The organism is Bradyrhizobium sp. 613_E4_N2_2, from assembly GCF_052075995.1.
GTDB lineage: Bacteria > Pseudomonadota > Alphaproteobacteria > Rhizobiales > Xanthobacteraceae > Bradyrhizobium > Bradyrhizobium barranii.
This window is the reverse complement of the sequence record NZ_CP197234.1, coordinates 3,230,765-3,285,954: the sequence shown is the minus strand read 5'-3', so window position 1 is coordinate 3,285,954 and position 55,190 is coordinate 3,230,765. Positions and strand designations below refer to the sequence as shown.

The following is a 55,190-nucleotide window of genomic DNA, read 5'->3' as shown; positions in this document are numbered from 1 at the left end:
TCTCGCCATCCACGGGGACTTCGGCCACCGCTTCGGTGTGCTTGGCGATCAGATGGCGCGCGCCGACGTCGCCGTCGAGCGTCATCAATTCCCTAAAGAAGCGGCGCGACCACAGCACGGGATTGCCGCGGCGCCCGTCACTGACGGGCACGACGATGAGGTTGCCGCGATCCGGCGCAAAGCCGTCGATGAGACGGTCGATCAGGCCGGCATCGATCAACGGCATGTCGCCCAAACAGACCACGGCGCCGTCGCAAGCCTCAGGCACGGCCGCGATGCCGGCCTTGACCGAGCTCGCGATGCCGCCGGCGAAATCCGGATTGCGGACGAACTTCACCTTCAAGCCTTGCAGCGCCTGCTCGACCAGCTCGGTCTGATGGCCGGTGACGACGATCACCTCGGACGCCTTGGAGGCCAGCGCCTGCTCGGTCGCGATCCGCACCAGCTTCTTGCCGTCGAGCTCGGCGAGCAGCTTGTTCGGTCCGCCCATCCGGGTCGAGCGGCCCGCCGCGAGCACGATGGCCGCGACCTGGCTGTTGCCCTCGATCGCGGGTTCTGCGCGCGGCTGCGGCCGCGTGACGATCTCCATCAGGAGGCCGCCGACGCCCATGCCCATCAACTCGGAACGCGTCACCTTGATGCCGGCGAGCAGCCGCATCAGCACCCAGTCAAAACCGTTCTCGACCGGCGAGCGTGCGCAGCCCGGCGCGCCCAGCACCGGCACCCCGCCGGCCCGCGCGATCAGCAGCAAATTGCCGGGGTCGACCGGCATGCCGAAATGCTCGATCTCGCCGCCGATCCCGGTGACGGCCGCCGGAATCACGTCGCGGCGGTCGGCGATCGCGGACGCCCCGAACACGATGACGAGCTCCGCACCAAGCCCGAGCAATTCCTTGATCGCGGCCGACAGCGCCCGCTCCTCATGCTGCACGCGCCGCTCGGCAATGATGCTGGCGCCGGCCGGCGCGAGCCGCTCGGCGGTGACGCGCAGCGTCTTGTCGATCACCTTCGACGAGAGGCCCGGCAGCAGCGTCGAGACCACGCCGACGCGCTTGATGACGTAGGGCGCGATCTTCAGCACGTCCCTGCCCGCCGCCTTCACCGCGGCATCGCGCAAATTGCCTTCGACGCCGAACGGGATGATCTTGACGGTGCCGACCATCTCGCCCTCGACCACCGGCTTGTAGGCGGAGAGCGTCGCAAAGGTGATGGCCTCGTCAATATTGTTGATGCGGTCGACCGCGGCGCGGTCGATCACCAGCACGCCCGGGCGCGCGGCGAACAGATTGGCGCGGCCGGTGAAGGCGCGCTCGACATGAATGCCGTCGCCGCCGACGGCCAGCGCGATGCTGGCGGCGGCGACATCCTCGGAGACGTCGCCCTCCTCCATGCGCACCACCACGACGTCCTTGATGCCGGCGCGCGTCAGCGCCTCGACCTCGGCCGGGCCGATCGTCGTACCCTTCTTCAGCACCAGCGGACCCTGGCGCAGGGTGTGGACTGTCACCCCGCCGATCGCATCCTTGGGGCTCGCCGGTCCGAATTTCATGCCGCTTCTTCTTTTTCTTTGGGAGGCAGGCGCAGCACCGCCGTGATCTCGGCCATGATCGACACCGCGATCTCGGACGGCGAGACAGCGCCGATCGCCAGCCCGATGGGTGCGTGGATGCGCGCGATGTCGCTGTCCTTCGCGCCCTGCGCGCGCAGCCGGTCGCCGCGCTTGGCATGCGTTTTTCGCGAGCCGAGCGCGCCGATATAGAAGCAGTTGCGCTCGAAGGCGTGCAGCAGCGCGGGATCGTCGATCTTCGGATCGTGCGTCACCGCGACGAAAGCCGTGTAGACATCGACATTGAGCGGCGGCAGCGCCGTGTCGGGCCATTCGGCGACCAGGGGAATGTCAGGGAAGCGCTCCGCGCTCGCAAACGCCGTGCGGGGATCGACCACGGTGACGTCGTAGCCGAGCGAGCGCGCCAGCGGCGCCAAGGCCTGGCTGATATGGACCGCGCCGACGATGACGAGCTTTGCGGTCGGCGCGTAGACGTTGAGGAACAGCTTTTTGCCGCCGGCTTCTACACTGGCGCTCTTGCCCATGCGAAGCTGCTTGTCCAGTTCGGCACGCAGCGGGTCTTTTGCAAAATCCGCAGCCTTCACTAGGCGCTGATCGCCGGTCTCGGTGTCGGTCACCAAAATCGCCGGCCGGCGCGCGGCGCGCTCGGCATTGAGTTCGTGCAGGATTGCGAGCTTCACGGCTAGCCGACCTTCTCGACGAAGACGCGGATGGTGCCGCCGCAGGACAGCCCGACATTCCAGGCCGTCTCATCGGCAACGCCGAACTCCAGCATCCTGGGCTTGCCGCTCTGGATCACGTCCATGGCCTCGGTGACCACGGCGCCTTCGACGCAGCCGCCGGACACCGACCCCAGAAACGTGCCCTCATCGTTGATGACGAGGCTCGAGCCCGCCGGGCGCGGCGCCGAGCCCCAGGTCTCGACAACGGTGGCCAGCGCGACGCCCCGGCCGGCCTTCTGCCAATCCTCCGCCGCCTTCAGAATATCCTCGTCGCGATCGAGCATGGCTTAACCTCTCAAGCTGCGGAACGGATCAGGCTGCGGTGATGCGGCGGCAGCGGCCGGGAGAGCGTCGTGATCAGCTCCTGGATCGAACTCAAATTATGTACCGGGCGGAATTCGTCAACGTGCGGGAGCATCATTTTGATGCCCTGGGCCTTGGCCTCGAAGCCGCCGAACCGCAGAAGCGGGTTGAGCCAGATCAGTCGCCGGCAGGACCGGTGCAGCCGGTCCATCTCGAAGGCGAGCCTGGAATCGGCCTCCCGCTCCAGCCCGTCGGAGATCAGCAGCACGATGGCGCCCTGGCTCAGCACCCGCCGCGCCCACAATTTGTTGAAGTTGTGCAGCGAGGCCGAAATCCGGGTGCCGCCGGCCCAGTCCTCGACCGAGGCCGAGCAGCTCGCCAGCGCCTCATCAGGGTCGCGCTGGCGCAGTGCCCGGGTGACGTTGGTCAGCCGGGTGCCGAACAGGAACACCGAGACGCGCTTTCGCGCGTCCCCGATGGCATGCAGGAAATGCAGGAACAGGCGGGTGTACTCGCTCATCGAGCCCGAGATATCGAGCAGGGCTACGATCGGCGCCGGCTTCTCGATGCGCCCGAGGCGATGGATGTCGATGATGTCGCCGCCGGTACGCAAGGACGCGCGCAGCGTGCGGCGCAAATCGAGACGAAGCCCGCGGGGATCGGGCCGGTGCCGGCGCGTCAGAAGCTCGGCCTGCGGCAACCGCATCCGCTCGACGGCGCGGAGCGCTTCGGTGATCTCAGCCGCGCTCATCTGGGCAAAATCCTTCTTCTGAAGGATCTCCTTGTCGGAGACCGACAGGCGCAAATCCTGCTCCTGGTGCTGCGGCGTCTCCGTCATCCGCGGCTGCGACATCGCCTCCTGCACGCGGCGGGAGCCGGCCTGCGGCTTCTTCTTGGCCTGCTCCGGCAACGGCACCGAATCCAGCATGTGCTTCCACTCTTCCGAGGCGCGGAAGAACAAGTTGAAGGCCTGCCTGAAGATCAGCGCATGCTCGTGGCGCTTGACGAAGATCGCCTCCAGCGTGGTGAAGACGTCGGCGCGGTTGCCGATGTCGATCACCTGGAGCGCGCTCATGGCATCGATGACGGCGCCCGGCCCGACCGGCATGCTGGCTGCACGCAACGCGCGGGCAAAGCCGACGATGTTGTCGGCGAACTGCTCGGTCTGGTCGGGCGCAAGGTGGTTGATGGCCATGGTCTCGTATCCATCCCCTCGTCATTCCGGGGCGCGCCCGCTTGGGCGCGAGCCCGGAATCCATTTATCCGCAGTACGTGCGGCCCGATGGATTCCGGGTTCGCGCTACGCGCGCCCCGGAATGACGAGCGCAATTTGACGCGAGATCAATTCTCGCTCGTCGCTTCCTTCAGCACCTTTTGCAAGGTATCGCCCTGCATCCGGGTGATATCGTCCTGGTACTTGAGCAGCGCCCCCAGCGTGTCGCCGACCACTTGCGGGGTCAGCGACCGGGCATCGAGCTCCGACAGCGCTGTGGCCCAGTCGATGGTCTCGGCGACGCCAGGCGACTTGTAGAAATCCTGGTTGCGCAACGCCTGGACGAAACGCACGACCTGCTGCGACAGCTTGGCGGAGATGCCGGGCACGCGCGTCTTGACGATCGCGAGCTCGCGCTCGGCTTCGGGATAGTCGACCCAGTGATAGAGGCAGCGCCGCTTCAGCGCGTCATGGATCTCGCGGGTACGGTTGGAGGTGATGATGACGATCGGCGGATGCGGCGCCTTCACGGTGCCGAATTCGGGAATGGTCACCTGGAAGTCGCTGAGGATTTCGAGCAGGTATGCCTCGAACGCCTCGTCGGCGCGGTCGAGCTCGTCGATCAGCAGCACCGGCGGTCCCGCGACGTCGGGCTCCAGCGCCTGAAGCAACGGCCGCTTGATCATGTAGCGGTCGGCGAAGATGTCGGACGAGAGCTGATCGCGGTCGGTGTCGCCGGCGGCTTCCGCCATCCGGATCGCGATCATCTGTGCGGCGCTGTTCCACTCGTAGACGGCAGAGGAGACGTCGAGGCCCTCGTAGCACTGCAGGCGGATCAGCTTCCGCCCCAGCGCCGCCGACAGCACCTTTGCGATCTCGGTCTTGCCGACGCCGGCTTCGCCCTCGAGGAACAGCGGCCGGCCCATGCGCAGCGACAGATAGGTCACCGTCGCCAGCGATCGCTCCGCGAGATAACCGCGCGAAGTCAAAAGTTCGAGCATCGCATCGACCGATGCCGGCAGGGCCGTGAGAGTCATGAAAATGCCAGTCTCGCTACGCCCTCACCGGGGACAAGTTTGGGCCGAGGCGTGAGGTTCACTCACTCCTTGGCGTTGGCGGCATCGAGGGCACGCCGCGTCAGCACCCCGATGAGATGCGCACGGTATTCGGCGCTGCCGTGGATGTCGCTGTTGAGGCCTTCCGCCGGCACCTCGATGCCGTCGAGCGCCTTCGCGGCGAAGCGCTTCTTCAGGGCTTCCTCGAACGCGGTGACGCGGAACACGCCTTCGGAGCCGGCGCCGGTGACGGCGACGCGCACGTCCGAAGGACGCCGCGCCACGAACACGCCGACCAGCGCATAGCGCGAAGCCTGGTTGCGGAACTTGATGTAGGCCGCCTTCTTCGGCAGCGGGAACATCACCTTGGTGATGATCTCGTCGGCTTCGAGCGCCGTCGTGAACAGGCCCTGGAAATACTCTTCCGCCTTGAGGCGGCGCTTGTTGGTGACGATGGTGGCGCCGAGCGCGAGCACCGCGGCCGGATAGTCCGCGGTCGGATCGTTGTTGGCGAGCGAGCCGCCGATCGTGCCCTTGTGGCGCACGGCCGGGTCGCCGATCTGGCTGGCAAGATTGGCCAGCGCCGGGATCGCCTCACCGACGATCGCGGAGCTTGCGACCTCGGCATGCCTGGCGGTGGCGCCGATCACGAGCGCGCGGCCCTTCATCTCGATCGTGTTGAGCCCCTCGATGTGGGAGAGGTCGACCAGATGCGGGGGGCTGGCGAGACGCTGCTTCATGACGGGAATCAGCGTGTGGCCGCCGGCGATCACCTTGGCGTCTTCGTTCTTCACCAGGAGGTTGGCCGCCTGGCGAACGGTCCCAGGGCGATGGTATTTGAATTCGTACATCTGAATGTCCTGATCGCAGAATGCGCGCGCGGTTAGGCGAGATCGGATTTCGCCATCGCCTTGGCGCCGGCGGAGATCGAAGCGACGATGTTCTGGTAGCCGGTGCAACGGCAGAGATTGCCTTCCAGCTCCTCGCGGATGGTGTGGTCGTCGAGCTCGTGGCCCTTGCGATGGACGATGTCGATCGCGGTCATGATCATGCCCGGCGTGCAGAAGCCGCACTGCAGGCCATGGTGCTCGCGGAAGGCCTCCTGCATCGGATGCAGCGGAGCGCCGTCGGCGGCCAGTCCCTCGATCGTCTTGACCTCGTGGCCATCGGCCATCACGGCCAGCGTGGTGCAGGACTTCACGGCCTTGCCGTCGAGATGCACGACACAGGCGCCGCACTGCGAGGTATCGCAGCCGACATGGGTGCCGGTCAGGCGCAGATTCTCGCGCAGGAACTGCACCAGAAGGGTGCGGGGATCGACGTTGGCCGTGACAGGATTGCCGTTCACGATGAGGGAGATTTTTGCCATAAGCACTCTCTATCAGCGCCCCGACGGGTCCCGTCGAAGCGGTTCTTATAATTATTCCAACCCATCATATGGGCCATTATGCCCGGGGGCAACATCGCCCCGGATGCAAGGCGCCATGCCGAAAGGCGATAGCCTTCAGCCCTGTACCGCTAGCCCTGTACCGCTTTGGCGAAGTTCGCGAAAAATTCGTCGGCCAGTTTCTTGGCGGCGCCGTTGATGAGGCGCTGGCCGAGCTGCGCCAACTTGCCGCCGATCTGCGCCTCGACCTCGTAGGAGAGCAGCGTACCGCCGTCCTTCTCCGCGAGCTTGACCACAGCGCCGCCCTTGGCGAAGCCGGCCACCCCGCCCTCGCCTTCGCCGGAGATCTTGTAGCCGTTCGGCGGGTCGAGATCGGAGAGTGTGACCTTGCCCTTGAAGCGCGCCGACACCGGCCCGACCTTCATTTTCGCCGTCGCGCGAAAGCCGCCGTCGTCGGTCTTCTCCAGCTCCTCGCAGCCGGGGATGCAGGCCTTCAGCACCTCGGGATTATTGAGCTTCTCCCACACGGCCTCGCGCGGCGCCGCAAGCTGGACTTCGCCGTTCATCGTCATGGCCATGGGGTACCTCCCGGATGCTTCTCTATAATGTGCTCAAGTAACGCACGGAGGCCGCAAAGGAAAGGGCAGCCCCCGGCCACGTGCAATGCATATTCGCAACTGCAAAAAGCTTTGCGCCGATGGTTTGGGATTGGCAGAGCCGGGGCATGGTGATTAGGTCCCGCGCAACATGAGCACAGCCCTCTCCCCCCTGCTCGCGCCGATGCTGTCGAGCCCAGCCATGCGCGCGGTCTGCGACGACCGGTCGACCCTCCAGAACATGCTCGATTTCGAGGCAGCCCTGGCACGCGCCGAGGCCGCCACGGATGTGATTCCCGCATCCGCGGTGGGCCCGATCGAAGCTGCGTGCAGGGCCGATACCTTTGACATGGCCGCTCTGGGCGAGGCCGCGACGCGATCCGGCAATCTCGCGATTCCCCTGGTCAAGGCGCTGACCGCCAATGTCGGCAAGGCCGATGCGGAGGCCGCCCGCTACGTCCATTGGGGCGCGACGAGCCAGGACGTCATCGACACCGCGACCATGCTCACGCTTCGCGCCGGCATCGATGCGCTCGATGCCGATCTCAGCCGCGCCATCAAGGGCTTTGCCGCCCTGGCGCGGAGCCATCGCAACACCGCCATGGTGGCGCGGACCTGGCTCCAGCACGCGCTGCCGATGCCGTTCGGGCTCAAGGCCGCGGAATACGCATCAAGCCTCGCCCGCGCCCGCTGCCGCCTGCGGCGGCTCTCCCGCGAGGGCCTTGCGCTGCAATTCGGCGGTGCCGCCGGCACGCTCGCGGCCCTCGGCGACAAGGGGCTCGTCGTTGCAGAGCGATTGGCGCAGGAGCTCAACCTGCCGCTGCCGGAAGCGCCCTGGCACACCCATCGCGACCGGATCGCGGAAGCCGCATCATGCTTTGCGATTCTCGCCGGAAGCTGCGGCAAGATCGCGCGCGACGTCTCGCTGATGATGCAGACCGATGTTGGCGAAGCGTTCGAGCCCGCCGGCGAAGGCCGCGGTGGCTCCTCGACCATGCCGCACAAGCGCAACCCGGTCGCGGCCGCGAGCGCGCTGGGCTGCGCAACCATGGCGCCACAGCTCGCCGCGACGATCTTCGCAGCTCAAGTGCAGGACCACGAGCGCAGCGCCGGCCCCTGGCACGCGGAATGGCCGACGCTGCCGCAATTGATGCTGGTCGCCTCGGGCGCGCTCGCCGCCATCGTCGATATCGCGGAGGGCCTCGACGTCGATGCCGCGCGCATGCGCAGCAATCTCGATGCGACGCATGGGCTCATCATGGCGGAAGCCGTTACGTTTGCGCTGGCCGACAAGATCGGCAAGAGCGATGCGCATCATCTGATCGAGGCCGCCAGCAAGCGCGCGGTCGCCGAGAAGAAGCATCTGCGCGAGGTTCTCGCGGCCGATTCGCAGGTCACGGCGCATCTTTCGCCGGAAAAAATTGCGGCATTGTTCGAGCCGATGGCCTATCAAGGGGCTTCCCAAGCCCTGATCGACCGGCTGCTCGACAGCCTCGAGCGCGACTGAAACGGAGACGCCCAGCATGCCCATGATCGATGCCGACGGTTGCCTGATCAACGTCTCCGTCGAGGGCCGCGACGGCGGGCCGACGCTGATGCTGTCCAACTCGCTGGGCTGCACGTTGCAGATGTGGGAGCCGCAGATGAAGGCGTTGACGCAGGTGTTCCGCGTCATCCGCTACGACCGCCGCGGCCACGGCAAGTCCAACGTTCCGCCTGCCCCCTATACGATGGAGCGCTTCGGCCGCGACGTGCTGGCAATCCTCGACGACCTCAACATCGAGAAGGTGCATTGGTGCGGCCTGTCGATGGGCGGCATGGTCGGGCAATGGTTAGGGGCCAATGCGCCGGAGCGCTTCGGCAAGCTCATCCTCGCCAACACCTCCTGCTACTACGCCGAGCCGACCAAATGGCTGGAGCGCATCGACGCCGTGAAGAAGGGCGGCATCGCGGCGGTGGCCGATGCCGTCATCGCGGGCTGGCTGACCCAGGATTTCCGCGAGCGCGAGCCGCAGATCACGGCGAAGATGAAGTCGATGCTGCTCGCCTCCCCCGTCGAGGGCTATCTCGCCTGCTGCGAGGCGCTGTCGACGCTCGACCAGCGCGAGCTGCTCGCCAAGATCAAGAGCCCGACACTGGTGATCGCCGGCCGCCACGACATGGCGACGCCGATCTCGGCGGGTGAATTGATCCGCTCCAACATTCCCGGCGCAAGCATGACCATCATCGACGCCGCGCACATTTCAAATGTCGAGCAGCCGCACGCGTTCACCGACGCGGTGGTGGGTTTCCTGACGCAGCGCTAGCCGCTATCCGGAGAAAAAACATGGACGACCAGAAGCGCCGCGATGCCGGCATGAACGTGCGCCGGAAGGTGCTGGGCAATGCCTGGGTCGACAAGTCGATCGCGAACCGCAATGCCTTCAACACCGACTTCCAGGACATGATCACGCGCTACGCCTGGGGCGAGATCTGGACGCGGCCGCATTTCGACGAGCGTACGCGGCGCGTGCTCGTGATCGGCACCATGGTCGCGCTGGGGCAATGGGACGAATTCCGCCTGCATGTGCGCGCGGCGCTCGCCGAGGGCGGCTTCACCCCCGACGACATCAAGGAAATCCTGCTTCAGCAGGCAATCTATTGCGGCGTGCCGGCGGCGAACCACGCCGTCAAGGAAGCCTCAGCGATTGTGCAGGAGCTCGGCCTGCTCAAGAGCTAGCGGCGCGGCGGTTTCGACGGCCTCCCGAACGTTCTTGGGCGCCGGCGCGGGCCGCTCGATCACCACCACGATGGCAGCGCCGAGCAGCAGCAGGAGTTCGGTGGCATGCAGCCGGAGCGCGGCCATCTCGCCGACCTTCGAGGCCATCAACATGCTCGTAAACGAGATGAGGCTGCCGATCGCAAGCGCAATGCCGAGCGCCTCGTCGCTGCCGCCATTCTTGCGGACGCGGGGAATACACAGAAGCGCGAGATAGATGGCAAAGAACGCCACCACCGTCAGCCGGCCCAGCGCCAGCAGCCAGGCGGCACGCACCGTGCTCATCCCCGCCATCTGAAGATGATCGCTGAGGAACAGCGCCACCGCGACACTCGGCCGCTCGTAGAGGCCGTGCACCGGTGCCACCATGATGTTGAAGGCCACGAGCGTCCAGGCCGGGATGAAATAGGCCGCCAGCAGGGCGCCGTTGACCGAACCGATCCGCCAATTCCTGAACATGCCGCTTCCCGCTTCGCTCGCTGCGCGCCTTCCATGGAAAGGCTTTGCCGGGGAGCTAACTCGCATCAGACCATGGCGGCAATTTAAACCCTTTGTTTACCTTAACCGGCCCGCCGGGCGGCGCGCCCAAGGAAAAAGGCCCCGCCTCCCGGCGGGGCCCTCTTCACGTCTAGGCTCCGAAACTACTTGTCCTGACCGTGCTGGCCGCCCTGTTGCTGGCCGGGCTTCTCGCCCTGGCGCTGCGGATCCTGCTGCTGCTGTCCGGGTTTCTGCCCGCCACCCTGCTGCTGCCCGGGTTTCTGAGTCTGCTGGCCCGGATTCTGATCTTGCTGCTTCGACATTTGGGGGAACTCCCTAGTTGGACCTCAGAGGAGAGACAACGGCCGGGATTCAGTTTGGTTGCTTTGCGGAACCCGGTTCCTCGCACCTGCGGAACCGAAATGACATCCGTAGCGAAATGACCTCTGTACAAGCCTTTGTGTCGAGGCATGGCCAGTTGCAGCCACCAGTTCCCTCCTGTTACAAAACGAGAAGAATGCTTAGGGGCTGCCGGGGCCCGAGAAGAAACTCAATCACACTTTCTCTCGAAGAGCTCCCTTTGAGCCGCGTCAGGTTTGGTAACGGCAGCCCATGGATTATTTCGCCCAGCAGCTCATCAACGGTCTCGTTCTGGGCTCGATCTACGGCCTGATCGCCATCGGCTATACGATGGTCTACGGCATCGTCGGCATGATCAATTTCGCCCATGGCGATGTCTTCATGATCGGCGGCTTCATCGCCCTGATCACCTTCCTGATCCTGATCTCACTCGGCTTGACCGCGATCCCGGTGATCCTGCTGGTGGTGCTGCTGGTGTCGATGGCGATCACCGCGCTCTATGGCTGGACCATCGAACGCATCGCCTACCGGCCCCTGCGTCATTCCTTCCGCCTCGCCCCGATGCTGTCGGCGATCGGCATGTCCTTCGTGCTGACCAATTACTCGCAGGTGGCGCAGGGCGCCCGCGTCAAGCCGATCCCGCCCTTCATCACCGGCGGCTATACGCTGCACGAAAGCGCGGACGGTTTTGTGATCCAGCTCTCCAACATCCAGATCATGGTGGTTCTCACCACCATCGTGCTGCTTGGAATCTTCACCTGGCTGGTGTCGCGCACCCGGCTCGGCCGCGACATGCGCGCCTGCGAGCAGGACCAGACCATGGCGGCGCTGCTCGGCGTCAACGTCGACCGCACCATCTCCATGACCTTCGTGATCGGCGCCGCACTCGCCGCGGTCGCGGGCCTGATGTACCTGCTCTATTACGGCCTGGTGGATTTCTTCATGGGCTTCGTGGCCGGCATCAAGGCGTTCACCGCGGCGGTGCTCGGCGGCATCGGCTCGCTGCCTGGCGCCATGCTGGGCGGTCTCGCGATCGGCCTGATCGAGACGTTCTGGTCGGCCTATTTCTCGGTCGAGTACAAGGACGTCGCGGCGTTCTCGATCCTGATCGTCGTGCTGATCTTCATGCCGACCGGCCTGCTTGGCCGTCCCGAAGTCGAAAAAGTCTGACGGTCGCCGCGTGACAATTCTCTCGAGCAATACGGCCAAACCTGCAACGGACATCCCCGCTCTGCTGAAGACGGCCTTCGTCAACGCCCTGATCGCGCTGGTGCTGTTCTCGCTGATGGTCGGCGTCCGCACCGAAGCGGGTTCCGACGGCCAGCTCACCTATTGGACCCGCTTCGGCGAGGTCGCCTCCCTCGTTGCCGCCGTGTTCGGCGGCTCGATCGTGCTCGGGCTGTTGCGACAGTGGATCGGGTCCAGCGGCACCGACAAGCTGGTGCCGCCGGCTGTACGCAGCGGCATGTCGTTTCTGGGCCGCTACCTGGCGCCCGCACTTCTGATCTTCACGGTGCTTGTGCCGGTGATCTTCTATGACCAGCGCTATATCCTCGATCTCGCGATCCTCGTGCTCACCTATGTGATGCTGGGCTGGGGGCTGAATGTCGTGGTCGGGCTCGCCGGCCTGCTCGACCTCGGCTACGTCGCCTTCTATGCGGTCGGCGCCTATTCCTACGCGCTGCTCGCCACCAATTTCGGCTGGTCGTTCTGGGTCTGCCTGCCGCTTGCCGGCATCCTCGCCGCGTTCTGGGGCGTGCTGCTCGGCTTCCCCGTACTGCGCCTGCGCGGCGACTATCTCGCCATCGTGACGCTCGCCTTCGGCGAGATCATCCGCCTCGTCATCATCAACTGGCAGAGCCTCACCGGCGGCCCCAACGGCGTCTCCAGCATTCCCCGCCCCTCGTTCTTCGGCATCCCGCTGGACAACAGCGACAACGGGCTCGCCGCCAGGCTCGGCATCGAATATTCGCCGACCCAGCGCATCGTCTTCCTGTTCTACCTGATCCTGGCGCTTGCGCTGCTCACCAACTGGGTGACGATCCGGCTGCGCCGCCTGCCGATCGGCCGCGCCTGGGAGGCCTTGCGCGAGGACGAGGTCGCCTGCCGCGCGCTCGGCATCAACACCACGACCACCAAGCTCACGGCGTTCGCGACCGGCGCTATGTTCGGCGGCTTTGCCGGTGCGTTCTTCGCGACGCGCCAGGGCTTCATCAGTCCGGAATCCTTCACCTTCCAGGAATCGGCGCTGGTGCTCGCCATCGTCGTGCTCGGCGGCATGGGCTCGCAGCTCGGCGTCGCGCTCGCCGCGCTCGCCATGATCGGCGGCTTCGAGCTGTTCCGCAGCCTCGAGACCTACCGCATGCTGGTGTTCGGCATGGCCATGGTGCTGATCATGATCTGGCGGCCGCGCGGCCTGATCGGCCATCGCGCGCCGACCGTGTATCTGACCAAGGCGCAGGCGATCTCTTCCGACCTCGTCAAGGAAGGGCACGGATGAGCGCCGACAAGATTAGCGACAAGATTCTTGGCGTCGATCGGCTGACCATGCGCTTCGGTGGCATCGTCGCCGTGCAGGACCTGTCGTTTGCGGCCGAACGGAAGAAGATCACCGCGCTGATCGGACCGAACGGCGCCGGCAAGACCACCGTGTTCAACTGCATCACCGGCTTCTACAAGCCGAGCGGCGGCGCCATTCGCCTCACCCATGACGACGGCAAGCTGATTGCGCTGGAGCGGCTCAACGATTTCCGCATCGCCAAGCAGGCCAAGGTGGCGCGCACCTTCCAGAACATCCGCCTGTTTCCCGGCATGACCGCGCTGGAAAACCTGATGGTGGCACAGCACAACGCGTTGATGCGCGCCTCCGGCTTCACTTTTCTCGGCCTCATCGGCGCGCCCGGCTACCGCGACGCCGAAAAGCGCGCGATCGACCTCGCCACCGACTGGCTGAAGCGGGTCAATTTGCTCGACCGCGCCGACGATGCCGCCGGCAATTTCGCCTATGGCGACCAGCGCAGGCTCGAGATTGCGCGCGCGATGTGCACCGAGCCTGCGCTTTTGTGCCTGGACGAACCCGCCGCGGGTCTCAACGCGCGCGAGAGCGCAGCCTTGAGCGAGCTCCTGCTATCGATCCGCAACGAGCTCGGTACCTCGATCCTGCTGATCGAGCACGACATGTCGGTCGTGATGGAGATCTCCGACCACATCGTGGTGATGGACCACGGCGTCAAGATCGCGGAAGGCACCCCGCGCGAGATCCGCGACGATCCCAAGGTGATCGCCGCCTATCTCGGCACCGACGAGGAAGAGGCCGTGGCCGTGATGGAGAGCGGGTCGTGACGTCGTCCGCTCCCCTGCTGTCGATCCGGGGCCTGCGCGCCGCCTACGGCAAGATCGAGGCGCTAAAGGGCGTCGATGTCGAGATCAGCGCCGGCGAGATCGTCGCGCTGATCGGCGCCAACGGCGCCGGCAAGTCGACGCTGATGATGACGATCTTCGGCAAGCCGCGCGCCCGCGCCGGCCAGATCCTGTACGAAGGCCGTGACATCACCGACGTTCCCACCCATGAGATCGCCCATTTGCGCATCGCGCAATCGCCGGAAGGCCGCCGCATCTTCCCGCGCATGAGCGTCGCGGAAAACCTCCAGATGGGGGCGGATGCCACCGGATGCACCGACGCCGAACGCGAGGCCACGCTGCAACGCGTGTTCACGCTGTTCCCGCGCCTGAAGGAGCGCTACGCCCAGCGCGGCGGAACGCTGTCCGGCGGCGAGCAGCAGATGCTGGCAATCGGCCGCGCTCTGATGAGCCGCCCCCGCCTGCTCCTGCTCGACGAGCCCTCGCTCGGGCTGGCGCCGCTGATCGCGCGCCAGATTTTCGATGCGATCCGCACCCTGAACCGCCAGGACGGCCTGACGGTCCTGATCGTCGAGCAGAACGCCAACCATGCGCTGAAGCTCGCCCATCGCGGTTACGTCATGGTCAACGGCCTGATCACGCTGGCCGGGACCGGCGCCGAGTTGTTGCAGCGCCCCGAGATTCGCGCCGCCTACCTGGAGGGCGGCCGGCACGGCTGAGGTTGCCGACGGGGAGCGCGTGCGGCCGAATGTGGCGAGATATCTCCGCCAATGCCCGTATTTTGCCGGTGACTTCTCCCGAGATTCATTCAAGAATGGCGCCGGTTTAGACCGGGCGTACCCGGCAACTTCCACAGTCGACCACCCGCGAGGTATCTCATGAAATCACTGAAGCTCATCGGTCTGGCATTCGGCGCGTCGATCGCGCTATCGAGCGCGGCTTTCGCGCAGGATGTCACCGTCGCAGTCGCAGGCCCGATGACCGGCGGAGAGTCCGCCTTCGGCCGCCAGATGAAGAACGGCGCCGAGATGGCCGTGGCTGACATCAACGCCGCCGGCGGCGTCAACGGCAAGAAGCTCGCGCTCAACGTCGAGGACGACGCCTGCGACCCGAAGCAGGCGCGCTCGATCGCCGAAAAGATCGCCGGCGCGAAAATTCCGTTCGTGGCCGGGCACTATTGCTCGTCGTCGTCGATCCCCGCCTCCGAAGCCTATGCCGACGGCAACGTGCTCCAGATCACGCCGGCCTCGACCAATCCGAAGTTCACCGATAGCGGACTCTGGAACGTGGCGCGCGTCTGCGGCCGTGACGACCAGCAGGGCCTGGTCGCGGCGCAGTACATCGCCAAGAACTACAAGGGCAAGAACATCGCGATCCTCAACGACAAGACCACCTACGGCAAGGGTCTCGCCGATGAGACCAAGAAGGCGCTCAACAAGGCCGGCATCACCGAGAAGATGTACGAGTCCTACAACAAGGGCGACAAGGACTTCAACGCGATCGTCTCGCGCCTGAAGCGCGACAACATCGACCTCGTCTATGTCGGCGGCTATCATCAGGAGAGCGGCCTGATCCTGCGCCAGATGCGTGACCAGGGCCTCAAGACGATCCTGATGGCCGGCGACGCGCTCGCCGACAAGGAGTACGCCTCCATCACCGGTCCGGCCGGCGAAGGCACGCTGTTCACCTTCGGCCCCGATCCGCGCAACAAGCCGACCGCGAAGAAGATCGTCGACGCCTTCAAGGCCAAGAACATCGACCCCGAGGGCTATACGCTCTACACCTACGCGGCGATGCAGGTCTGGTCGCAGGCGGCAAAGAAGGCCGGCACCACGGACGCCAAGAAGGTCATGGCGGCGATCAAGGCCGGCAAGTGGGACACCGTGATCGGCCCGATCGAGTACGACGCCAAGGGCGACATCAAGCAGCTCGACTATGTCGTCTACAAATGGGACGCCAAGGGCGGCTACGCCGAGATCAAGGGCAACGGCACCTAAGACAGGATGCCTGACCTTTTAATCAGATCAATCCAACGCCCCGGTTCGCCGGGGCGTTTTCTTTCGCCGTGCGGTCACACGGCTGCGGAGAGTTCGCCGCCCGCCGCAGCCTGGGCCTTGTGGAGCGCTTGCAGGAGATCGTTCGGCCGAAATGGCTTTTGCAGGCATACCACGTCGGCCAGACCAGGCGCCTCGCCCATGAAATCCAGCGCGGTCATGCCGGAGACCGCGACGATCGGGAACCCGGGAACTCGCTCGCGAATGGCCGCCATGACGTCAACGCCGCTGGTGTCGGCCAGGAAAATATCGACGATCGCGGCATCGAAAGCGCCCTCGCTGAAGGCTTTCAGGCCCGCTGCGCCGCTCTCGGCTTCGACGACGTCAAAGCGGTTGACCCGAAGCACGATCGCGACCATGGCGCGGACCTCCTTCTGGTCGTCGACAACGAGAACACGGCGCATGGGAACAACTCCCGGATACGTATCATTATTTGGTTCAATTCACCGCAACTGCCCGGCAAGGCAGTATGGGTCTGTCCCGGTAAATCACCTCTTACCAGCTACCTGTTCCAAGTCCCACCCCAAGTTAAATAAGCTGTAACCTTCGGTTGAGTCGCATGCGCTTTCTGTCAGGATGCGCGCCCGGAGCGGGCTACCATGCGGGTAGCGGCTTCCCGGCCGGAAGAGATTGACGTAGGAGGTCATCATGCCGGCTTACGAGAGATCGACGTGCTAGCGCCTAACGACCGAAGCACATTCCTGTCGACCTTGCCGGCTACGCGAAGCGATCGCAGGGCTGCGTTGGCGATCGTCGGCATCTCCGCAATCCTGTTCGCGCTGGCGGTACCGTTTGCGGGCTTGCCGCTCGCACAGGTGCCGGCCTTCGTGGCGAGCTACCAGTCGGCGCTCGCGGTCAGCGACATCATCACCGCCGTCTTGCTGCTGTCGCAGTTCGCCGTCCTGCGCAGCCGCGCGCTGCTGCTGCTGTCGACCGGCTATCTGTTCACGGCGGCCGCCGCGGTGACCCACGCCCTCACCTTCCCCGGGCTGTTCGCCCCGGCCGGATTGTTCGGTGCAGGCCCGCAGACCACCGTCTGGCTCTACATGATCTGGCACGCCGGTTTCCCGCTGTTCGTGCTGGCCTATGCCTGGCTCAAGGACGGCAACGGCGGCAACAGGATTGCGAGCTCGGCGGCTCCCGCGATCGCTCTCTCCGTCGCCGGCGTGGTCGTCGCGATGACCGTCTTCGCCTGGCTGGTGACTGCGCAGCACGGCCTGCTGCCGGTCCTGCTCAAGGACGGCCACTACACCCCCACCATGATCGGCGTGGTGTCGTTCGTGTGGTCCCTGAGCTTCGCGGCGCTGGTCACGCTGTGGTTTCGCAAGCCGCACACGGTGATCGACGTCTGGCTCATGGTCACGATGTGCGCCTGGCTGTTCGACATCGCGCTGTCAGCGATCGTCAACGTCGCGCGTTTCGACCTCGGCTTCTATGCCGGCCGGCTCTACGGCCTCGGTGCGTCGAGTTTCGTGCTCGCGGTGCTGCTGATCGAGAACGTGCGTCTCCAGGCCAACACCGCAGGCATGGTCGGCGCGCTGCAGCGGCAGTCGAGCTCGGAGCGGAACTATTATGCCGAGCGCGAGCGGCTGTTCAGCGCCGTCGTCGAGTCCTCCAACGACGCCATCATCACGAAGTCGCTCGACGGCACCATCACGTCCTGGAACAAGGCGGCCGAGCGCGTCTTCGGCTACTCCGCCAGCGAGGCGATCGGCCGCCAGGTCGATATCATCATGCCGGAGGGGCAGCGGGAGGAAGTCGCCGAAATGCTGGCCCGCACCCGCAACGGCGAGGTCATCGACCAGCACGAGACCGTGCGGCTGCACAAGAGTGGCCAGCCGATCGACGTCGTGCTGAGCCAGGTCCCGCTGCGATCGACCGACGGCAAGATCATCGGCGCCTCCAAGGTCGCCCGCGACATCACCGAGCGGAAGCGGGCGGAATCCGCTCTCAACCGCGAGATCGAGGAGCGCCAGCGCATCTTCGAGACCTCGCAGGACCTGATCCTCGTGACCGACGGTTACGGCAATTTCATCCAGATCAGCCCGAGCGTGAAGGACATCCTCGGGTACAAGCCGGAGGACATGATCGGGCACAGCGCCATCGAGTTCATTCACCCCGATGACCTCGACAACACCCGCAGCGAGATGCGCGCGGCGCGGCGTGGCGCGGTCAAGCGCAGCTTCGAGGCGCGCTACTACCACTACGACGGTCACGAGGTGACGCTGAACTGGATGGGGACCTGGTCGGAGCCGGTGAAGCGCCATTTCTTCATCGGCCGCGACCTCACCGAGAAGCAGGCCGCGGAAGCCCAACTCAGGCAGGTCCAGAAAATGGACTCCATCGGCCAGCTGACCGGCGGCGTCGCCCACGATTTCAACAACGTGCTGACCGTCATCACTGGCACGATCGGCATCCTCGCGGACGCGGTGGCCGACCGTCCCGAGCTCGCCGCCATCACCAAGTTGATCGACGACGCCGCCGAGCGTGGCGCGCAACTGACCAAGCACCTGCTCGCCTTTGCCCGCAAGCAGCCGCTCCAGCCGCGCGAGATCGACGTCAATGCGCTGGCGCTCGAGGCCGCAAAGCTGCTGCACCCGACCCTCGGCGAGCAGATCACCATCATGCCGCAGCTCACCGAGGATGCCTGGCCGGCGCTGGTCGACCCGGGCCAGCTTTCCACCGCGATCCTCAATCTCGCGCTGAACGCGCGCGACGCCATGCCGGACGGCGGCACATTGGTGCTGGAGACCCGCAACATCTTCCTCGACGACGGCTATGCCAGCATGAATCCCGACGTCGTCGCCGGCAGCTATGTGATGATCGCGGTCAGCGACACCGGCACCGGCATTCCACCGGACCTGATGGAGCGGGTGTTCGACCCGTTCTTCACCACCAAGGAGGTCGGCAAGGGCACCGGGCTCGGGCTCAGCATGGTGTTCGGCTTCGTCAAGCAGTCCGGCGGACACATCAAGATCTACAGCGAGGAAGGCCACGGCACGAGCGTGAAGATCTACCTGCCGCGCTCGAGCGGCGTGCAGGAGAGCGAGTACGAGTCGCTCCAGAACGTGCCCATCGCCGGCGGCGACGAGAAGATCCTGATCGTCGAGGACGACGCGCTGGTACGGCAATATGTCGTGACCCAGATCAAGAGCCTCGGCTATGCCGCGCTCGAAGCCGCCAATGCGGCCGAAGCCCTCACCATCATCGATGCCGACAAGGGCATCGACCTGCTCTTCACCGACATTATCATGCCCGGCCACATGAACGGCCGCCAGCTCGCGGACGAGGCGGTACGGCGGCGTCCCGACCTGAAGACGCTGTTCACCTCGGGCTACACCGAGAACGCCATCGTCCATCACGGCCGGCTCGATTCCGGCGTGCTGCTGCTGGCCAAGCCCTATCGCAAATCCGAGCTTGCCAAGATGCTCAGGACCGCGCTGGCGAGTTGAGCGCGCGGCATCGGTGCGCTATCGCTGATGCCTGAAGCGCATGGAGTGCCGGCCTTGAAAAACCTGCTTACCGATATCGCCGGCGTCCGCGTCGGCCATGCCGAGGATGCGAAAGTCGCCTCTGGCACGACAGCGATCATCTTCGATGCCCCGGCGGTCGCGGCGATCGACGTGCGCGGCGGCGGGCCCGGCACGCGCGAGGATGCGCTGCTCGATCTTGCCAGCACGGTCGAGCGCGTCGATGCGATTGCGCTGTCCGGCGGCTCCGCCTTTGGCATCGAGACCGGCGGCGGCGTCCAGGCCTGGCTTGCCGAACAGGGCCGCGGCTTCCGGATTCGCGAGGCGGTGATCCCGATCGTGCCGGGCGCCATCGTGTTCGACCTGCTCAACGGCGGCGACAAGGCCTGGGGTCGCTTCGCGCCCTATCGCGATCTCGGTTACGCAGCAGCTGTGGCCGCGGGCCACGACTTCGCGCTGGGCAGCGTCGGCGCAGGCCTCGGCTGTACCACCGCGACCTTCAAGGGCGGGCTCGGCTCGGCTTCGGCGGTCCTGCCCAACGGCATCAAGGTCGCCGCCATCGTGGTCGTCAACGCGGTCGGCAGCGCAACCGTCGGCGAGGGACCGTGGTTCTGGGCGGCGCCGTTCGAGGAGAACGGCGAGTTCGGCGGGCGCGGCCTGCCAGCCAAGTTCACGCCGGACATGCTGGCGATGCGCATCAAGGGCGGCCCCGCCGCGAGCGCGCGCGAGAACACCACGATCGGCGCCGTCGTCACCGATGCGACGCTGACCAAGGCCCAGGCCAAGCGGCTTGCGATGATCGCGCACACCGGATTTGCCCGCGCCATCTATCCGGTGCATGCCCCGACCGACGGCGACGTGCTGTTTGCGGCTGCGACCTGCGAGAAGCCGATCGAGCCGCTGGTCGGCCTCACCGAGCTCGGCACGGTCGCCGCCAACGTGGTCGCGCGCGCGATCGCGCGCGGCGTGTACAGCGCGACGGCGCTGCCGTTTGCGGGAGCATTACCGGCGTGGAAGGACCGCTTCGGCGGGTAAGGGGCACGCGCCTATCACCGCATATCGCGCGTCATCGCCCGGCGAAGACCGGGCGATCCAGCATTCCAAAGGCAGTTGTGATTGAACCGAGAAGCCGCGGCGTACTGGATGCCCCGGTCCCGGCTCCGCCAAGGCTACGCCGGGGCCACAAGGGTGCTCGGCCGCCGAAGCTTTAGCGAAGGCGGCAAGCCGGGGCATGACAGCGAGTGGGCGTCAGACGCTCATCGACATCGACGAGCCGGCGGTCGCTGAGGCGCCTTGCCCCTGCCCGCCTTGCCGCTGCATCAACTGCGCGAACAGATCGTAGGCCGAATTGCGAGAGGAGCTGGAGGCGCCCGGGACCGTCGTCGACATCTTGAAGCCGTCGGCGTAGGTGACAGTGGTGGTGGTCGAGCCGTCGGCGGCGGTCGTCGTGGTCGAGGTCGATCCGCCGCTCGCCTTCGAGGCGGAATCCGATCCATCGCCCGAGCCGCCCGCACCCTGCGCGTGGTGGTGGCCGCCATGGCCGCTCTTCAGCGCCTTCGACATCTCATCCAGGCTGACGCTGCCGTCGGAATTCGTATCCATCTTCGAGAACACGTCATCGGCCTGCGCAAGGTTGGTGCCGCCGGCCCCGAGCGCGTTCTCGAATTCGGACTTGGTGATCTTGCCGTCGCCGTCCCCGTCGATCTGGGAGAACAAGTCCTTCAGCGCGGCGTCGCGGCTCGTCGAGGTCGAAGACGTCGAGCCGGACGAGGTCGAGCTGGCCGTGCTGCCGGTGCCGCTGGACGACTGGCTCTGCGCGGCGAACAGCGCGTTCATCGTCTCCGGCGAGATCTGCGGAGTTTTGCCCGCATTGACCGACGAGGTCGCGCCGCTGGTCGTGCTGCTGCCGCTGTCGATCGCGAACGGATTGATCGGCGCGTTCTGCGAAGACCCCGTGTTCTGGGTCGACGAGGACGATTTCGACTTCGTCAGCGACTGGATCGCGTCGAGCGCGCTCGATACGGCACCAAGGGCAAACAACATTGCACAACTCCAACCGATGCGGCACGCCGCAGCCAATGTTCTGGCGGTGATGTCAGCAAGCGTCGTGCCAGCGCAAAAAGCTCAATGAAATCCGCCTTCGCGACGCCTGGCGCGGCTCCGGAACACCGGCAATTCATGCCGGTCGCGGCAGAAATTTCCGCCCACAGGAAGCACGCCGCCCCTGCATTGCCCGGCTGAGAGGCCCATGTTAGGCGAGCATCATCTTTCACGGCCGCCACGGGACACCGCGCCATGACCCAAGCCTTCACTCCCCGCCCCCTGGCCATCGCGCCCTCGATCCTGGCCTCGGACTTCTCCAAGCTCGGCGAAGAGGTGCGCGCGGTGGACGCGGCCGGCGCCGACTGGATCCATCTCGACGTGATGGACGGACATTTCGTGCCCAACATCTCCTACGGCCCCGACGTCATCAAGGCGATGCGCCCGCACACCAAGAAGATCTTCGACGCGCATCTGATGATCTCGCCCTGCGACCCCTATCTCGAGGCCTTCGCCAAAGCCGGCTGTGACCACATCACCGTGCATGCGGAAGCAGGTCCCCATCTGCACCGCTCGCTCCAGGCGATCCGCGCGCTCGGCAAGAAGGCCGGCGTCTCGCTCAACCCGGGCACGCCGATCAGCGTGCTCGAATACGTCATCGACCTCGTCGACCTCGTGCTGGTGATGTCGGTCAATCCCGGCTTCGGCGGCCAGGCCTTCATCCCGTCTGCGATCGGCAAGATCCGCGACATCCGCGCGATGACGGCGGGACGTCCGATCGACATCGAGGTCGATGGCGGCGTCGGTCCCGATGTCGCGGGTCCCCTGGCCGCGGCGGGCGCCAACGCCTTCGTCGCCGGCACCTCCGTGTTCAGGGGCGGCACGCAGGAAGCGTACAAGACCAACATCGCCGCGATCCGCAACGCCGCCGCAGGCGCACGCGGCGAAGCGATCTGAAGCACAAGCAACATATTTGCTGAAAAGCTGCGGGTCTTACGGGCGCTGCGACGCGCAATGCCTAAATTGCACCTTGATCCGTACTCCTCCGGGCTTCCCTGATTCGTGCAAATCACCGCTAGTGATTCTTGCCTGTTTTCGCGGGAGCACATCATGACGACGACCCTGGTTTGGACTGGCGTGGCGTTGTGGCTTGGTTTCAGTGCGTTTGTTGTGTTTGGCCCATCGGCCGGACCGGCGAGAGTGCCGGCACGTTCGGCCCGCATCGTCCGTCGCGACTGGTATCGGGCCTGAGCCCATGCAGATCGCGCTCGTGAAGCGTCAAGCGAAGCGCAGGTGCCGCATCCCGCGGCGCCCGCATCCTGACCTCGACTATTTCTTCGGTCGGCTCGAACGCACCGAAGGCGAGAGGCGCGACGACACCGGGCCCGAGATGGCGGACCCGGATCACCCGCTCCGGTCACCGCGCCGGCATTGAATTCTATTCTGGACCACGCCCGATGAAACCGCACTGCCCGAACTGCCTGAAGGAAATGACCAAGGCATCCGCGTCGCGTAACCTCTTCAATTGCGAGCCCTGCCGCGAGATCATCCAGTATTTCGGCGGCGGCGCGGATCACGGCGAGCCCGGCCCGCAATTCTGCTGGCCGATCCGCCGCAAGCGCTCCGTCCACGCCGCCCACGCGGCGTGATCTTTCCTAGCCCCACACGACGCCGGCGTCTGGTTTCGCAGCAGCCATCCGCGGCGGCCGCACCACGGTGACGGTGCAGGCCGCCTCCGAGGCCACCTTGGCCGAGACGCTGCCGAGCAGCGCGCGGCGGAACGAGCTCTGCCGCGCGCCGATGATGACGTGGTCAACCTGATTGACCTCGGCGAATTCCAGCAGCGCCGCGGCGGGATCAACGGCTTCCAGCACGTGAACCGACAGCCGGCTCTCATCCAGCTTAAGCGGCGTCGCCCAATGCCGGAGCGCGACCAGGCGGTCGACATGCTTGTTGGAGCCCTGCTCGTCGAGCGTCCGGTCGATCGCGATGCGGTTGAGCTTGAGCACGTTGACGCAGGCAAGCCGCGCCGACGGCAGCGTCGCGAGAATGCGCTCGGTCGTCACGCGCAGCGCCTCGTTCAGCTCGCCCGCGCCTTCCACCGTGTCGAGCGCGACCGCGAGGATCGGGCTGGAGGCGATTTGCGCGGCGACGTCCGATTTCGCGCGCGGCGCCATGACACCCAGGTTGAAGCGCCGCCGCCAGGCGACGCTCAAGGGGTCGCGCTTCAGCCGTTCCGAACGCGCGGTGAGCCTGACCTGGTCCGGATGAGCGAGATCGAAGGCGAGCTGGGACGCGGTCGGATAGCGCCGCACCGGCTCGATCTCGAGACAGCGCAGCACCACCTCCTGAAGCCAGGGCGGATAGTCCGCCCGCAATTCGCGCGGCGGATGCGGATCGCGCCACAGCCGGCGACGCATCGCGCGCAGCGTCTCGCCCTCGCCGAAGGGGCGCTCGCCGGTGGTGAAGAAATAGAGCAGCACGCCCAGCGAAAACAGATCGCTGCGCGGATCGTCGCGTACCCCCAACAGCCGCTCGGGCGCCATGTAGGGCGCGGTGCCGTAAGGCAGGCGGAATTCTTCCTGCAACAGGTCCGGCAGATGGTTGTGGTGCGACAGGCCGTAATCGATCAGGACCGCCTCGCCGCTGTCGCGGAACATGATGCTGCTCGGCTTGATGTCGTGATGAATCACGTTCTGCCGGTGCAGATCGGCCAGCGCGGCGGCGATCTTCGCGACGAGCTGCCGCGCCTCCTCGTATGGGAGCGGCAGATCGGGCAGCCGCTTGTAGAGCGTGGTCCCGGGAATGCGCTCGATCACGGCGTAGGCCTGGTGCGCGAAGTCGCCGGTGCCGAAACACGAGGGCACGTGCGGCCCGGCGAGCCGCGGCAAGATCATCATCTCCATCTCGAACGAGACGATCGCGGCGGGGTCCTCGCCCTCCGACACCCGCGGAATCTTCATCAGCAGCGGCACGTCGATGCCGGGATGGGTGACGGTCCACAGCGTCGCCATACCGCCGGCATGGACGCATTCACCGATGGTGTAGCCGTCGATCTCGGCGCCTGATTTGACCAGGGATTGCGGCATCGCCGTCAGCGTCCCTGCGACAGCCGGTCGGCGAGCCAGGGCGGCAGGCCGTTCTCGCGAATCTTGTTCGCCGCGCTCGCGATGTCATAGGGCGCGCGGCAATAGGTGATCTGGCACGACACGGTGTCGAACAGCACGAAGGCTGCGGATGGATCGCCATCGCGAGGCTGGCCCACCGAGCCGAGCACGGCCAGCCATTGCCGCCCGCGCAGCAGCGGCACGGAAACGTCGGTCTTGGGCACGAGGCCCGTCATCTTCGCCGTCACCGACATCGAATAGAGCGCCGGGCGATGGATGTGGCCGCAGAAGGTGACATGGGCGGGCGTCGATATCAGGCTCTTGGCGGCATCCGCCGTCGAACGGACATAGTGCCAGCGCTGCGGGCTCGAGGCCTCCGAGTGGACGTAAAGGCGCTCCTTCTCATCCACCAGCATCGGCAGCTCGGCGAGGAACCGCCGCTGCACGACGTCGAGCCGCCCGCGCGTCCATTCGATCGCGATCTGCGCCTCCGCATTCATGGCTTCGGTCGTGGTGTTGACCGCCTCGTCATGATTGCCGCGGACGGCGATGGCGCCCTCCCGGACCAGACCCATCGCGGTATCCACGACCCATTCCGGATCGGCGCCATAGCCGACGAAATCGCCGAGCAGGACGAACCGCTCCGCGCCCTTCGCGCGGGCAACCTTCAGGCAGGCCTCGAACGCCTGCCGGTTGCCGTGGATATCCGAGAAGACAGCGAGAAGCACGCACCCTCCACCCCAAAGGTCTTATCGGAAGCCGATAAGGCCAAATTGAGGGACGTCAAGAAGATGCGCCAGTGCGGGTGCGTTTTCCAGCGTGCCCCTGTCGCGATGGTGAAGAGCCTATTGCTCGTCCTTCGGCGGCATCCGCGGCGGCGGAATCGGGGTGAACACCGCGCCTTGCGCGCCGGCGGGTGGTGCCAGGAATTCGCCGGTCGAGGAATCGCCGCCGCTGGTCTCCAGAATGGTCTTGGGCGTCACATATTCCCGGACCATGTCGATCAGGCTGCCATCGCCGCCGCCGAAATCGGCGGCGCGGCCGCCTTGCGGATGTCCCAGCGCGATCTCGTTCTCCGCCGCATGGGTCTTGTCGGCCAGCCTGTCATTGTAGGGCACACGAAAGGCGCGCGGGATGCCGCTCGGGCGATTGTCGTCATCCAGCTGCTCGACCCAGAGATAGATCGAGCCGGGATCGCCTTCCAGCGAATGCGGCTCGACGATGCGGGCCTTCAGCAGCTTGAAGGTCGCCGGCAGCCGTTCGGAACTGGCCCAGCCCAGCAGCCCGCGCATCTCGGTGAAGCTGACGACATAGAAGGCGCTGGTCACGACCACTGCGACCGCCTTGAACGACCAGTGCAGCCGCGCATAGACCAGCACGACCAGCAGCAGCGCGCCGATGACGGCGTAGGCGACCGACAGCGTGAGGATGACCGTCTGCAGGCTAGTCACGGCGCACCCTCACAGCGTTCTTGCTCACACCGGTCCTCGGGTCGAGATCGGCGCCGTTGCGCCAACTGCTGCGGAACGTCTCCAGCAGCGATTTCGGCCGCTGATCCACATTGACGACCTTGCCCTCGGCATCGAGCCGGAACCGCACCGCGGTCTTCTCGTCGCCGGTGTGATCGAGCGTGAATTTGTTGTCGAAGACCACCTGCGCGGTCGGATTGAGCTTCTGCACCTTCACATTGGCCTGGACCGGTTCGCCGGTCGTCGCCACGAAATGTGAGACGTTGACGGTGTATTCGCCGGCGAGGATGCCGCGCACGGTGACGATCTCCTCGCGGATCGGCGAGGCGATCTTCTTGCCGTTGACCATGATGAAGTCGTTGGCCCCGCCCCGGTCGTCGCGATCGAGCGTGAGGAAGCCGGCTTCGCGGTGGCGATACCAGGCGATGTTGCCGGCGGGATCCTGCACGAACAGGTCGAGATCGTCTGGATGGCTGTCCGGCCAGTCCAGCGTGATCATGAACTCGGCCTTGGAGTCGATCTTGCCGTCCTTCGCATCGGGAGACACCGCGAGCAGTGCCAGGAAGAACAGGAACGCGATCACCTGGAGCGCCTTGAACAGCATCACGCCCAGCGGATCGAACGGCTCCTCGCGTGGATAGAGACCAAAGTCATCCATCATGACGCGGTTCCAGCGCCTTTGCGCTCCAGCACCGGCGTCACATAGGTCTCGGTCAACACCACAGCATCCGAGAACACCCGCTGGGTCGCGGCATCCAGCATGTAATACTGGATGCGGACCAGGATCGAGCCGACGAGGCCTGCGAGCGTCGTGTACATCGCGACCGCCATGCCGTCGCTCATCAGCCCCATCGAGGAACGCATCGCGACCTTGTCGGCGGCATCCAGCCCCGCGATCGGCGCCAGCATGATGATGAAGCCGATGATGGTGCCGAGCAGGCCGAGCTTCATCAGCGTGTCCGAGACAAAGGCACCGAAGCCGTTGGAGCCGCGCAGCCGGTCGGCCAGCGTTCGCAGCAGCAGCGTCTGGTCGACCGCCCGGTAGTCCTGCGCGGACGCTTTCGTCACGAGGCTCTCGATGTGGTCCCGCACCAGCCCGCGTGGCAGCGCGGCCGCGCTGCCGTCGAGCACCTTGCTGCCCCCGGGCGCCGCGAGCACCGCCCGGCACCGCCGCGCCGCCGCGCCTTCACGGGCGATCGCCCGTGTCCGCAGGAAGCAGTGGCCGCAGGTAAGGACATAGAGCAGCGCGATCACGCTGGAAATGTAGGTGCGGTCCGAGGTCAGCATCAGGCGGATCAGGCCGAAGCGCCACAGCAGCACGACGGCGAAGATCGACAACCCAGTGAAGATCATCCAGAACAGCAGCGCGCTGCGCTCGGATGGGTCGGCAGCAGACCCCGCGATCGGTCCAATCGTCATCGAACTCATGCTGCACTGCTCCTGGCTTGCAGGGGTGGCCTGCAACGATTCCACCCCGATTAGATCAAAGCCGCCGCGCGCGGTCCAAAGAGCCATGCCCAATCCGGCTTGGGAAATTTGCCCGAGCTGCAATCCGGCCCAAACCCCGCAATTGGCAAGGCGCGGCGGCGTTGTTAGGCTGACCTTACCAAACGTTGAGGGTGATCGCATGCGCCTCGTGCTTCAGCTTGTCGCCCGTCTGCTTCTCATCGTCGCGCTCTGCCTTGGCGCTGCGACCGTCTGGGCTACGTTCGACGCCTATCGCAGCGTCGACCGGGCGACCGCGGCCTCGGCGCAGCGGGTCGCACAGGCGCTTCAGGCGCTGTACTGGCACGAGTTCTTGTTGCGCAGCAGCAGAACGCGCGAGCAGCTCTTGCCGGTTCCCGAGTGGCGCACCCTGGAGACGATGAAGCTGATCTCGCCCGGCGTCTGCGTCGAGTTCCAGCCGGCTATCGCATTCGAAAGGCCGCTCTGCGGCCAGAGCGTGGGGCTAGGCAAGACGCCGCCGCACTGGTTCACCGCGATCGTGCCCATCTTCCTCGGCAGCCACGCCGAAGTGATAAGGCCCGTCAGTCCCCGCGCGGCAGCCGCCGGAACGGTCGTCGCGACGCCGGACGCCGCAGCGGCCATCTCGCTTGCCTGGGAGTATCTCCTCAACGTGGTCGATGTCGCGCTTCTGATGGCGGCGGCGATCGCGCTCTTGGCGTCGCTTGCCATCGCGCACGCGCTGGCGCCGGCGCGCACCATCGTCGCCGCGCTCCAGCGCATGGCGCGGGGCCAGTATCGCACGAAACTGCCGCGCTTCCGCTCCATGGAGCTGGCGATGATCGGCAGCGCCGTCGGCGAACTCGGCGGCCGGCTGGAGGAAGCCACCGAACAGCGCGCGGCGCTGACAAGGCGGCTGATCGAGATCCGTGACGACGAACGCCGCGCGCTCGCCCGCGAGCTGCACGACGAGTTCGGCCAAAATCTCTCCGCCATCCTCGCCTTCGCCAACACGATCGAGACGGCCAGCGCGAAGGAGAGCAAGGATAACGCAATCGCGCAGGACGCGCGCATGATCTCGCAGGCCACCCATCATCTGATGGCCTCGCTGCGCGATGCGCTCAAACGCCTGCGCAATCCCCTGCCCGAGGAGCTTGGGCTCGAGGCCAGCCTGGTCAATTTGGTGGACAGCTGGCGCTCGCAAAGCGCAGCGCAGCCGACCATCCGGCTCGATCTCAGGGGCGACCTCACCGACATCAGCGGTCCGGCCGCCACCACCGCCTATCGCGTGGCGCAGGAATGCCTGACCAACGCACTGCGCCACAGCTCGGCGCGCGAAATCTCCCTGCGCATCGAGCGGCGCGCCGGTGACGAAGACGCGTTGCTGATCCGTGTCGAGGACGACGGCGGTGGCGATGCCGCACGCGTGGCGCAGTCGGCCGGCTTCGGCCTCACCGGCATCCGCGAGCGGGTCGCGGCGGCCGGCGGATCGCTCTCGATCCTGCCTGCGCGAGGAGGCCTCAGCGTCGCCGCCACCATCCCGCTCGCAGCGTGAGGCCGACATGAGCGATGTTGCGGCAACAGGCATCTCCGTGCTGCTGGTCGACGATCATCCGATCGTGCGGCAAGGCTACCGACGCGTGCTGGAGAGCCAGGGCGATCTCCATGTCGTGGCGGAAGCCGACAATGCCGCGGACGCCTACGGCGCCTTCAAGGCGCACGACCCTGATGTCGTCTTGCTGGATATCTCGATGCCCGGCGCGAGCGGGCTGGAGGCGATCCGCAACATCCGCGCGCGCAGCCCGCGGGCGCGCATCCTCGTCTTCACCATGCACAACGAGGCCGTGCTGGTGAAAGCCGCCTTCAGCGCCGGCGCCAGCGGCTTCGTCACCAAGAGCAGCGAACCCTCCGCGGTCGTCACCGCGATCCGCAGCGTTGCGCGCGGCGAGCGCGCCATGAGCGACGACATCGCGCACATTTTGGCCGAGGACAGCCTGTCGGCGGGCTCGGCGCTGGACCAACTGGGTGAGCGCGAGATCGAGATCCTGCGCCAATTCGCCGGCGGCGCGACGACTGAGCAGATTGCTGCTCATCTCAATCTCAGCGTCAAGACGGTGCAGAACTATCACTATTTGATCAAGACCAAGACCGGCGCGCGCACCGACGCGCAACTCGTGCGGCTGGCAGCGAGCTGCGGGCTGACGAGGATCTAGAGCTTGGCGGCTGGACGCCTATCTGGTTCCGGCCGGCCGCCCCAACGAAGGTCTCCAGTCGCTCTCGGATTGTGCTAGGCTCGATCGCAGCCACGGCATCCGGCACGAGACCGCCGGTGGATGTCTGTTGGGCTCCGATCTTGACGCGAGCCTCCCGGCTCTTTCGAAGCCGCCCTCGTTCCCGTTGTATGTTTTGCATGACAACAGGAGACGCTTCCATGAACATCAGGGACAGTCTTCTTGCCGCACTGATCGCCTTCAACGTTTTCGCGACCGGAACCACCGAGATCGCAGCAGCCGACGCGAAAGACCAGATCACCATTCTTTATGACGCCTTCGGCACAAATGACGCGATGACAAAGGACTGGGGTTTTTCCGCCCTTGTCGAAGTCGCGGGAAAACGCATCTTGTTCGACACGGGTAACGACGCCGAAATCTTCGCGGCAAACGTGAAGGCCAGGGGTGTCAACCTCTCGAACCTCGACTTTGTCGTTCTTTCGCACCGCCACTCCGATCATATGGCGGGTTTGTCCTACGTCCTAAGCGTCAATCCGACCGTCAAGATCTACGCGCCGAAGGAAGGATTTGGCATCTATGGCTCTTCGTTGCCTTCCGGCTTCTTCCGGAAAGACGAGGCCTTGCCGCCGGAGATGCGGTACTACGGAGGCAAGCCCCCAGCGGTGATGAAGTTCGGCTCGGCATGGGCCAACGCAAACTTCGAACTGATCGATCAGACGACCGAGATTGCTCCCGGCATCACGCTGATTTCGCTGATCTCCGACGCGCCCGGGACAAGAGAGCTCAAGGAGCTGTCTCTGGCCGTCAACACCGCAGAAGGCGTAGTCCTTCTGGTCGGTTGTTCGCACCCCGGGATCGAGCGCATTGTCGAAGCGGCGACCGGTATCAATCCCAGGATTCATCTCATCGCCGGCGGATTTCATCTGGTCGTGGCGCCTGACGAGACAATCGCGAAAGTCGTTACCGCTCTGAAGGACAGGTTCAAGGTCGACGCCGTAGCACCGGGGCATTGCACCGGTGAGCCGACTTTTGCCGCGCTCAAGAAGGCGTTCGGCGACAGCTATCTCTATGCCGGCCTCGGCACGTCGATTCCGGTTGGAACGAGTGGGAACGTCCGACGCGGAGAAGGTCCGACGCTTGACGACCTTGCGACATATCGGAAACTGGCCGGGCGTGAAGACCCGTTCGGCATCTTGCGGTCGCGCGGCCTGCGGTCGGGATCCGCGCTCTAGCGCGGCGGCGCGCAGTTCGCGCCTTTATCCAGCGCTTGAGGCGAGCGGAATGGAACCGACACCGTCGCGCTTTGGTTAGCAGCAGAGTGAAGGAGTTGCGCCATGAGTAAGGCCATGCACCGAACGGTCGTCGATCCTCCGCTCCTCACCGTGGGCGAGCTCATCGACGAACTCTGCCGCTTGCCAGATACGGCCGTCGTCCACTTCCGCTGCCCCGCACTCGATCAGGAGCTTACATTCTACCGCATTCGGAAGCGGTCGAAGGACGCTGTCGAAATCGCGGTGAACACATATCCGGAGAGCCCGCCGGTAGTCCCATCCGCCAACGGAAGGCAATCGACCCACTCGCCTGCCCTTCGCGAGGAGGCCCTTTTGCACAAGGCGAAAGGCTGAATCGACCGTTACACGCTTTGGCGGGACCGTGTCGGTCTAGGCCGCCTTCAACCCGCGCAGCACCAGCGCCAGGGTCGCATCGACACGAGCGGGCAGATCGGCGTCCTTCCACTCGTCGGCATGTGCCGGGTGGTGGAAGCGGACGGTGGCATCGAAGATGGCGCGGGCGGTGGCCTTGACGTCGCCCACCTCGAACACGCCCTGCTTCACGCCGTCGGTCAGGATCGACGCGATCTGGTCGATCATGGTGTCCTTGTGGCACTTGACGGCGGCGCAAGCCTCGCGCGCCAGCGTCAGATAGGTGTCGAACATCTCGGGATCGTCGAGCACGCGCGAGCGCTTGGCGGCGAACAGCGTGCGCAGCCAGCGGTCGAGTCGCGCCGGCGCCGGCCCCTGCTCCTCGGCGATCGCCAGCAACGGCGCGTCGATGCGATCCAGCCAGCGCTTGGCGACAGCCTCGCGCAGCGAGGCCTTGCTCGGGAAATGGCGATAGACGCTGCCGTGGCTCACATCGAGCGCACGGGCAACGTCAACCACGGTGGCCTTGGCAAGTCCGTAACGCCGCAGAACGTCCTCGGTGACTTCGAGGATCCGCTCCGGCGTCAAGATCACGGCTTCATTCATGCCAGCACCATTCCCGTTGAGGGCTCAGTTACCCGGCGATGGAGCTGCTTCCGAAGCGCCCGTGCCGGTCGTTTCGGAAAGCTCTCGCCTTAATGAGGCAGTTTTGCAGCCTGCGCCGCGATCTGGCGCGCAACCAGTAAATTGAGCCAATGCCCAATCGTTCCGGTGAAGTTGATGATTTCGGTCGTCATTGTCTTAAGTCTCCATTCGTCCACGGTCCCCACCTCCTTATGTCCCGCGATCCGCAAGTGTTTCGGACCTCGGGCTCCCCGGGCGGGTCACCGCGGGACGCCCAATCGGAGCGTCCGAGAACGGATATACACGTCTCGCTGACAGATTTCAATATCTGTCAGTCAATGATCCGTGATTGACAGTTAATTTTTGCGAGCGGCGTCGCCTCTGCTTGGGCTACGGGGGGCGGTGGATAGCTCGCCGATCCCCCTCGACCGGGGTCCAGATCGTTTGTTTCGCCCTGCCCGCTCTGCTAAATCACGGCGTAAAAAGCATTTTGGCCGGTCGCCGCCCCCTTGGGCCGCCCGCCCACCTTCCTGGAGCAGTCTGATGATCCCCCGCTATACCCGCCCGGAAATGGCCTCGATCTGGGAGCCGCAGACCCGGTTCAAGATCTGGTTCGAGATCGAGGCGCACGCGGCGGACGCCCTCGCCGAGCTCGGAACGATCCCCAAGGAGGCCGCGAAGACGGTCTGGGCCAAGGCCAAGGACGCCACTTTCGACGTCGCCCGCATCGATGAGATCGAGCGCGAGACCAAGCACGACGTCATCGCCTTCCTGACCCACCTTGCCGAAATCGTCGGCCCCGAAGCGCGCTTCGTGCACCAGGGCATGACCTCCTCCGACGTGCTCGACACCTGCCTCAACGTCCAGCTCACCCGCGCCGCCGACCTCCTGCTCGCCGATCTCGACAAGGTGCTGGCCGCACTCAAGAAGCGCGCCTTCGAGCACAAGATGACGCCGACCATCGGCCGCAGCCACGGCATCCACGCCGAGCCTGTGACCTTCGGCCTCAAGCTCGCTTATGCCTATGCCGAATTCTCGCGCGCCAAGGAGCGCCTGATCGCGGCGCGCAAGGAAGTTGCGACCTGCGCCATCTCCGGCGCCGTCGGCACCTTCGCGCAGATCGACCCGCGCGTCGAAGAGCACGTCGCCAAGGCGATGGGCCTCGTCCCCGAGCCGATCTCCACTCAGGTCATCCCGCGCGACCGCCACGCGATGTATTTCTCGACGCTTGGCGTGATCGCCTCCTCGGTCGAGCGTATCGCGGTGGAGATCCGCCACATGCAGCGCACCGAGGTGCTGGAGGCCGAAGAGTTCTTCTCCGAAGGGCAGAAGGGTTCGTCGGCGATGCCGCACAAGCGCAACCCGGTGCTGTCGGAAAACCTCACCGGCCTCTCCCGCATGGTGCGCGCCTATGTGACGCCGGCGCTGGAGAATGTCGTGCTCTGGCACGAGCGCGACATCTCGCACTCCTCCGCCGAGCGCATGATGGGCCCGGATGCCACCGTGACGCTCGACTTCGCGCTGGTGCGCCTCGCCGGCCTGATCGACAAGCTGCTGGTGTACCCCGCCAACATGCAGAAGAACCTCGACCGCCTCGGCGGCCTCGTGCATTCGCAGCGCGTGCTGCTGGCGCTGACCCAGAAGGGCGCAAGCCGCGAGGACGCCTACAAGCTGGTGCAGCGCAACGCGATGCCGGTCTGGCGCGGCGAAGGCGACTTCCTCCAGCTCCTGAAGAAGGACACTGAAGTGAAGAAGTATCTCACCGACGCCGAGATCGAGGAGCAGTTCGACCTCGGCTATCACCTCAAGCATGTCGACACGATCTTCAAGCGCGTGTTCGGCGAGAGCTGAGCGCGCGTCCGTCGAAACTGTAGGGTGGTTAGCCGCAGGCATCACCCACCATTCCTCGTGACACGGCGGTGGGTTACGCTACGCTGACCCACCCCACGAACAAGAAACGGATCCCCTCATGCCCATCGTCAACCGCGTTGCCGCCCTCTCCGACGAAATGGCCGCCTGGCGCCATGACTTCCATGAGAACCCGGAGCTGCTCTACGAGGTCCATCGCACCGCCGGCATCGTCGCCGATCGCTTGCGCGAATTCGGCTGCGACGAGGTGGTGACGGGCATCGGCCGGACCGGTGTCGTCGGCGTGATCCGCGGCCGCAAGTCGGCCTCCGGCAAGACCATCGGGCTGCGTGCCGACATGGACGCGCTGCCGATCATGGAGACGTCGGGCGTCGCCTACGCCTCCAAGGTTCCCGGCAAGATGCACGCCTGCGGCCATGACGGCCACACCGCCATGCTGCTCGGTGCCGCCAAATATCTCGCCGAGACGCGCAATTTCGACGGCACCGCGATCATGATCTTCCAGCCTGCGGAAGAAGGCGGCGGCGGCGGCAAGGCGATGGTCGAGGACGGCTTGATGACGCGCTGGAACATCCAGGAGGTCTACGGCATGCACAACATGCCGGGCCTGCCCGAGGGCCATTTCGCGACCACGCCCGGCGCGATGCTGGCCTCGTCCGACAACATCCAGATCACCGTCCACGGCAAGGGCGGCCACGCCGGCGCCGGTCCGCACAAATCCGTCGACAGCGTGCTGATCGGCTCGCAGATCGTCAACGCGCTGCAGTCAATCGTCGCGCGCAACGTCGATCCGCTGAAGTCCGCCGTCATCTCGATCACGCAATTCCACTCCGGCACGGCCTTCAACATCATCCCTGAAGTCGCCGAGCTCGGCGGCACCGTCCGCACGCTCGATCCTGAAGTGCGCGATCTCGTCGAGCGCCGCATCGGCGAGGTCGCCGAAAGCGTCGCCCGCGCCTATGGCGGCTCGGCCGAGACCAAGTATACGCGGATGTATCCGGTGACGATGAACCATGCGCGCGAGGCCGGCCTTGCCGCCGACGTCGCCCGCGACATCGTCGGTGCCGAGCGTGTCAACGACAAGTTCATCCCGATGATGGGCGCCGAGGACTTCTCGTTCATGCTGGAAGCACGTCCCGGCGCGATGATCCTGGTCGGCATGGGCGACGGCAACGAGTGCCATCACCCGGCCTATGTCTTCAACGACAACATCCTCGGCCACGGCGCCTCCTACTGGGCGCGCCTGGTGGAGACGCGGATGCCGGCGGGTTAGCGCCGCTTCGCGGCAGCCGTGGCCCGGGCGACATTGCCGCCAAAGGGCCACGCCACGCGGAGCCCGTCATCGAGCCGCAGAGCGTTGCCCCGTTGGCTCTTCCGTCTCCAGCAGGCGAGATGCGTTCTCGTCTGAGGCGAGAGGCAGGGTGAACTGGAAGAAGGCGCCCCGCGGTTCGTTTGCGCCGGCCCACATCCGCCCGCCATGCGCCTCGATGATCGAGCGGCAGATGGCGAGACCCATCCCCATGCCGGTGGGCTTGGTGGTGTAGAAGGCTTCGAACAGGCGATCCACGTTCTTCGGATCCAGCCCCGGACCGGAATCCCGCAAGGTGACGTGGACGCCGTCGGATGCATCCCGACCGGTGCTGATCAGCAACTCCCGTCCCCCCTCGCCGACCGCGGCCATCGCCTCGATCGCGTTGACGATCAGGTTGAGCACCACTTGCTGAACTTGAACCCGGTCGGCCTGAATCGGCGGCAAGCCCTCGGCAAATTGCATTCGCACCGAGACGCCGTTCTTGAACGCTTCGCTGCGTGTCAGCGCGATGACCTCAAGCACCGCCGGGTTGATCTCCAGGGTCTCTTTTTGCGGGGGCGCGTTCCTGATGAGCGCCCGGATCCGGCCGATGATGTCGCCGGCTCGCATACCATCACCGGTGATCCAGTCGAGGGTCTGTCGAACCCGCTCCAGGTTTGGCGGTCGCGCCTCCAGCCAATTCAGCCCGGCCTCGGCGTTCGCCACGATCGCGGCGATCGGCTGGTTGACTTCATGGGCGATCGAAGCGGTTAGCTGTCCCATCGTGGTGACGCGATTGGCGTGCGCGAGCTCCATCAGCGCTTCACGGTAGCGCCGCTCGTGTTCGCGGCCTTCGGCTTCCGCCCGCTTGAGAGCCGTCAGATCAAGGACAAAGCCGACGCCATGATCCGTACCTTCTCCGAACATGGTCCCGCCGATCAGCACCGGAACACGGCTTCCGTCCTTCCGCACATACTCCTTCTCGAATGGCTGGGCCGTCCCGATCCGCTTCAGTTCCGCCACGGTATGCAAGTCGCGGTCGCGCCATTCCGGCGGCGTGAGGTCGGTCCGATGCAGGCGCCCTGCGGCGAGATCTTCCCGGTCGTATCCCACGATGCGCAGGAAGGCATCGTTGGCCTCGAGAATGCGCCCCTCGACTTCCCAGATGATGATGCCGATGATGTTGGCATCGAACAGGCGCCTGATCTTGATATCCCGTGCTGCAAGATCACTCTGGAGCTGGATGTTCTCCTCGGTCGCCTCCCGCCGCCGTTTCGCTTCGAGCCGCGCGAGCGCCAGCGCTGCTGCGGCCAGCGCGACGACGAGGACAACGGCGCCGGCGATCAGCCAGGTCCAGCGTTGCTCGAATGCTTCTGCGCGCGCCTCCCGGCCGGCGAGCCGAAAGCGCTCGTGATCCACCATCTGGTCGATTTGCGAGCGGATCTCGTCCATGCTGCGGATCATTGCCAGCGCGGCCAGCCCGGACGTGCCGGCCGTCTTCAGCAGCTCGTCGATCTCGCGCAGCGTGGCTGTAACGGTCAGCGCCAGATGTCCGGCCCGAAGGCCCTGCATCGGATCATCCGCCACCAACATCTGCAGCGCCTGAGCCTCGCGCCGTACGCTTTCGTCAGAGACGCCGTAGGCCTTGAGATAGGCGGGGTCGAGGGTCATGAGATACCCGCGCCTTTCAGTCTCCAGTTCCGCGACGATCGCCCGCAGCCGATCAAGCGTTTCGAGGACCTGGCGGCTATGCTCGATGAAGTGATGAGCTGCTTGCCGCTCCTGCCAATATTGCAGGCCGAGGAAGCTGGTCGCGGCAAACAGGGTCACAAGCACTGCGACCGCAAGGATCAGCGGACGAGCAAACCATCGCAGAGGCAGGGCCCGAACAGGAACGGACATTGGCCGTGGGTCTTCGATGCTCGTGTGACCGCGCGTGTTCTGGTGCCGACGCCAGAGCATGATGGGACAATAGCACGGATAAACAATAGCACGGATAAGGAGGTCGGGAACCCGACATTCATCGGATACGCCAGAGGTCGGGCCGTGATGTCGCAGGACTGCGGCACCGTGCGTGTGCTATGGATGAATGCCCTTGGTTGATTCAAGGAGCATCATCATGGCACAGGGTGAAAACTCGTTGAGCCATCCGGCGAGCCGCCGCAGTTTCATCAAGGGACTGGGGGCGGCTGGCGCGGGCCTGACCGCGCTGCCGCGATGGGGCTTTGCCGAGGATTCCGCTGCGGCTAACGCCAACGCCGCGATCGACTGGAAGCAATTTGCGGGACAGACGATCGCACTTTCGGGTGCGATCCATCCGTGGTCGAACGCGATCGCGCCGCTGTTGCCGGAGTTCACCATCCTCACCGGCATCAACGTCACCATCGATTTCCAGCTGGAAACCACCTACCTCGGCGCGCTGCCGATCAGGCTCGCTCGCGGCAGTAGCACGCCCGACGTCTTCATGTTCACGACCTATGGCCAGGGCATCACGAACGGATGGGTGGAGCCACTGAACGGCTATTATTCTATGAAGTCGCTGACCGACCCCGCCTGGTATGACGAGAGCGACCTGCTCAAGACGGCCCGCGCCTTCCCGCTGTGGTCGGACGGCGAACGGTACGCGGTCCCGATTACCTCAGAGGCGACGACCCTGTTCATCAACAGCGATGCGCTGGCAGCCAAGGACCAGCCGGTACCCCAGACTTTCGACGAGCTGCTTGTCACCGCCAAGGCGGTCAAGAGCAACGGGATGTCGGGGATCGCGATGCGGGCCCAGGCGAGCGGCAATTCCTCCCCGCCAGCCATGGGCTTCCTGTTCTCCTACGGTGGGCCATGGTCGAGCACAACAGGGTCGTTTTCGCGAGCCCGGAGGGGATCGCGGCCGTCGAGATGTACGGACAGTTGCTCGGTCAGGCCGGGCCTGCCGGCGTCGGCAGCTACGAATGGTACCACGTGCTGGACGACTTCCTGCAGGGGCGGACGGCCATGGCGATCGACAGCAGCAACTTCGCGACCGACATTTCCAATCCAGCGAAAAGCCGTGTCGCCAAGCAGGCCGGGTTTGCAACCTTTCCGCATCTCGCCGGTCGCGGCCCCGTCCCCTTCATGTCGCACTGGCAGGCGTGCATCAATTCCAAATCGCGAAACAAGCGCGCGGCTTTCCTGTTCCTGCTCTGGGCGACGGGCAAGGCGACCTCGCTGCAGACTGCTGCAGCAGGGCTGGCGACGACACGCGTCTCGGCCTGGTCGAGCGAGGGCTTCAGGAAGGCGTTCGGTCCGCAGGCCGCCGAGGCGGCGCTGATCAATTTGCAGAATGCCGACGTCGACCGCGCCAAGGCGATTCTTTTCCATCCGCAATCGAGACTGATCCTGGACGCCTTCATGATCGGCGTGAATGAAGTGGTCAACGGGGCGAAATCGGCCAAGGATGCGATGACGGGCGCGGCCGAAAGGGCCAATGCGGCGATCCGCGGGTAGCGGCGAGGCGTCGCCCGATCGGAAGAGGTGGCCACGGCGGACAAGTCGCCGACTCCCGCTGCGCGGCGATTACCCCTGATATTGCAGCACGTGCATGCCGGCGTTCCAGTCGGAGACGAACATCAGCCCGTCGGGCCGCACATAGGAATCGCAGGTCTTGGCTGCGAGCGCGACGTTCGGGCGGGGGTCGACGAGTTTTTTCGGTACCGGCGGCACCCAATACGCGATCTCCTTCGGCGCAAACTGATCCCTGACGTCAAACACCCTGACGCCGGCATTGTTGTAGGTCGCGAAAATCGTCTCCTCGCTCTGGAAGGAGCCGGGGCGGTTCTCATGCAGATTATGCGGACCGAAGGTGCCCTTCGCACAGAAGTCGCGATCGCGTGGCGTCGGCAGCGTCGCGATCGGCACCGGATTTTGCGGCGCGCGCACGTCAAGCACGAATGTGTGAAACAGCCCCTTGGCGCATTGATCCGCATTGGCTTCATCCGCGACGATGGCGAGCTGGCGCTTGGGCAGCGGCAGCGGCGTATGCGTGCCGCCGGCGAAGGGCGGCGACCAGTTGATGTGCGAGAGCAGCTTCGGATTGGCGGGATCGCCGATGTCGTGGATGGTGAAGCCGCCGTCGCGCCAGGCGGCATAGCCGCGATCGCCCGCCGTGATCATGTGATGCAGCGCAAAGCGCTTACCCTTGGGCGTCGCCGGCTCGCCGGCCGCGCGGTTCATGCCCGGCAGCCACCATTTCGCGACGATCTCCGGCTTGGTGATGGTCTTGAGATCGACCACGCAAAGGATGTGGTCGGTGAAGCCGTCGAAATGCGCCGACACATAGGCATAGCGGCCGCCGGGCCACCACAGCCGGTTGATGCCGAAGCCCGGCATTTCGAGGAACGCGACCTCGCGCATCTCGCCCGGTTTCGAGATGTCGTGGATCGACAGGCCGGAGCGGAATTTCTTGGCCTTGGTGATGCTGTCGGCGAGCGAATTCTCGAAATAGCCGCGCATGCTGTCGTAGGACTGCATCGCGACGATGTTGGCGCCGTTCGCAAGCAGCAGCAGGTCTTCCGCCACCTGCAGATGGTGGGTGCGGGTGTATTGCCCGGCAGTGAAGAAATTGACCGGTTTCAGTGCGCGCGGATCGGATGCGTCCAGGATCGTCACGCCGTCGCTGAACATGTGTCCGACATAGACGTGCTGCCGGTTGAACATCACCTGCACGGTGTCGGGCCGGCCGCCGACATCGCTGTACGAGATATGCTTGATGCCCTTGCCGATGCCCTCCGGCGGAATGTCCGGCTCTGACGCCCATACCGGCCGTGACAATCCGGACAGCGCAGCGGATCCGAACACGGCCGACAATTGTTGAAGGTGACGGCGGCGAGAGAGTTCAGGCATCGGCTTCCCCCCATTTTTTGAGAGGATGATGCGCGCTCGCGGCGAGGCGCGCAAGCCTCGCGTGCCCTTACCTACGCCTGCACCACCTCGTGCCGCATCACGAACGGATCGAGCAGCGTGTGCACCTCGCCAGCGACGAGTTCGCGCTGGTCTGCCGGCAGGCCCGCGAGCGTCACAGTGGCGATCGAGCCGTGGCTGCCATGCGCGCCGACCTTCACCTTGCAGTCGATGCCGCGCTCAGTGAGCGGCGACAGCACCTTGGCGAACACGCGCTGCGCGGCATCCCAGCGCAGCTGTGGCTTGAACACCTTGCCCACGCCGGTCACCGGCATCGGATCGATCGGAATGACCTGCACCGGAACGGCCGCGCGCTCCGGCGTGCGTTCGCGCACCCAGGCTTCCAGCTCGCCCGGCTCGACCTTGGCGCCCGGCTTCAGCTGCACATAACCGACCGGCAGCTCGCCCGCATAAGCGTCGGGCTGGCCAACCACGGCGGCGAAGCCGACGGCGGGATGGCGAAACATGATCTCTTCGATCGGCGCCGGATCGATATTGTGGCCGCCGCGGATCACGAGATCCTTGGCGCGGCCGGTGATCCAGAGGTAGCCGTCGGCATCGAGACGTCCGAGGTCGCCGGAGTTGACCCAGACATCGTCGACGAACGCGCCCTTGTTGTGCTCGTCGTTGAGATAGCCGCCGAACACGCCGGGCCCGGCCATGATGACGACGCCAATCTCGTCGGCCGCGCAGTCGCGGATCAGGCGGCCGTCGGCATCGAGCTGCACGATGCGCACGCGCGCGTAAGGCATGGGAAGGCCGACCGAGCCGAGCCGGATCGGCCGGCTGGGATAAGCAAGCGTGTGCACGCTCGAGGTCTCGGTCATGCCGTAGACCTCGACCACCGGCAGCTTCAGCTTCTCCTGGATCGCCGAGCCGACGGCGACGGGAATCGCCGAGCCGCCGCCGGCGGCATATTTCAGGCTGGAGATGTCCGCATTGCCTGGCGGCACCGCAAGCGTGGCCGCCAGCACCGTCGGCACGCTCGACAGCGCCTCGGGCTTGAAGCGCTCCACCAGCCCCCAGATGTTCTTCACCGAATTCGGGTTGCGCCAGCCGCTCGGCGACAGCACGACCAATGAGCCGCCGGCGGACAGCGTCAGCAGCACCTGCGTCAGCGATCCTCCGACATGGAATAGCGGCATGCCGAACAGCATGTTGGCGCCGGGCTTCGACTTCAGCAGCAGATTGAGCGCCCAGGCCTGATAGACCTGATTGGCGTGGGTGTGCCGCACGAGCTTCGGCGTGCCGGTGGTGCCGCCGGTGTGGAAATAGGCCGCGATGTCGCCACCCGGAATCTTGCGCCCGCTGATAAGCCGGTCGGACGGCTGCTGCTTGATCAGGTCGTTGAAGGCGAAGATGCCCTTGTCCGGATTGCCTCCGCCGAACACCTGCACGACCGCCTTGAGATGTTTCAGCTGCGGGCGGATCTGCTCGACCTTCTGCCAGATGTCGGTGCCCGGCATCGGCCCGAGCGCAACCAGAACCTTGGTGTTCGCGGCCTCAAGGATCTCCGCGATCTGGTGCGGCTCGAGCAGCGGATTGACGGGATTGGCGATGCACGCGGCCTCGGCGCCGAACAGCGTCACGAAGGCGTCGGGCACCAGCGGCAGCATGAAGCTGACGACGTCGCCCTTCTCGACGCCGAGCGCGTGAAACATGTTGGCCGCCTGCGTGACGCGCGCGACGAAATCGCGATAGGTGACCATCACAGGCGTATCGGCCGGATCGGCGTTTTGCAGGAACTGGATCGCCGCACCGTCGGGGTTGCGCGCCGCACCGAGCCTGATGGCGTCATAGGTGCTTTCGGCCGCGACGCGATCGGCGTAGGCGACCTGCTCGAACGCCCGGACCTCTGCGTCCGTCGCGAAGTCCGGATAGTCGTTGCCGATGAACCGATCGAGCGCGTGGATGCCCGCCATGGAATTCCGTCCTCCCTCAGATGCATTTCCCCGCCCCCTGTCTTTTGACATTTTGGTCGGCGAGGCCTCGGCCGATGGCCGGTCGAACGCGGACAGAATGATGGATGATTGAGCGTTCGTCCATGGCCGAACGGCTACGGCCGTAGCACTCGTCTTCGAGGCCATTGAACCTCCCCGCCCGATCGGGGGACCAAGAACATGCATCGGACTCCCCTGCCAGCGTCCTGCCGCAAGACTTGAGGAAATCATGACCACGCCCCCGCGGGACCGCGTCACACGGCTGATTGTCGCGCTCGCCGTGACCTCGGCGATCATGACTTCAGCGATCATGACTTCGGCGATCGTCCTGCCGCGCGCGGCGCGCGCCGAGGACGGCCAGTTCGACAGGATGCGTGCCAGGATCGCCGCCTTCGTCGCCGACAAGATGGAGAAGCTGGGCGGCTCGCGCATCGTCTACAAGGTCGATACCGACGGCTTGCGCGAGAGCGTCGTCACGGATTTGCGCGACGATGTCTACAAGACCCTGCGCGAGGGCAAGATCGCCTTTGCCGGTCTTGCGATCCGCGACGCCGGCGTCGATGTGAAGATCGCGGATGCCAAGGGCCGCGAACAGCTCGCACGCAAGCTCGCGTCGGCCGCGGAGGGATTGCCATCGCATGCGCTCAAGGTGACCGATAGCGGCGACGGACTGGTCAGGCTCGCGCCGACCGATGCCGCATCCGCGGCCCGGCTGCGCGATCTCGTCGAAGATTCCATCGCCATGATCGAGCAGCGCCTCAAGGATGCCGGCATCAACCTCGCCAGCGTCCTGCCGGATGGCACGGATCGCATCCGCATTTTCATCCCGGGCATGATGGAGCCCGCCCGCGTGACCGCGGTCTTCGCCAGGAAGGTCAAGGTCAGCTTCCGCCTGATCGACGTCTCGATGCCCGCGGAGCAGGCGCAATTCGGCACGCCGCCCACGGGCACCGAAGTCCTGCCCGGCTTCAAGGACGAGCGCCATTACCTGGTCGCCAGGGACAGCGCACTCGACGGCGACGACATCAGCTATGCCGGCCCGGGATTTGCCAGCGGCACGAAAGACCCGATCGCCTCGTTCCGCTTCAACGGCCGCGGCACGCGACGCTTTGCCCACGTCACCGAAGAGAACATCGGAAGGCCCTTCGCCATCGTGCTCGACGGAAAGGTGATCTCCGCCCCCGTGATCCGCGAGCCCATCACCGGCGGCTCGGGCCAGATCTCCGGCAATTTCACCCTGGAGGAAGCCAATAGCGTCGCGATGCTGCTGCGCGCCGGTTCGCTGCCGGGGCACCTCGACCTCGTCGAGCAGCAGGTCGTGCAGCCCGCCGCCAAGCCGTAAGGGCCGGTCGCCCTGCGCCCCGCCCCGTCGGGCGCCACGGTCCATGACGCCAAAGCCCGCGCCCCCGGGGCCCCGAATCACGGGCGCGCCACGGCCATGCGCACAACCAACGGGCAATTGCCGAAACGCCCGATCAGGCTAAAATTTGCCTCTTGCGGCATGGCGGCCGAAGGCTTCATTTCAAGCGGTCGTCATTCGATTTCGGCTATACGTGTCGAGCATACCGACCAGGACTGAAGGCCTTACGCGGGGTTAGTACATGCCGTCCGGCAGCGCAGACATTTCCTCGATCCTCGACCGCATTCTGGATGCGGCGACGGACAACCTCAGGATCGCAAAGATCCTGGTCCAGATGGGCCTCGATCCCAACAACGTCACCTACGACGCGATCTTCAACCGGTTGCTGGAGATCTTTGTCCAAAACATTACGCTGGCCAATCTGTTCGCCGCGGTCGGCGCCGGCTTCTTCGTCGCCACCCTCCTGATGCGGACGATGGTGCCGCTGCGCGTCGCCAACATGGTCGGCTGTGCATTCTTCGCCGTTTTCGGCGCGCTCTCGGCCAACGTCTCGACCTTCCTCCTCTATCTGTTGCTGCTTCCGATCAACGCCCTGCGCCTGCGGCAGATGCTCAAGCTGGTCAAGAAGGCGCGCCATGCGGCCGAAGGCGACATGTCGATCGAGTGGCTCAAGCCGTTCATGACCGAGCGCAGATATCGCAGTGGCGATACGCTCTTCAAACTGGGCGATCCGGCCAAGGAGATGCTCCTCACGGTCACCGGCAAGTTCCTGGTCAAGGAGATCAATGTGGAGATCGGGCCCGGAGCTCTCATGGGAGAGCTCGGGTTCCTCACGCCGGACAACCGGCGCACCGGAACGATCGAATGCGTCGAGGACGGACAGGTGCTGACGATCACCTATGACCGCTTGCTCGAGATCTATTTTCAGGACCCGCAGTTCGGCTATTACTTCCTGGTGCTGACCAGCCAGCGCTTGCTGCAAAACATCGACCGCTTGCAGAAGCAGCTGGCGAGCGAGCGGTCAACGACCACGAACCGGATCGCGTGAACGGCGCCGCGGCTCAGCTCAGCAGCAGCGCCATTCCCGGATCGCCCTTCTCCATCGCGCGCCGGTAGGCCGGGCGGGCACCGACGCGGCCGAGATATTTAATCACATTCGGGCAGCGCGACAGGTCATAGGGCTGGAAGTAGCGCATCGTGGTGAGCGAGAAGCCCATCATGATGTCGGCGGTGGTGAAGGTGTCGCCCGCCAGATATTCGGCGTCGCGGACGCGCGCATCGACCAGGTCGAAGGCGCGGTCGGTACGCCCTCTGCTCGCGGCCAGCATCGGATTGTCCTCGGCGAGCTTGAGCCGGTTCAGGATCATCAGCCGGCCCATGCCGGCCTGCAGCGTACCGTTGGCGAAGTGAAACCAGTACAGGAACTGCGCAAAATCAGGATGATCAGGGCGGAGCGCAAGGCGCCCATCGCCGTATTTGGCCATGATGTAATCCACGATGGCGCCGGACTCGGCGAGCACGAGATCGCCGTCGGTGATCACGGGCGCACTCCCGATCGGATGCAGCGCCTTGTAGTCGGGCGGCGCCAGCATGGTGACGGAATCGCGCACGTAGCGCTTCAGTTCGTAGGGAATTCCCAGTTCCTCGCAGAGCCAGACGATGCGCTCAGATTGCGACTTGCCGAGATGGTGGACGGTGAGCATGGCGTCTCCTGCGACCGTGAGTTAGACCTGCCGTGACGCCGCATCTTAACCCGTCATTGCGAGCGCAGCGAAGCAATCCAGACTGCCACCGCGGAAAGACTCTGGATTGCTTCGCTGCGCTCGCAATGACGACGTGGAGGGACCGCCCTACCCCGCCTCGTCCGCCACCATCCGCGCCACGACGCGGTCGCGGCGGATGAAGTGGTGCCAGAGGGCAGCGACCACGTGAATCGCGATCAGCGCCAGCAGCACATAGGCAAAGAGGATGTGGCGATCCTCATAGGCGCCCGCCGCCGCACGGTCGGGAGAGGTGAATTGCGGCACGTGAAACAGGCCGAAGAAGTCGGAATAATCAGGCGTACGCGCGCCGGAATGCGCCCAGCCCAGCATCGCGACCAGGATGACCACGAGATAGAGCGCGCCGTGGCTGACATGGGCCGCGATCTTCTGCCAGCGCGAGGTTTCAGGCGGCATCGCCGGCGTCGGGTTGACGGCGCGCCAGACCAGGCGCAGCACGGTCAGCAGCAGGATCACATAGCCGATATCGGCGTGGATCGAGCGGTAGAAGAAGCGGTCGGGACGCGCCGGGATGTGGTTCATCCACCAGCCGAAGCCGATCATGGCGAGGATGGCCAGCGCCAAAATCCAGTGCAGCCACCGGGAAACGCTGCCCCAGCCGCTACTGGTATTTCTGATCATGTCGGCTCTCCGGAGTTTTGCGGATATGTCCCCGTCCGCAGCGCAAATGCTGATAGCGGGAACTTGCGGTAACCGTGAAATTGAATCGTTCCAAATTGATCCCAAACGGCCCCGCCGCAAAACCGCCCCAAAAACCGAATGGTAACCATGGTGCCCTTAAGGTAGCGACGTGACCTATTCCCCGACGATCCTGGTGTTCGATTCTGGCCTTGGCGGACTCACGGTGCTCCGCGAGGTCGTGGCTGCGCGCCCGGACGCGCATTTCGTCTATGTCGCCGACGATGCCTTCTTCCCCTATGGCCACCACAGCGAGGACGAGATCATCGCCCGCGTCGTGCCGCTGATGGGCGAACTGATTGGCACCCACGATCCTGACCTCGTCGTCATCGCCTGCAACACGGCGTCCACCCTGGTCCTATCTCACTTGCGCGCCGCTTATTCCCTGCCCTTCGTCGGCACCGTGCCGGCGATCAAGCCCGCCTGCGCGCAGTCGAAGAGCCGCCGCGTCTCGGTGCTCGGCACCAAGGGCACGGTGAAGCGCGAATACACCAAGGCGCTGATCCGCGATTTCGCGCTGGGTTGCGAGGTGACATTGGTCGGCTCGCCCGAGCTCGCCTCGCTGGCAGAAGCCGCGCTCAGGGGCCATCCGATCAGCGACGGCGACATCCTCGCCGAACTCGCCCCCTGCTTCGTCGGTGATCCCGCGGACGCGACATCGCGCACCGACACCGTGGTGCTCGCCTGCACGCACTATCCGCTGCTGCTCGACCGGATGAAGACGCTCGCGCCCTGGCCGGTCGAATGGATCGACCCCGCGCCGGCCATCGCCCGCCGCGTCTCCGACCTGCTCGGCACGCAAATCGGCGGCATCGCGCAGTCCGGCGCCGAGATGATCTTCACCTCGAACCGCGTGCATGGGCTTTCGGCCACGCTGACGCCGTTCTTCGGCGGACGCGCACTGGCCTGACCTTGCGCCTCGACGGCGCGCTGCTAGGTTTCGCCGTCGCCATCTTCGCAGGTTCATCCCCATGTCGGTCCCCGCAGCGCCGCTCAACCGTCTCCGCCAGCTCTGGAGCGAAGGGCGCCCCGCCTTCGGCGCAATCGCGACGATCCCGAGCGTGCAGACCGTACAGATCATGGCGCGCTCGCTCGACTGGATCATCGTCGACCTCGAGCATGGCCCGATTGGCTTGACCGAAGCGCATGCGATGATCGCCGCCACGACAGGCACGCCATGCACGCCGCTGGTGCGGATCGCGGCGAACGAGCCGTGGCTTGCGAAAGCGCCGATGGACATCGGCGCCTTCGGCATCAACTTCCCGATGATCACCAATCGTGCCGAAGCCGAGAAGGCGGTGCGCAGCGTGCGCTATCCGCCGCGCGGCGATCGTCTCTGGGGTCCGTTCCACGCGCCGTTCCGCTGGGGCCAGTCGATGCCGGACTACATGGCCGGCGCCGACGACGAGATGATCTGCATGATCACCATCGAGCATGTCGAGGCCGTCAATCGCATCGACGAGATCATGGCGACGCCGGGCATCGACGTCGCGGTGATCGGCCCCGGCGATCTCGCGACGTCCATCAACAAGCGCGGGCAGATGGACGATCCGGAATTGCTGCAGCTGGTCGCCCGCGCCGAGGCCGGTATCCTCAAGAGCGGCGTGCCGATCGGCGGCGTGGCCCGCACCGCAGACCAGGCCAACGCCCTGGTCGACCGCGGTTATCGCGCGATCGCGCTGGGTTTCGACTGGTCGCTGTTCCAGCGCGGCATCATGGCGGCGTTCGAGGGAATCAAGCGCTGAACGAGCCGATCGCGGCCTTGCCGGGAACTGCGACGCTGCTAGGGTCGGCGGTTCCAGGGAGGAAGAACCATGCTCAAAAAGACTTTGCTCGCTCTCGCCTTCACCAGCCTCGCCGTTGCGGCCTTCGCTCAGCAGACCGGCATCAAGCGGACCCCACTGCAGAAGGTCGAATTTCCCGACGGCTACAACACCGTCACCGCCATCGCAGAGGTCCCGGCGGGCGGCGCGGCCGGACGCCATACCCATCCTGGGGTCGAAACCGGCTACGTGCTCGAAGGCGAGCTGAATCTCCTCATCGACGGCCAGCCGGAGAAAACCCTCAAAGCCGGGGATTCCTACCAGATCCCGGCAGGCGTCGTGCACGACGCCAAGGCTCATGGCGACAAGGCCATGAAAGTACTCGGGGTTTACATCGTCGACAAAACCAAGCCGCTAGCCTCGCCGGCGCCCTGATGCGGCGAACCGACCGGCGCCAGGCGGGTTGGTTCGTGCTAGAGCACGCGGCGAGCGGGCCACCCGCTCGCTGCACATATTTTAGTCCGCAGGAACCGAAAGACCCATGCGCGGGACGTCCAAGACCATTTCGCTGCCGCGCCGCCTGATTTGCGACCTCATGCGGGCGTCGATGGAAGTGCCATTCGTCTCGCTCTCCCGCCCCCTCAATATCCGCCCCCTGCTGGAGGCGCGTGCCGGAGCGATGGCGCCTGCCGGCTGGGCCGCGATGTTCGTCAAGGCCTTTGCCCTGGTCGCCAGGGACGAGCCGGTCCTGCGCACCGTCTACGCCAAATGGCCCTGGCCGTCGCTCTACGAGCTGCCCAATAGCGTGGCGTCGGTGGCGATCGCCCGGGTCCAAGACGGCGAGGAATGCGTGATGCCGCAGCGAATCGCGGCTCCCGAAGCCATGGCGCTGGCCGCGGTGGACGCCGAAATCCGGCGTGCCAAGACGGCCCCGGTCGACGATATCCCGATGTTCCGCAAGATCATGCGGGCCACCCGCCTGCCGCTGCCGCTGCGGCGGCTATGCTGGGCGGTCGGCCTGAATTTCGGCCGACAGCGCGGCAACTGGTTCGGCAGTTTTGCCGTGAGCTCAGTGGCCGCCTATGGCGGTGGCGAGCTCCATCCCATCACGCCGGGCCCGTTCATCGTCAGCTATGGGGTGGTCGAGCCCGACCAGACCATCCATGTCGTGATCCGCTGGGACCACCGGGTCACCGACGCCGCCCCCATTGCCCGGGTCCTGACCCGGCTGGAACAGGTCCTGAACACTGAAATCGCTGCCGAATTGCGCGCGGCCGGGCCGAAGCCGATCCGGGCGGTCCGGACATGATTTCGGGGCTATTCGCATTGACAGAACGGCCCAAACTCACCTAAAAGCCGCCTGCTCGCGGGCCGATTTCGGCCCGCGAAGCGTTTCGCGACCCGTGGTCCTCCTCCCTTAAGCTTTGGGGATCGGACCTGTCAGTGCCGGGCCCAGCCCGTCACACAGGAGGGCGCGTTTCCTCAAACCATGTACCTGAAGAGGACGCGATGACTAAGCGCAGTGAGGCGAAGTACAAACTCGATCGCCGTATGGGCCAGAACATCTGGGGCCGCCCGAAGAGCCCCGTCAACCGCCGCGAGTACGGCCCCGGCCAGCACGGCCAGCGCCGCAAGGGCAAGCTCTCCGACTTCGGCGTGCAGCTGCGCGCCAAGCAGAAGCTGAAGGGCTACTACGCCAACATTTCCGAGCGTCAGTTCCACGGCATCTATGTCGAGGCGAGCCGCCTCAAGGGTGACACCGGCGAGAACCTGATCGGTCTCCTGGAGCGTCGTCTCGACGCGGTCGTGTACCGCGCCAAGTTCGTCTCCACGATCTTCGCCGCGCGCCAGTTCATCAACCACGGCCACATCAAGGTGAACGGCCGCAAGGTCAACATCTCAAGCTACCAGCTCAAGATCGGCGACGTGATCGAGGTCAAGGAAGCCTCCAAGCAGCTCGCCCACGTGCTCGAAGCCAGCCAGCTCCCCGAGCGCGACACCCCCGACTATCTCGAAGTCGACCACGGCAAGATGACCGCCAAGTACGTGCGCATCCCCGGCCTCTCCGACGTGCCGTTCCCGGTGCAGATGGAGCCGCATCTGGTCGTCGAATTCTATTCGCGCTAATAGTTCGGCAGAACGACATTCAAAGGCCCCGGTTCACCGGGGCCTTTTTGTTTGAGCCGGCGATTCCCATGTCTCAGGCCATCTGTGCTATGATTGCACATCGCGGAGTTGAGCATGACTCGTCTTCTGGAAGAGGCCTTCAGCAAAGTTTCCGGCCTGCCCGATTCAGAGCAGGACGAACTGGCGCGGACCCTGCTTGAGCTTGCCGGGGTCGATCAGCCACCAATCCAGCTGACGGCGGCGGAAGAGGCAGATCTCGCCGAGGCCGAAGCCGAAATCGCCCGCGGCGAGCTGGCCAGCGCCGACGAAGTCCGCGCGATGTGGGCTAAGCACGGCCTGTGAAGGTCCGCTATACGAAGCGGGCGCTCGCCCAAATCGACCAAATTCTGACCTACATCGAGGCGCACTCGCCCCAAGGCGCAGGCCACGTGCGCGGCCGCATTGTCGCTCTCATAGCATTGCTAGAGACCTACCCCCACGCAGGGCGAACGACTACGCGTGCATACGTCCGTCGCTTGCCGGTCAACCCTTATCCCTATCTGATCGATTATCGTGTGACCGAGACAGAAATCGTTATTATGCGGTTTCGTCACGCCGCCCGGCGTCCACCCAGAGCTCGCTGACCGCGAGCGAGTGCCATTCCCCTCAGGGAGCAAGTTGATGCTCTATACCCCTCCCCCGATCGATCCCAAGGCGCCGCCGGTGCGCATCAATCTGCTTTCGGACACGCAGACCAAGCCGACGGCTGCGATGCGCGAGGCGATGGCGCGGGCGGAGGTCGGCGACGAGCAGGTCGGCGACGATCCGACCGTGAACGCACTGTGCGAGCGCGTTGCCGCGCTGATGGGCAAGGAAGCCGCGGTCTACATGCCCTCAGGCACGATGTGCAACGTCACCGCGACGCTGGTGCATTGCCGTCCCGGCGACGAGATCCTCGCCCACGAGAGCGCACATATCATCGCCCGCGAAGGCGGCGCGCATGCCGCGATCGGCGGCTTCCAGGTCACCCAGCTCAAGGGACCTGACGGCCAGTTCACGCCGGAGACCTTTCGCAAGGCACTGCATCCGCGGACGCGCTACCAGCCGCCGCAGACCGTCGTCAGCGTCGAGCAGACCGCCAATATCGGCGGCGGCACGATCTGGAAGAAGGCAGCGCTCGACGAGATCGTCGCGATCGCCAAGCAGCACGGCCTCGTCACCCACATGGACGGTGCGCGCCTGCTCAACGCCACCGTCGCAAGCGGCATCTCCCCGCGCGACATGACGGCGGGGTGGGATTCGGCGTGGATCGATTTCTCCAAAGGCCTGGGCGCGCCGATCGGCGGCGTGCTGGCGGGCTCGCGCGCCTTCATCGACGCGGTCTGGCAGTGGAAACAGCGCCTCGGCGGCTCGATGCGGCAAGCCGGCGTCTGTGCGGCGGCCTGCATCTACGCGCTCGACCATCACGTCGATCGCCTGGCCGACGACCACGCCAATGCGCGCGCGCTCGCCCGCGGGCTGTCGCAGATCGCAGGCGTCGAGGTGCAGGAGCCCGAGACCAATCTCGTGTTCTTCAAGCCTGATGGCGCCGGAATTGCCGGCGACAAGATGGTCGCCGCACTGCGCCAGCGCGGCGTGACGCTCGCGATGATGGACGGCCGCATCCGCGCCTGCACCCATCTCGACGTCAATGCGGCCCAGGTCGAGGAAACGATCGGGTACGTCAGAGAGATCGTGCGCGGGGCGTAAGTCCGTAGCCCGGATGGAGCGCAGCGAAATCCGGGGTCCTCGCCTCGCGGAAAGATTTTCCCGGATTGCGCGGAGCCTGTCATCGGGCGGCGCTTCGCGCCGACCCGTTGGCTCCATCCGGGCTACGAAGGCGGCTAGCTACCGCCCCATCGCCTGATAGATCAGCGTCTTCAGCGCCAGCTGAATCCGGCCACGCTGCGACGGGGTCTGCACCATGAAGATCCCGAACAGATCGTCTTCGGGATCGATGAAGAAGAAGGTGCCGCCGACGCCGTCCCAGCGATATTCGCCAAGCGGCCACGATGTCCCTGATGGCACCGAGGTGCGCACCGCGAAACCGAGGCCGAAGCCGGAGCTTCCGCCCGGATAGTAATTCTGATCGCGCGCGATCTTCGTCGCGGGGCCGATATGATCCGACGCCATCAGCGCGATGGTCTCGGGCTTGAGATAGCGCCGACCTTCATAGCTGCCGCCGTTGAGCAGCATCTGCGAGAAGCGCGCGTAGTCACCGACCGTACCGACAAGGCCGCCGCCGCCCGACTCCCACCTCAGCGGTTTCCGGGGATCGCGGACCTGCGTCATCGGACTGATCGCGCGATCCTGCGGCATCGGCTCGGCGATGCGCGGCCACTTGGCAGGATCGGCGACATAGTATGCAGTGTCCATCATCCCGAGCGGATTGAGCAGCCGCTCCTTCTCGAACTCGAACAGCGATTTCCCCGATATGACCTCGACGATGCGGCCGAGCACGTCCGTGGAGTGGCCATAGTCCCAGTTCGTGCCGGGCTGTTCGGCGAGCGGAAGCGTGGTGATCTTCGCGACGAGTTCGGCGTTGGTCAAAGCCTGGTTGTCGAAGAGACCGGCGTCGGCATAGAGCTTGTTCACCAAGCCCCCGCCATAATAACCGTAGGGCAGCCCGGCAGTGTGGCGCATCAAATCCTTGATCGTCACGGAGCGACTGAGCGGCTCCAGCGCCAGCGCAACCTTGCCGTCCTCGGCCTTCGTCTCGACACCGACCTTCATCTTGCCAAAGGCCGGAATGTATTTTGCGACGGGATCATCGAGCGAGAGCTTGCCCTGCTCGACCAGCATCATTGCCATGACTGTCGTGACCGGCTTCGACATCGAATAGAGCCGGAAGATCGTGTCCGCGCTCATCGAGATCTCGGTGGCGACATCGCGGACGCCGAAATTCTCGTAATAGACCGGCTTGCCGTGCTGCTGGAGCAGCAGGATCGCGCCCGGAAACGTACCGGCGACGATCTCGCTGCGGATGTAGTCGGAAACCTTTGCCAGGCCATCTGGCGAGAAAGTGTGGGCGCGCCCCTCGGAGCCCGCCTGCGCACCACCTGCACCGAACAAAAGAACGAGCGCCGCGATCAGCGCGCGGCGCCCGAACATGTCACTTCTCCATCGCTTCATAAACCAACTGCTTCAATGTCCGCTGCACGCGCTGGCGCTCGGTCGGGGTCTGCTCCAGCAGCACGAAGAACATGTCCTGCTTGGGATCGATGACGAAATAGCAACCGGAGGCGCCGTCCCACTTCAACTCCCCGAGATCGCCGGGCGGCGGCGGCTTGGCGTTGCCGGGATCGGTGCGGACCGCAAGGCCAAGACCGAAGCCGAAACCGTCGCCGGGGAAATAGAAATAGTCGCGACCGACCCCCGAGGTCGGGCCGACCTGATCGGTCACCATCAGCTTGAATGTCTCGGGCTTGAGGATAGTCTTGCCGTCGAGGCTGCCGCCATTGAGCAGCATCTGCGCAAAGCGCTCATAGTCCGCCATGGTCGTAACCATGCCGCCGCTGGCGAACTGGATTTTTTTGACAACCGTCGGATCGTTGATCCGGCCGACGCGAAAATCAGCGTCATTCGGCACCGGCTGCGCCAGAAGCTTCTGCTTCTCGGGGGCGGTGACGAAGAAGCCGGTGTCGACCATGCCGAGCGGATCGAGCAGCTTCTCCCGCTCGATCTCAAGCAACGGCTTGCCGGTTGCGACCTCCATGACTCGCGCCAGAATGTCGGTGGAATGGCCGTATTGCCACAGCGCGCCCGGCTGGTTGTGCAGCGGCAGTTTTGCGATGCGCTCGGCGAACTCAGCGAGATCGAAATCGCCGTCGTAGATCTTGGCGTCGCGATAGGCCTTGCGGACCAGGCTGTCGCCGTAGAAGCCATAGGTGACGCCAGACGTGTGCGTCATCAGATCCTTCACCGTCATCGGCCGGCTCAGCGGCACGAGTTCGAGCGACCTGGTGCCGTCGTCGGCCTTCTTCTCGACGCCGACCTTCACATTGGCGAAGGACGGAATGTATTTCGAGACGGGATCGTCGAGCTTGATCTTGCCGTCCTCGATCAACTGCACCGCAACAACGGAGGTGATCGCCTTGCTCATCGAGAACAGGCGGAAGATGGTCTTGTCCGTGATCGGCGCCTTGCTCACCACGTCCTGCACGCCGAAGGCTTCGTGGTAGACCGGCTTGCCGTGCTGCTTGATCAGCACGGTCGCGCCGGCGATCTTGCCGGTCGCGACCTCGTTGTTGAAGAACTCGCTGACCTTGGCGAGCTTGTCCTGATTGAAATGCGCGCCGGCCGGAATCTCGTAGGTGCCTTCGGCGCGCGCGAGCGACATCGCGCCCAGCGACACCAGTGCGCCGCAAACCAACGCACGCAGTCCGAAATGTGAATTCATATCCCCTCCCCGGAAGGTGGCCGAGCGGAGTGTACTGACCACGTCATCAGGCACAAGGGCTGGCGTGTCGCGCGAGCGCCTCGGCATGGAGTTTGGCGCTCGGCTCGGCGAAGCAGCAGAACACGACGCGGGCGACCGATGGCGCGGCAGAGAGCCCTTCGATTGCCGTGCGGACGGCGATATCGGCGGCCCGGTCGGCGGGAAAGCGGAAAATGCCGGTCGAAATCGCCGGAAATGCCACCGAGGTCAGCTTATGCATCCCGCACAGCTCCATCGAACGGCGATAGCAGGAGGCGAGCAGATCGTCCTCGCCCAGCGTGCCGCCGTTCCAGACCGGCCCGACGGTGTGGATCACATGCGCGGCCTTGAGCCGATAGCCCTTGGTGATCTTGGCGTCGCCCGTCTTGCAGCCGTGGAGCATCCGACATTCGGCGACGAGGTCGGGCCCGGCCGCTCGATGGATCGCGCCATCCACGCCGCCTCCGCCGAGGAGAGACAAATTTGCGGCGTTGACGATGGCGTCAACGCCGAGTGTCGTGATGTCAGCTACGATGACCTCAAGCTCGGCGCCGCCGATGCGGCGCGTCAGCTGGGTCACGTGTCAGGCCGCGACGGCGACGCCCTTCTCGGAGAGCAGCTGCTGCAGTTCGCCGGCCTGGAACATCTCGCGGACGATGTCGCATCCGCCGACGAACTCGCCCTTCACATAGAGCTGCGGAATGGTCGGCCAGTTCGAGTAGTCCTTGATGCCGTTGCGCAGTTCGGCGGATTCGAGGACGTTGAGGCCCTTATAGCCAACGCCGATATGGTCGAGGATCTGGACGACCTGGCCGGAGAAACCGCACTGCGGAAACTGCGGCGTTCCCTTCATGAACAGAACCACGTCGTTCGACTTGACTTCGTTGGCGATGAATTCCGCGATGCTCATATCCGTGTCCTTCTGGGGCGGAGCCCTCAACAATCACTCCGGGCCGGCTCAGCCGATTTAACCCGATACCTGCCCATATATGTAGCCCAAACCGTTGTGCATCCAAAGTAAAATGGCGGCGAACACCCCTTGAACACCGCCTGGGCGGCGGGTCCAGGCCACGCCGGCCCCATTGCATGATGCCACGAATATCATCGCCGGGGAGGACTTTCATACCGTAACGGA

At 65.2% G+C, this 55,190-nt stretch carries 56 protein-coding genes and 3 pseudogenes (1 of these 59 cut by a window edge); 31 read left to right on the top strand and 28 right to left on the bottom strand.

Annotated elements, in window-relative coordinates:
- From AB7290_RS15445 to AB7290_RS15410, 8 genes are all read right to left on the bottom strand, one after another.
- Window positions 1–1,549, bottom strand: the 5' portion of a protein-coding gene (locus AB7290_RS15445) for an NTP transferase domain-containing protein (protein WP_085404332.1). The gene continues 56 nt to the left of window position 1, outside the view; 1,549 of the gene's 1,605 nt are visible here — the first part of the coding sequence; its start codon is at window positions 1,547–1,549; its stop codon lies beyond the left edge, outside the window.
- Window positions 1,546–2,247 (bottom strand): XdhC family protein, encoded by a 702-nt coding sequence (locus AB7290_RS15440; protein ID WP_085404331.1) that lies wholly within the window; start codon window positions 2,245–2,247, stop codon window positions 1,546–1,548. The genes AB7290_RS15445 and AB7290_RS15440 overlap by 4 nt, the downstream gene beginning before the upstream one ends.
- Window positions 2,248–2,249: 2 nt before the next feature.
- Window positions 2,250–2,573, bottom strand: a complete 324-nt coding sequence (locus AB7290_RS15435) for an XdhC family protein (protein WP_007602422.1) — start codon at window positions 2,571–2,573, stop codon at window positions 2,250–2,252.
- A gap of 11 nt (window positions 2,574–2,584) precedes the next feature.
- Window positions 2,585–3,787, bottom strand: coding sequence for a vWA domain-containing protein (locus AB7290_RS15430; protein WP_071912469.1), 1,203 nt, complete (start codon window positions 3,785–3,787; stop codon window positions 2,585–2,587).
- A gap of 146 nt (window positions 3,788–3,933) precedes the next feature.
- Window positions 3,934–4,842 carry an AAA family ATPase gene (locus AB7290_RS15425; protein WP_014494196.1) on the bottom strand — a complete coding sequence of 303 codons (909 nt, stop codon included), beginning with the start codon at window positions 4,840–4,842 and terminating at the stop codon, window positions 3,934–3,936.
- Between the two features lie 62 nt (window positions 4,843–4,904).
- Window positions 4,905–5,711, bottom strand: a complete 807-nt coding sequence (locus AB7290_RS15420) for an FAD binding domain-containing protein (protein WP_014494195.1) — start codon at window positions 5,709–5,711, stop codon at window positions 4,905–4,907.
- Window positions 5,712–5,743: 32 nt separating this feature from the next.
- Complete coding sequence (locus tag AB7290_RS15415) at window positions 5,744–6,229, bottom strand: (2Fe-2S)-binding protein (protein WP_014494194.1); 486 nt, start codon at window positions 6,227–6,229, stop codon at window positions 5,744–5,746.
- Between the two features lie 149 nt (window positions 6,230–6,378).
- The gene (locus tag AB7290_RS15410; protein WP_063982407.1) at window positions 6,379–6,825 is read right to left on the bottom strand and encodes an SRPBCC family protein; all 447 of its coding nucleotides are present in this window, start codon (window positions 6,823–6,825) and stop codon (window positions 6,379–6,381) included.
- A gap of 169 nt (window positions 6,826–6,994) precedes the next feature.
- On the opposite strand from AB7290_RS15410, the gene AB7290_RS15405 reads away from it, so the two are divergent.
- Genes AB7290_RS15405 through AB7290_RS15395 form a run of 3 tightly spaced genes read left to right on the top strand, consistent with a single transcriptional unit; the run spans window position 6,995 to window position 9,562 of the window.
- Complete coding sequence (locus AB7290_RS15405; RefSeq protein ID WP_085404330.1) at window positions 6,995–8,350, top strand: 3-carboxy-cis,cis-muconate cycloisomerase; 1,356 nt, start codon at window positions 6,995–6,997, stop codon at window positions 8,348–8,350.
- A gap of 16 nt (window positions 8,351–8,366) precedes the next feature.
- Window positions 8,367–9,149, top strand: coding sequence for a 3-oxoadipate enol-lactonase (pcaD, locus tag AB7290_RS15400; RefSeq protein ID WP_085404329.1), 783 nt, complete (start codon window positions 8,367–8,369; stop codon window positions 9,147–9,149).
- Between the two features lie 20 nt (window positions 9,150–9,169).
- Window positions 9,170–9,562 (top strand): carboxymuconolactone decarboxylase family protein, encoded by a 393-nt coding sequence (locus AB7290_RS15395; RefSeq protein WP_014494190.1) that lies wholly within the window; start codon window positions 9,170–9,172, stop codon window positions 9,560–9,562.
- Here AB7290_RS15395 and AB7290_RS15390 read toward each other — a convergent pair.
- Together AB7290_RS15390 and AB7290_RS15385 are read right to left on the bottom strand one after the other, a co-directional pair.
- Window positions 9,524–10,060: a hypothetical protein gene (locus tag AB7290_RS15390; RefSeq protein ID WP_085404328.1), complete on the bottom strand. Its 537-nt coding sequence runs from the start codon at window positions 10,058–10,060 to the stop codon at window positions 9,524–9,526. The two genes, AB7290_RS15395 and AB7290_RS15390, sit on opposite strands and share 39 nt — an antisense overlap.
- Before the next feature lie 182 nt (window positions 10,061–10,242).
- Window positions 10,243–10,401, bottom strand: coding sequence for a hypothetical protein (locus AB7290_RS15385; RefSeq protein ID WP_166091448.1), 159 nt, complete (start codon window positions 10,399–10,401; stop codon window positions 10,243–10,245).
- A gap of 289 nt (window positions 10,402–10,690) precedes the next feature.
- Between AB7290_RS15385 and AB7290_RS15380 the strand changes: the two genes are divergently transcribed.
- The 5 genes from AB7290_RS15380 (at window position 10,691) to AB7290_RS15360 (ending at window position 15,795) form a co-directional block, all read left to right on the top strand.
- Window positions 10,691–11,608, top strand: coding sequence for an ABC transporter permease subunit (locus tag AB7290_RS15380; RefSeq protein WP_028147449.1), 918 nt, complete (start codon window positions 10,691–10,693; stop codon window positions 11,606–11,608).
- A gap of 10 nt (window positions 11,609–11,618) precedes the next feature.
- Window positions 11,619–12,938: a high-affinity branched-chain amino acid ABC transporter permease LivM gene (gene livM / locus AB7290_RS15375; protein ID WP_085404375.1), complete on the top strand. Its 1,320-nt coding sequence runs from the start codon at window positions 11,619–11,621 to the stop codon at window positions 12,936–12,938.
- Window positions 12,935–13,780, top strand: a complete 846-nt coding sequence (locus tag AB7290_RS15370; RefSeq protein WP_085404327.1) for an ABC transporter ATP-binding protein — start codon at window positions 12,935–12,937, stop codon at window positions 13,778–13,780. The genes livM and AB7290_RS15370 overlap by 4 nt, the downstream gene beginning before the upstream one ends.
- Complete coding sequence (locus AB7290_RS15365) at window positions 13,777–14,517, top strand: ABC transporter ATP-binding protein (protein WP_014494184.1); 741 nt, start codon at window positions 13,777–13,779, stop codon at window positions 14,515–14,517. The genes AB7290_RS15370 and AB7290_RS15365 overlap by 4 nt, the downstream gene beginning before the upstream one ends.
- 159 nt (window positions 14,518–14,676) lie before the next feature.
- The gene (locus tag AB7290_RS15360) at window positions 14,677–15,795 is read left to right on the top strand and encodes a branched-chain amino acid ABC transporter substrate-binding protein (RefSeq protein WP_028147453.1); all 1,119 of its coding nucleotides are present in this window, start codon (window positions 14,677–14,679) and stop codon (window positions 15,793–15,795) included.
- A 74-nt stretch (window positions 15,796–15,869) separates the two neighbouring features.
- On the opposite strand, the gene AB7290_RS15355 is transcribed toward AB7290_RS15360, so the two are convergent.
- Window positions 15,870–16,256, bottom strand: a complete 387-nt coding sequence (locus AB7290_RS15355; RefSeq protein ID WP_071912455.1) for a response regulator — start codon at window positions 16,254–16,256, stop codon at window positions 15,870–15,872.
- 195 nt (window positions 16,257–16,451) lie between these two features.
- Here AB7290_RS15355 and AB7290_RS15350 point away from each other — a divergent pair, with 195 nt between their 5' ends.
- The gene (locus AB7290_RS15350) at window positions 16,452–19,304 is read left to right on the top strand and encodes a PAS domain S-box protein (RefSeq protein WP_085404326.1); all 2,853 of its coding nucleotides are present in this window, start codon (window positions 16,452–16,454) and stop codon (window positions 19,302–19,304) included.
- A 54-nt stretch (window positions 19,305–19,358) separates the two neighbouring features.
- On the top strand, window positions 19,359–20,357 hold the full coding sequence (locus tag AB7290_RS15345; RefSeq protein ID WP_085404374.1) for a P1 family peptidase: 999 nt from the start codon (window positions 19,359–19,361) through the stop codon (window positions 20,355–20,357).
- Window positions 20,358–20,570: 213 nt separating this feature from the next.
- Here the strand turns inward: AB7290_RS15345 and AB7290_RS15340 are convergent, their stop codons facing one another.
- Window positions 20,571–21,365, bottom strand: a complete 795-nt coding sequence (locus AB7290_RS15340) for an EF-hand domain-containing protein (protein ID WP_085404325.1) — start codon at window positions 21,363–21,365, stop codon at window positions 20,571–20,573.
- Between the two features lie 252 nt (window positions 21,366–21,617).
- Between AB7290_RS15340 and rpe the strand changes: the two genes are divergently transcribed.
- The 3 genes from rpe (at window position 21,618) to AB7290_RS15325 (ending at window position 23,011) form a co-directional block, all read left to right on the top strand.
- The gene (gene rpe / locus AB7290_RS15335) at window positions 21,618–22,319 is read left to right on the top strand and encodes a ribulose-phosphate 3-epimerase (protein ID WP_085404324.1); all 702 of its coding nucleotides are present in this window, start codon (window positions 21,618–21,620) and stop codon (window positions 22,317–22,319) included.
- A 298-nt stretch (window positions 22,320–22,617) separates the two neighbouring features.
- Window positions 22,618–22,797, top strand: coding sequence for a hypothetical protein (locus AB7290_RS15330; RefSeq protein WP_028147458.1), 180 nt, complete (start codon window positions 22,618–22,620; stop codon window positions 22,795–22,797).
- Window positions 22,798–22,819: 22 nt separating this feature from the next.
- On the top strand, window positions 22,820–23,011 hold the full coding sequence (locus AB7290_RS15325) for a hypothetical protein (protein WP_014494175.1): 192 nt from the start codon (window positions 22,820–22,822) through the stop codon (window positions 23,009–23,011).
- Between the two features lie 6 nt (window positions 23,012–23,017).
- Here the strand turns inward: AB7290_RS15325 and AB7290_RS15320 are convergent, their stop codons facing one another.
- From AB7290_RS15320 to AB7290_RS15300, 5 genes are all read right to left on the bottom strand, one after another.
- On the bottom strand, window positions 23,018–24,451 hold the full coding sequence (locus AB7290_RS15320) for a serine/threonine protein kinase (protein ID WP_085404323.1): 1,434 nt from the start codon (window positions 24,449–24,451) through the stop codon (window positions 23,018–23,020).
- A gap of 5 nt (window positions 24,452–24,456) precedes the next feature.
- Window positions 24,457–25,197: a metallophosphoesterase family protein gene (locus tag AB7290_RS15315; RefSeq protein ID WP_085404322.1), complete on the bottom strand. Its 741-nt coding sequence runs from the start codon at window positions 25,195–25,197 to the stop codon at window positions 24,457–24,459.
- A 117-nt stretch (window positions 25,198–25,314) separates the two neighbouring features.
- Window positions 25,315–25,920, bottom strand: coding sequence for a hypothetical protein (locus AB7290_RS15310; RefSeq protein WP_085404321.1), 606 nt, complete (start codon window positions 25,918–25,920; stop codon window positions 25,315–25,317).
- Window positions 25,913–26,599 (bottom strand): hypothetical protein, encoded by a 687-nt coding sequence (locus tag AB7290_RS15305; RefSeq protein ID WP_028147462.1) that lies wholly within the window; start codon window positions 26,597–26,599, stop codon window positions 25,913–25,915. The genes AB7290_RS15310 and AB7290_RS15305 overlap by 8 nt, the downstream gene beginning before the upstream one ends.
- Window positions 26,596–27,366 (bottom strand): MotA/TolQ/ExbB proton channel family protein, encoded by a 771-nt coding sequence (locus AB7290_RS15300; RefSeq protein ID WP_028147463.1) that lies wholly within the window; start codon window positions 27,364–27,366, stop codon window positions 26,596–26,598. Before AB7290_RS15300 ends, AB7290_RS15305 begins: the two co-directional genes overlap by 4 nt.
- Window positions 27,367–27,565: 199 nt before the next feature.
- Here AB7290_RS15300 and AB7290_RS15295 point away from each other — a divergent pair, with 199 nt between their 5' ends.
- The 4 genes from AB7290_RS15295 to AB7290_RS15280 all read left to right on the top strand — a co-directional run bounded on the left by AB7290_RS15295 (window position 27,566) and on the right by AB7290_RS15280 (window position 31,237).
- On the top strand, window positions 27,566–28,936 hold the full coding sequence (locus AB7290_RS15295) for a sensor histidine kinase (protein ID WP_354076281.1): 1,371 nt from the start codon (window positions 27,566–27,568) through the stop codon (window positions 28,934–28,936).
- Window positions 28,937–28,943: 7 nt separating this feature from the next.
- Window positions 28,944–29,594, top strand: coding sequence for a response regulator (locus AB7290_RS15290; protein ID WP_014494168.1), 651 nt, complete (start codon window positions 28,944–28,946; stop codon window positions 29,592–29,594).
- Between the two features lie 218 nt (window positions 29,595–29,812).
- On the top strand, window positions 29,813–30,844 hold the full coding sequence (locus AB7290_RS15285) for an MBL fold metallo-hydrolase (RefSeq protein WP_085404319.1): 1,032 nt from the start codon (window positions 29,813–29,815) through the stop codon (window positions 30,842–30,844).
- A 102-nt stretch (window positions 30,845–30,946) separates the two neighbouring features.
- Window positions 30,947–31,237, top strand: a complete 291-nt coding sequence (locus AB7290_RS15280; RefSeq protein ID WP_071912433.1) for a hypothetical protein — start codon at window positions 30,947–30,949, stop codon at window positions 31,235–31,237.
- Between the two features lie 36 nt (window positions 31,238–31,273).
- On the opposite strand, the gene AB7290_RS15275 is transcribed toward AB7290_RS15280, so the two are convergent.
- Window positions 31,274–31,861: a TetR family transcriptional regulator gene (locus tag AB7290_RS15275; RefSeq protein ID WP_028158450.1), complete on the bottom strand. Its 588-nt coding sequence runs from the start codon at window positions 31,859–31,861 to the stop codon at window positions 31,274–31,276.
- Window positions 31,862–32,422: 561 nt separating this feature from the next.
- Here AB7290_RS15275 and purB point away from each other — a divergent pair.
- Entirely contained in the window at window positions 32,423–33,730 is a 1,308-nt protein-coding gene (gene purB, locus AB7290_RS15270; RefSeq protein WP_014494164.1) for an adenylosuccinate lyase, read from the top strand.
- A gap of 118 nt (window positions 33,731–33,848) precedes the next feature.
- Window positions 33,849–35,021 (top strand): M20 aminoacylase family protein, encoded by a 1,173-nt coding sequence (locus AB7290_RS15265; protein ID WP_085404318.1) that lies wholly within the window; start codon window positions 33,849–33,851, stop codon window positions 35,019–35,021.
- Between the two features lie 66 nt (window positions 35,022–35,087).
- Here AB7290_RS15265 and AB7290_RS15260 read toward each other — a convergent pair.
- Both AB7290_RS15260 and AB7290_RS15255 read right to left on the bottom strand, forming a co-directional pair.
- Window positions 35,088–36,383: pseudogene (locus tag AB7290_RS15260) on the bottom strand (sensor histidine kinase); the annotation flags it as partial.
- Between the two features lie 96 nt (window positions 36,384–36,479).
- Window positions 36,480–36,941, bottom strand: a pseudogene (locus AB7290_RS15255) (CHASE3 domain-containing protein); the annotation flags it as partial.
- A gap of 187 nt (window positions 36,942–37,128) precedes the next feature.
- Between AB7290_RS15255 and AB7290_RS15250 the strand changes: the two are divergent.
- Both AB7290_RS15250 and AB7290_RS15245 read left to right on the top strand, forming a co-directional pair.
- Window positions 37,129–37,824: pseudogene (locus tag AB7290_RS15250) on the top strand (extracellular solute-binding protein); the annotation flags it as partial.
- Window positions 37,825–37,874: 50 nt separating this feature from the next.
- A complete protein-coding gene (locus AB7290_RS15245) occupies window positions 37,875–38,519 on the top strand; it encodes an extracellular solute-binding protein (protein ID WP_441253478.1) in 645 nt (214 codons plus the stop codon).
- Window positions 38,520–38,588: 69 nt separating this feature from the next.
- On the opposite strand, the gene AB7290_RS15240 is transcribed toward AB7290_RS15245, so the two are convergent.
- The gene (locus AB7290_RS15240; RefSeq protein ID WP_085404315.1) at window positions 38,589–39,914 is read right to left on the bottom strand and encodes an LVIVD repeat-containing protein; all 1,326 of its coding nucleotides are present in this window, start codon (window positions 39,912–39,914) and stop codon (window positions 38,589–38,591) included.
- 71 nt (window positions 39,915–39,985) lie between these two features.
- Window positions 39,986–41,893 (bottom strand): acyl-CoA synthetase, encoded by a 1,908-nt coding sequence (locus AB7290_RS15235; protein WP_085404314.1) that lies wholly within the window; start codon window positions 41,891–41,893, stop codon window positions 39,986–39,988.
- Between the two features lie 247 nt (window positions 41,894–42,140).
- Here AB7290_RS15235 and AB7290_RS15230 point away from each other — a divergent pair, with 247 nt between their 5' ends.
- Window positions 42,141–43,253, top strand: a complete 1,113-nt coding sequence (locus AB7290_RS15230; protein WP_085404313.1) for a SecDF P1 head subdomain-containing protein — start codon at window positions 42,141–42,143, stop codon at window positions 43,251–43,253.
- Between the two features lie 259 nt (window positions 43,254–43,512).
- The gene (locus AB7290_RS15225; RefSeq protein WP_071912420.1) at window positions 43,513–44,319 is read left to right on the top strand and encodes a Crp/Fnr family transcriptional regulator; all 807 of its coding nucleotides are present in this window, start codon (window positions 43,513–43,515) and stop codon (window positions 44,317–44,319) included.
- Between the two features lie 13 nt (window positions 44,320–44,332).
- Here AB7290_RS15225 and AB7290_RS15220 read toward each other — a convergent pair whose 3' ends face one another.
- Both AB7290_RS15220 and AB7290_RS15215 read right to left on the bottom strand, forming a co-directional pair.
- Window positions 44,333–44,974 carry a glutathione S-transferase family protein gene (locus AB7290_RS15220; protein ID WP_085404312.1) on the bottom strand — a complete coding sequence of 214 codons (642 nt, stop codon included), beginning with the start codon at window positions 44,972–44,974 and terminating at the stop codon, window positions 44,333–44,335.
- A gap of 147 nt (window positions 44,975–45,121) precedes the next feature.
- Window positions 45,122–45,673, bottom strand: coding sequence for a cytochrome b (locus tag AB7290_RS15215; RefSeq protein ID WP_085404311.1), 552 nt, complete (start codon window positions 45,671–45,673; stop codon window positions 45,122–45,124).
- 169 nt (window positions 45,674–45,842) lie between these two features.
- Here AB7290_RS15215 and murI point away from each other — a divergent pair, with 169 nt between their 5' ends.
- From murI to AB7290_RS15175, 8 genes are all read left to right on the top strand, one after another.
- Window positions 45,843–46,640 carry a glutamate racemase gene (gene murI, locus AB7290_RS15210; RefSeq protein WP_085404310.1) on the top strand — a complete coding sequence of 266 codons (798 nt, stop codon included), beginning with the start codon at window positions 45,843–45,845 and terminating at the stop codon, window positions 46,638–46,640.
- Window positions 46,641–46,701: 61 nt separating this feature from the next.
- Window positions 46,702–47,475, top strand: coding sequence for an HpcH/HpaI aldolase family protein (locus AB7290_RS15205; protein WP_085404309.1), 774 nt, complete (start codon window positions 46,702–46,704; stop codon window positions 47,473–47,475).
- A 69-nt stretch (window positions 47,476–47,544) separates the two neighbouring features.
- Window positions 47,545–47,928, top strand: a complete 384-nt coding sequence (locus AB7290_RS15200; RefSeq protein ID WP_085404308.1) for a cupin domain-containing protein — start codon at window positions 47,545–47,547, stop codon at window positions 47,926–47,928.
- Between the two features lie 106 nt (window positions 47,929–48,034).
- Window positions 48,035–48,802 (top strand): acyltransferase, encoded by a 768-nt coding sequence (locus AB7290_RS15195; protein WP_085404307.1) that lies wholly within the window; start codon window positions 48,035–48,037, stop codon window positions 48,800–48,802.
- Window positions 48,803–49,002: 200 nt separating this feature from the next.
- Window positions 49,003–49,620 carry a 30S ribosomal protein S4 gene (gene rpsD / locus AB7290_RS15190; RefSeq protein WP_028147479.1) on the top strand — a complete coding sequence of 206 codons (618 nt, stop codon included), beginning with the start codon at window positions 49,003–49,005 and terminating at the stop codon, window positions 49,618–49,620.
- A gap of 114 nt (window positions 49,621–49,734) precedes the next feature.
- On the top strand, window positions 49,735–49,962 hold the full coding sequence (locus AB7290_RS15185) for a hypothetical protein (RefSeq protein WP_028147480.1): 228 nt from the start codon (window positions 49,735–49,737) through the stop codon (window positions 49,960–49,962).
- Entirely contained in the window at window positions 49,959–50,243 is a 285-nt protein-coding gene (locus AB7290_RS15180) for a type II toxin-antitoxin system RelE/ParE family toxin (RefSeq protein WP_080669598.1), read from the top strand. The genes AB7290_RS15185 and AB7290_RS15180 overlap by 4 nt, the downstream gene beginning before the upstream one ends.
- Window positions 50,244–50,280: 37 nt before the next feature.
- On the top strand, window positions 50,281–51,348 hold the full coding sequence (locus tag AB7290_RS15175; RefSeq protein ID WP_085404306.1) for a threonine aldolase family protein: 1,068 nt from the start codon (window positions 50,281–50,283) through the stop codon (window positions 51,346–51,348).
- A 138-nt stretch (window positions 51,349–51,486) separates the two neighbouring features.
- On the opposite strand, the gene AB7290_RS15170 is transcribed toward AB7290_RS15175, so the two are convergent.
- The 4 genes from AB7290_RS15170 to grxD are packed head-to-tail and all read right to left on the bottom strand — an operon-like array spanning window position 51,487 to window position 54,965.
- Window positions 51,487–52,749 (bottom strand): serine hydrolase domain-containing protein, encoded by a 1,263-nt coding sequence (locus tag AB7290_RS15170; protein WP_085404305.1) that lies wholly within the window; start codon window positions 52,747–52,749, stop codon window positions 51,487–51,489.
- A 1-nt stretch (window position 52,750) separates the two neighbouring features.
- The gene (locus AB7290_RS15165) at window positions 52,751–54,037 is read right to left on the bottom strand and encodes a serine hydrolase domain-containing protein (protein ID WP_085404304.1); all 1,287 of its coding nucleotides are present in this window, start codon (window positions 54,035–54,037) and stop codon (window positions 52,751–52,753) included.
- A 46-nt stretch (window positions 54,038–54,083) separates the two neighbouring features.
- Window positions 54,084–54,635, bottom strand: a complete 552-nt coding sequence (locus AB7290_RS15160) for an O-acetyl-ADP-ribose deacetylase (protein ID WP_085404303.1) — start codon at window positions 54,633–54,635, stop codon at window positions 54,084–54,086.
- 3 nt (window positions 54,636–54,638) lie between these two features.
- Complete coding sequence (gene grxD, locus AB7290_RS15155; RefSeq protein WP_085404302.1) at window positions 54,639–54,965, bottom strand: Grx4 family monothiol glutaredoxin; 327 nt, start codon at window positions 54,963–54,965, stop codon at window positions 54,639–54,641.
- Window positions 54,966–55,190 lie beyond the last annotated feature (225 nt).

What these genes read in the sequence shown, in the direction of transcription:
- AB7290_RS15265 (WP_085404318.1), top strand. Translation starts at nt 33,849, where the DNA reads ATGCCCATCGTCAACCGCGTTGCCGCCCTCTCCGACGAAATGGCCGCC.
- AB7290_RS15355 (WP_071912455.1), bottom strand. Translation starts at nt 16,256, where the DNA reads ATGCGCCGTGTTCTCGTTGTCGACGACCAGAAGGAGGTCCGCGCCATG.
- AB7290_RS15275 (WP_028158450.1), bottom strand. Translation starts at nt 31,861, where the DNA reads ATGAATGAAGCCGTGATCTTGACGCCGGAGCGGATCCTCGAAGTCACC.
- AB7290_RS15215 (WP_085404311.1), bottom strand. Translation starts at nt 45,673, where the DNA reads ATGATCAGAAATACCAGTAGCGGCTGGGGCAGCGTTTCCCGGTGGCTG.
- AB7290_RS15325 (WP_014494175.1), top strand. Translation starts at nt 22,820, where the DNA reads ATGAAACCGCACTGCCCGAACTGCCTGAAGGAAATGACCAAGGCATCC.
- AB7290_RS15245 (WP_441253478.1), top strand. Translation starts at nt 37,875, where the DNA reads ATGGTCGAGCACAACAGGGTCGTTTTCGCGAGCCCGGAGGGGATCGCG.
- AB7290_RS15390 (WP_085404328.1), bottom strand. Translation starts at nt 10,060, where the DNA reads ATGTTCAGGAATTGGCGGATCGGTTCGGTCAACGGCGCCCTGCTGGCG.
- AB7290_RS15405 (WP_085404330.1), top strand. Translation starts at nt 6,995, where the DNA reads ATGAGCACAGCCCTCTCCCCCCTGCTCGCGCCGATGCTGTCGAGCCCA.
- AB7290_RS15185 (WP_028147480.1), top strand. Translation starts at nt 49,735, where the DNA reads ATGACTCGTCTTCTGGAAGAGGCCTTCAGCAAAGTTTCCGGCCTGCCC.
- purB (WP_014494164.1), top strand. Translation starts at nt 32,423, where the DNA reads ATGATCCCCCGCTATACCCGCCCGGAAATGGCCTCGATCTGGGAGCCG.
- AB7290_RS15175 (WP_085404306.1), top strand. Translation starts at nt 50,281, where the DNA reads ATGCTCTATACCCCTCCCCCGATCGATCCCAAGGCGCCGCCGGTGCGC.
- pcaD (WP_085404329.1), top strand. Translation starts at nt 8,367, where the DNA reads ATGCCCATGATCGATGCCGACGGTTGCCTGATCAACGTCTCCGTCGAG.
- AB7290_RS15385 (WP_166091448.1), bottom strand. Translation starts at nt 10,401, where the DNA reads ATGTCGAAGCAGCAAGATCAGAATCCGGGCCAGCAGACTCAGAAACCC.
- AB7290_RS15195 (WP_085404307.1), top strand. Translation starts at nt 48,035, where the DNA reads ATGCGCGGGACGTCCAAGACCATTTCGCTGCCGCGCCGCCTGATTTGC.
- AB7290_RS15420 (WP_014494195.1), bottom strand. Translation starts at nt 5,711, where the DNA reads ATGTACGAATTCAAATACCATCGCCCTGGGACCGTTCGCCAGGCGGCC.
- rpe (WP_085404324.1), top strand. Translation starts at nt 21,618, where the DNA reads ATGACCCAAGCCTTCACTCCCCGCCCCCTGGCCATCGCGCCCTCGATC.
- AB7290_RS15330 (WP_028147458.1), top strand. Translation starts at nt 22,618, where the DNA reads ATGCAGATCGCGCTCGTGAAGCGTCAAGCGAAGCGCAGGTGCCGCATC.
- AB7290_RS15300 (WP_028147463.1), bottom strand. Translation starts at nt 27,366, where the DNA reads ATGAGTTCGATGACGATTGGACCGATCGCGGGGTCTGCTGCCGACCCA.
- AB7290_RS15290 (WP_014494168.1), top strand. Translation starts at nt 28,944, where the DNA reads ATGAGCGATGTTGCGGCAACAGGCATCTCCGTGCTGCTGGTCGACGAT.
- AB7290_RS15415 (WP_014494194.1), bottom strand. Translation starts at nt 6,229, where the DNA reads ATGGCAAAAATCTCCCTCATCGTGAACGGCAATCCTGTCACGGCCAAC.
- AB7290_RS15370 (WP_085404327.1), top strand. Translation starts at nt 12,935, where the DNA reads ATGAGCGCCGACAAGATTAGCGACAAGATTCTTGGCGTCGATCGGCTG.
- AB7290_RS15225 (WP_071912420.1), top strand. Translation starts at nt 43,513, where the DNA reads ATGCCGTCCGGCAGCGCAGACATTTCCTCGATCCTCGACCGCATTCTG.
- grxD (WP_085404302.1), bottom strand. Translation starts at nt 54,965, where the DNA reads ATGAGCATCGCGGAATTCATCGCCAACGAAGTCAAGTCGAACGACGTG.
- AB7290_RS15230 (WP_085404313.1), top strand. Translation starts at nt 42,141, where the DNA reads ATGACCACGCCCCCGCGGGACCGCGTCACACGGCTGATTGTCGCGCTC.
- AB7290_RS15205 (WP_085404309.1), top strand. Translation starts at nt 46,702, where the DNA reads ATGTCGGTCCCCGCAGCGCCGCTCAACCGTCTCCGCCAGCTCTGGAGC.
- AB7290_RS15280 (WP_071912433.1), top strand. Translation starts at nt 30,947, where the DNA reads ATGAGTAAGGCCATGCACCGAACGGTCGTCGATCCTCCGCTCCTCACC.
- AB7290_RS15305 (WP_028147462.1), bottom strand. Translation starts at nt 26,599, where the DNA reads ATGATGGATGACTTTGGTCTCTATCCACGCGAGGAGCCGTTCGATCCG.
- AB7290_RS15170 (WP_085404305.1), bottom strand. Translation starts at nt 52,749, where the DNA reads ATGTTCGGGCGCCGCGCGCTGATCGCGGCGCTCGTTCTTTTGTTCGGT.
- AB7290_RS15350 (WP_085404326.1), top strand. Translation starts at nt 16,452, where the DNA reads ATGCGGGTAGCGGCTTCCCGGCCGGAAGAGATTGACGTAGGAGGTCAT.
- AB7290_RS15220 (WP_085404312.1), bottom strand. Translation starts at nt 44,974, where the DNA reads ATGCTCACCGTCCACCATCTCGGCAAGTCGCAATCTGAGCGCATCGTC.
- rpsD (WP_028147479.1), top strand. Translation starts at nt 49,003, where the DNA reads ATGACTAAGCGCAGTGAGGCGAAGTACAAACTCGATCGCCGTATGGGC.
- AB7290_RS15235 (WP_085404314.1), bottom strand. Translation starts at nt 41,893, where the DNA reads ATGGCGGGCATCCACGCGCTCGATCGGTTCATCGGCAACGACTATCCG.
- AB7290_RS15430 (WP_071912469.1), bottom strand. Translation starts at nt 3,787, where the DNA reads ATGGCCATCAACCACCTTGCGCCCGACCAGACCGAGCAGTTCGCCGAC.
- AB7290_RS15340 (WP_085404325.1), bottom strand. Translation starts at nt 21,365, where the DNA reads ATGTTGTTTGCCCTTGGTGCCGTATCGAGCGCGCTCGACGCGATCCAG.
- AB7290_RS15295 (WP_354076281.1), top strand. Translation starts at nt 27,566, where the DNA reads ATGCGCCTCGTGCTTCAGCTTGTCGCCCGTCTGCTTCTCATCGTCGCG.
- AB7290_RS15395 (WP_014494190.1), top strand. Translation starts at nt 9,170, where the DNA reads ATGGACGACCAGAAGCGCCGCGATGCCGGCATGAACGTGCGCCGGAAG.
- AB7290_RS15360 (WP_028147453.1), top strand. Translation starts at nt 14,677, where the DNA reads ATGAAATCACTGAAGCTCATCGGTCTGGCATTCGGCGCGTCGATCGCG.
- AB7290_RS15240 (WP_085404315.1), bottom strand. Translation starts at nt 39,914, where the DNA reads ATGCCTGAACTCTCTCGCCGCCGTCACCTTCAACAATTGTCGGCCGTG.
- AB7290_RS15410 (WP_063982407.1), bottom strand. Translation starts at nt 6,825, where the DNA reads ATGGCCATGACGATGAACGGCGAAGTCCAGCTTGCGGCGCCGCGCGAG.
- AB7290_RS15435 (WP_007602422.1), bottom strand. Translation starts at nt 2,573, where the DNA reads ATGCTCGATCGCGACGAGGATATTCTGAAGGCGGCGGAGGATTGGCAG.
- AB7290_RS15285 (WP_085404319.1), top strand. Translation starts at nt 29,813, where the DNA reads ATGAACATCAGGGACAGTCTTCTTGCCGCACTGATCGCCTTCAACGTT.
- AB7290_RS15165 (WP_085404304.1), bottom strand. Translation starts at nt 54,037, where the DNA reads ATGAATTCACATTTCGGACTGCGTGCGTTGGTTTGCGGCGCACTGGTG.
- AB7290_RS15320 (WP_085404323.1), bottom strand. Translation starts at nt 24,451, where the DNA reads ATGCCGCAATCCCTGGTCAAATCAGGCGCCGAGATCGACGGCTACACC.
- AB7290_RS15380 (WP_028147449.1), top strand. Translation starts at nt 10,691, where the DNA reads ATGGATTATTTCGCCCAGCAGCTCATCAACGGTCTCGTTCTGGGCTCG.
- AB7290_RS15200 (WP_085404308.1), top strand. Translation starts at nt 47,545, where the DNA reads ATGCTCAAAAAGACTTTGCTCGCTCTCGCCTTCACCAGCCTCGCCGTT.
- AB7290_RS15425 (WP_014494196.1), bottom strand. Translation starts at nt 4,842, where the DNA reads ATGACTCTCACGGCCCTGCCGGCATCGGTCGATGCGATGCTCGAACTT.